At 42.9% G+C, this 57,671-nt stretch carries 61 protein-coding genes and 1 riboswitch (1 of these 62 running past the window's edge); of the genes, 15 read left to right on the top strand and 46 right to left on the bottom strand.

Annotation, left to right across the window (positions count from 1 at the left end):
• The 3 genes in view from galT to OIT90_RS01370 are tightly spaced (at most 35 nt apart) and all read right to left on the bottom strand, a layout consistent with a single transcriptional unit that may run on beyond the window.
• Positions 1–1,253, bottom strand: partial view of a UDP-glucose--hexose-1-phosphate uridylyltransferase gene (gene galT / locus OIT90_RS01380; protein WP_474892175.1) — the 5' portion only. Its footprint begins 259 nt before the window's first position; only the first 1,253 of its 1,512 coding nucleotides appear in the window; the start codon lies at positions 1,251–1,253; its stop codon lies beyond the left edge, outside the window.
• Positions 1,254–1,288: 35 nt separating this feature from the next.
• Positions 1,289–2,281, bottom strand: a complete 993-nt coding sequence (gene galE, locus OIT90_RS01375; protein ID WP_064498813.1) for a UDP-glucose 4-epimerase GalE — start codon at positions 2,279–2,281, stop codon at positions 1,289–1,291.
• Positions 2,281–3,462 carry a galactokinase gene (locus OIT90_RS01370; protein WP_474892174.1) on the bottom strand — a complete coding sequence of 394 codons (1,182 nt, stop codon included), beginning with the start codon at positions 3,460–3,462 and terminating at the stop codon, positions 2,281–2,283. The genes galE and OIT90_RS01370 overlap by 1 nt, the downstream gene beginning before the upstream one ends.
• 181 nt (positions 3,463–3,643) lie before the next feature.
• Between OIT90_RS01370 and OIT90_RS01365 the strand changes: the two genes are divergently transcribed.
• Positions 3,644–4,489 carry an AraC family transcriptional regulator gene (locus OIT90_RS01365; RefSeq protein WP_059377217.1) on the top strand — a complete coding sequence of 282 codons (846 nt, stop codon included), beginning with the start codon at positions 3,644–3,646 and terminating at the stop codon, positions 4,487–4,489.
• A 34-nt stretch (positions 4,490–4,523) separates the two neighbouring features.
• On the opposite strand, the gene OIT90_RS01360 is transcribed toward OIT90_RS01365, so the two are convergent.
• Both OIT90_RS01360 and OIT90_RS01355 read right to left on the bottom strand, forming a co-directional pair.
• The gene (locus tag OIT90_RS01360; protein ID WP_039182389.1) at positions 4,524–4,781 is read right to left on the bottom strand and encodes a hypothetical protein; all 258 of its coding nucleotides are present in this window, start codon (positions 4,779–4,781) and stop codon (positions 4,524–4,526) included.
• A 27-nt stretch (positions 4,782–4,808) separates the two neighbouring features.
• Positions 4,809–5,240 carry a GtrA family protein gene (locus OIT90_RS01355; RefSeq protein WP_039182392.1) on the bottom strand — a complete coding sequence of 144 codons (432 nt, stop codon included), beginning with the start codon at positions 5,238–5,240 and terminating at the stop codon, positions 4,809–4,811.
• Between the two features lie 407 nt (positions 5,241–5,647).
• Here OIT90_RS01355 and OIT90_RS01350 point away from each other — a divergent pair, with 407 nt between their 5' ends.
• The 6 genes from OIT90_RS01350 to OIT90_RS01325 all read left to right on the top strand — a co-directional run bounded on the left by OIT90_RS01350 (position 5,648) and on the right by OIT90_RS01325 (position 10,058).
• Positions 5,648–5,788, top strand: coding sequence for an anti-repressor SinI family protein (locus OIT90_RS01350; RefSeq protein WP_008345506.1), 141 nt, complete (start codon positions 5,648–5,650; stop codon positions 5,786–5,788).
• Between the two features lie 300 nt (positions 5,789–6,088).
• On the top strand, positions 6,089–6,778 hold the full coding sequence (locus OIT90_RS01345; protein WP_058838476.1) for a class I SAM-dependent methyltransferase: 690 nt from the start codon (positions 6,089–6,091) through the stop codon (positions 6,776–6,778).
• Entirely contained in the window at positions 6,771–7,439 is a 669-nt protein-coding gene (locus OIT90_RS01340; RefSeq protein WP_058838475.1) for a glycosyltransferase family protein, read from the top strand. The genes OIT90_RS01345 and OIT90_RS01340 overlap by 8 nt, the downstream gene beginning before the upstream one ends.
• A gap of 107 nt (positions 7,440–7,546) precedes the next feature.
• On the top strand, positions 7,547–7,861 hold the full coding sequence (locus OIT90_RS01335) for a DUF485 domain-containing protein (RefSeq protein WP_024423845.1): 315 nt from the start codon (positions 7,547–7,549) through the stop codon (positions 7,859–7,861).
• Complete coding sequence (locus OIT90_RS01330) at positions 7,858–9,399, top strand: solute symporter family protein (protein WP_024423846.1); 1,542 nt, start codon at positions 7,858–7,860, stop codon at positions 9,397–9,399. The genes OIT90_RS01335 and OIT90_RS01330 overlap by 4 nt, the downstream gene beginning before the upstream one ends.
• Positions 9,400–9,719: 320 nt before the next feature.
• Positions 9,720–10,058, top strand: a complete 339-nt coding sequence (locus OIT90_RS01325; RefSeq protein WP_144489852.1) for a DUF4288 domain-containing protein — start codon at positions 9,720–9,722, stop codon at positions 10,056–10,058.
• Between the two features lie 25 nt (positions 10,059–10,083).
• On the opposite strand, the gene OIT90_RS01320 is transcribed toward OIT90_RS01325, so the two are convergent.
• The 4 genes from OIT90_RS01320 to cidR all read right to left on the bottom strand — a co-directional run bounded on the left by OIT90_RS01320 (position 10,084) and on the right by cidR (position 12,976).
• On the bottom strand, positions 10,084–10,458 hold the full coding sequence (locus OIT90_RS01320; protein WP_047203665.1) for a nuclear transport factor 2 family protein: 375 nt from the start codon (positions 10,456–10,458) through the stop codon (positions 10,084–10,086).
• 133 nt (positions 10,459–10,591) lie between these two features.
• Positions 10,592–11,260 (bottom strand): thiamine phosphate synthase, encoded by a 669-nt coding sequence (gene thiE, locus OIT90_RS01315; protein WP_064498818.1) that lies wholly within the window; start codon positions 11,258–11,260, stop codon positions 10,592–10,594.
• Positions 11,247–12,071: a hydroxyethylthiazole kinase gene (thiM, locus tag OIT90_RS01310; protein ID WP_269102845.1), complete on the bottom strand. Its 825-nt coding sequence runs from the start codon at positions 12,069–12,071 to the stop codon at positions 11,247–11,249. The genes thiE and thiM overlap by 14 nt, the downstream gene beginning before the upstream one ends.
• 17 nt (positions 12,072–12,088) lie before the next feature.
• Positions 12,089–12,976, bottom strand: a complete 888-nt coding sequence (gene cidR / locus OIT90_RS01305) for a cidABC operon transcriptional activator CidR (protein WP_039182411.1) — start codon at positions 12,974–12,976, stop codon at positions 12,089–12,091.
• A 165-nt stretch (positions 12,977–13,141) separates the two neighbouring features.
• Here cidR and OIT90_RS01300 point away from each other — a divergent pair, with 165 nt between their 5' ends.
• Entirely contained in the window at positions 13,142–13,525 is a 384-nt protein-coding gene (locus tag OIT90_RS01300) for a CidA/LrgA family holin-like protein (protein ID WP_080967207.1), read from the top strand.
• The gene (locus OIT90_RS01295; protein WP_039182414.1) at positions 13,519–14,199 is read left to right on the top strand and encodes a CidB/LrgB family autolysis modulator; all 681 of its coding nucleotides are present in this window, start codon (positions 13,519–13,521) and stop codon (positions 14,197–14,199) included. Before OIT90_RS01300 ends, OIT90_RS01295 begins: the two co-directional genes overlap by 7 nt.
• Positions 14,200–14,437: 238 nt before the next feature.
• On the opposite strand, the gene OIT90_RS01290 is transcribed toward OIT90_RS01295, so the two are convergent.
• Positions 14,438–15,619, bottom strand: coding sequence for a class I SAM-dependent rRNA methyltransferase (locus OIT90_RS01290; RefSeq protein WP_366206465.1), 1,182 nt, complete (start codon positions 15,617–15,619; stop codon positions 14,438–14,440).
• Positions 15,620–15,737: 118 nt separating this feature from the next.
• On the opposite strand from OIT90_RS01290, the gene OIT90_RS01285 reads away from it, so the two are divergent.
• On the top strand, positions 15,738–16,121 hold the full coding sequence (locus OIT90_RS01285; protein WP_039182421.1) for a VOC family protein: 384 nt from the start codon (positions 15,738–15,740) through the stop codon (positions 16,119–16,121).
• Between the two features lie 87 nt (positions 16,122–16,208).
• Here the strand turns inward: OIT90_RS01285 and OIT90_RS01280 are convergent, their stop codons facing one another.
• The 3 genes from OIT90_RS01280 to OIT90_RS01270 form a co-directional block, all read right to left on the bottom strand.
• Positions 16,209–16,937, bottom strand: coding sequence for an amino acid ABC transporter ATP-binding protein (locus OIT90_RS01280; protein ID WP_039182423.1), 729 nt, complete (start codon positions 16,935–16,937; stop codon positions 16,209–16,211).
• Positions 16,934–17,578 (bottom strand): amino acid ABC transporter permease, encoded by a 645-nt coding sequence (locus OIT90_RS01275; RefSeq protein ID WP_024423856.1) that lies wholly within the window; start codon positions 17,576–17,578, stop codon positions 16,934–16,936. Before OIT90_RS01275 ends, OIT90_RS01280 begins: the two co-directional genes overlap by 4 nt.
• A 70-nt stretch (positions 17,579–17,648) precedes the next feature.
• Positions 17,649–18,413: a transporter substrate-binding domain-containing protein gene (locus OIT90_RS01270; protein WP_064498820.1), complete on the bottom strand. Its 765-nt coding sequence runs from the start codon at positions 18,411–18,413 to the stop codon at positions 17,649–17,651.
• Between the two features lie 518 nt (positions 18,414–18,931).
• Between OIT90_RS01270 and OIT90_RS01265 the strand changes: the two genes are divergently transcribed.
• Positions 18,932–20,017, top strand: a complete 1,086-nt coding sequence (locus tag OIT90_RS01265; RefSeq protein WP_058838469.1) for a Rap family tetratricopeptide repeat protein — start codon at positions 18,932–18,934, stop codon at positions 20,015–20,017.
• A gap of 19 nt (positions 20,018–20,036) precedes the next feature.
• Positions 20,037–20,177, top strand: coding sequence for a hypothetical protein (locus tag OIT90_RS01260; protein ID WP_180272453.1), 141 nt, complete (start codon positions 20,037–20,039; stop codon positions 20,175–20,177).
• Between the two features lie 44 nt (positions 20,178–20,221).
• Here the strand turns inward: OIT90_RS01260 and ywaC are convergent, their stop codons facing one another.
• The 5 genes from ywaC to OIT90_RS01235 form a co-directional block, all read right to left on the bottom strand.
• A complete protein-coding gene (ywaC, locus tag OIT90_RS01255) occupies positions 20,222–20,854 on the bottom strand; it encodes a GTP pyrophosphokinase YwaC (protein ID WP_039182427.1) in 633 nt (210 codons plus the stop codon).
• Between the two features lie 93 nt (positions 20,855–20,947).
• Positions 20,948–21,961 (bottom strand): ABC transporter permease, encoded by a 1,014-nt coding sequence (locus OIT90_RS01250; protein ID WP_144489848.1) that lies wholly within the window; start codon positions 21,959–21,961, stop codon positions 20,948–20,950.
• Positions 21,958–23,454 (bottom strand): sugar ABC transporter ATP-binding protein, encoded by a 1,497-nt coding sequence (locus tag OIT90_RS01245; RefSeq protein WP_247543922.1) that lies wholly within the window; start codon positions 23,452–23,454, stop codon positions 21,958–21,960. The genes OIT90_RS01250 and OIT90_RS01245 overlap by 4 nt, the downstream gene beginning before the upstream one ends.
• Before the next feature lie 69 nt (positions 23,455–23,523).
• On the bottom strand, positions 23,524–24,642 hold the full coding sequence (locus OIT90_RS01240) for a sugar ABC transporter substrate-binding protein (protein ID WP_474892173.1): 1,119 nt from the start codon (positions 24,640–24,642) through the stop codon (positions 23,524–23,526).
• A gap of 171 nt (positions 24,643–24,813) precedes the next feature.
• A riboswitch (SAM riboswitch) is annotated at positions 24,814–24,923 on the bottom strand.
• 97 nt (positions 24,924–25,020) lie between these two features.
• Positions 25,021–26,448, bottom strand: a complete 1,428-nt coding sequence (locus OIT90_RS01235; protein ID WP_341040878.1) for a right-handed parallel beta-helix repeat-containing protein — start codon at positions 26,446–26,448, stop codon at positions 25,021–25,023.
• Positions 26,449–26,816: 368 nt separating this feature from the next.
• On the opposite strand from OIT90_RS01235, the gene OIT90_RS01230 reads away from it, so the two are divergent.
• Together OIT90_RS01230 and OIT90_RS01225 are read left to right on the top strand one after the other, a co-directional pair.
• Complete coding sequence (locus OIT90_RS01230; RefSeq protein ID WP_039182437.1) at positions 26,817–27,908, top strand: branched-chain amino acid aminotransferase; 1,092 nt, start codon at positions 26,817–26,819, stop codon at positions 27,906–27,908.
• A gap of 95 nt (positions 27,909–28,003) precedes the next feature.
• Positions 28,004–28,198 carry a hypothetical protein gene (locus OIT90_RS01225; RefSeq protein WP_099663799.1) on the top strand — a complete coding sequence of 65 codons (195 nt, stop codon included), beginning with the start codon at positions 28,004–28,006 and terminating at the stop codon, positions 28,196–28,198.
• Positions 28,199–28,217: 19 nt separating this feature from the next.
• On the opposite strand, the gene OIT90_RS01220 is transcribed toward OIT90_RS01225, so the two are convergent.
• The 13 genes from OIT90_RS01220 to sigY form a co-directional block, all read right to left on the bottom strand.
• A complete protein-coding gene (locus OIT90_RS01220; RefSeq protein WP_099663800.1) occupies positions 28,218–28,616 on the bottom strand; it encodes a hypothetical protein in 399 nt (132 codons plus the stop codon).
• 122 nt (positions 28,617–28,738) lie between these two features.
• Positions 28,739–30,067 carry a 6-phospho-beta-glucosidase gene (locus OIT90_RS01215; protein ID WP_251180939.1) on the bottom strand — a complete coding sequence of 443 codons (1,329 nt, stop codon included), beginning with the start codon at positions 30,065–30,067 and terminating at the stop codon, positions 28,739–28,741.
• Positions 30,064–30,390: a PTS lactose/cellobiose transporter subunit IIA gene (locus OIT90_RS01210; protein WP_039182451.1), complete on the bottom strand. Its 327-nt coding sequence runs from the start codon at positions 30,388–30,390 to the stop codon at positions 30,064–30,066. The genes OIT90_RS01215 and OIT90_RS01210 overlap by 4 nt, the downstream gene beginning before the upstream one ends.
• A gap of 26 nt (positions 30,391–30,416) precedes the next feature.
• Complete coding sequence (gene celB, locus OIT90_RS01205) at positions 30,417–31,766, bottom strand: PTS cellobiose transporter subunit IIC (protein WP_024423868.1); 1,350 nt, start codon at positions 31,764–31,766, stop codon at positions 30,417–30,419.
• Positions 31,767–31,780: 14 nt separating this feature from the next.
• Positions 31,781–32,086, bottom strand: a complete 306-nt coding sequence (locus OIT90_RS01200) for a PTS sugar transporter subunit IIB (protein ID WP_003214824.1) — start codon at positions 32,084–32,086, stop codon at positions 31,781–31,783.
• Between the two features lie 122 nt (positions 32,087–32,208).
• Entirely contained in the window at positions 32,209–34,152 is a 1,944-nt protein-coding gene (locus tag OIT90_RS01195; protein WP_058838462.1) for a BglG family transcription antiterminator, read from the bottom strand.
• Positions 34,153–34,392: 240 nt separating this feature from the next.
• Positions 34,393–35,004, bottom strand: a complete 612-nt coding sequence (locus tag OIT90_RS01190; protein ID WP_338593464.1) for a class F sortase — start codon at positions 35,002–35,004, stop codon at positions 34,393–34,395.
• A gap of 59 nt (positions 35,005–35,063) precedes the next feature.
• Positions 35,064–36,455, bottom strand: coding sequence for a copper amine oxidase (locus OIT90_RS01185; RefSeq protein ID WP_366204215.1), 1,392 nt, complete (start codon positions 36,453–36,455; stop codon positions 35,064–35,066).
• A gap of 121 nt (positions 36,456–36,576) precedes the next feature.
• The gene (locus OIT90_RS01180) at positions 36,577–36,690 is read right to left on the bottom strand and encodes a hypothetical protein (protein ID WP_223250414.1); all 114 of its coding nucleotides are present in this window, start codon (positions 36,688–36,690) and stop codon (positions 36,577–36,579) included.
• 82 nt (positions 36,691–36,772) lie between these two features.
• Positions 36,773–38,143, bottom strand: coding sequence for an NADP-specific glutamate dehydrogenase (gene gdhA, locus OIT90_RS01175; protein WP_474892172.1), 1,371 nt, complete (start codon positions 38,141–38,143; stop codon positions 36,773–36,775).
• Between the two features lie 311 nt (positions 38,144–38,454).
• Positions 38,455–38,667 carry a hypothetical protein gene (locus OIT90_RS01170; protein ID WP_039182469.1) on the bottom strand — a complete coding sequence of 71 codons (213 nt, stop codon included), beginning with the start codon at positions 38,665–38,667 and terminating at the stop codon, positions 38,455–38,457.
• Positions 38,664–38,975, bottom strand: a complete 312-nt coding sequence (locus OIT90_RS01165; RefSeq protein ID WP_144491624.1) for a YxlC family protein — start codon at positions 38,973–38,975, stop codon at positions 38,664–38,666. The genes OIT90_RS01170 and OIT90_RS01165 overlap by 4 nt, the downstream gene beginning before the upstream one ends.
• On the bottom strand, positions 38,972–39,505 hold the full coding sequence (gene sigY / locus OIT90_RS01160) for an RNA polymerase sigma factor SigY (protein ID WP_144489833.1): 534 nt from the start codon (positions 39,503–39,505) through the stop codon (positions 38,972–38,974). The genes OIT90_RS01165 and sigY overlap by 4 nt, the downstream gene beginning before the upstream one ends.
• Before the next feature lie 479 nt (positions 39,506–39,984).
• On the opposite strand from sigY, the gene OIT90_RS01155 reads away from it, so the two are divergent.
• Positions 39,985–40,995, top strand: a complete 1,011-nt coding sequence (locus OIT90_RS01155; RefSeq protein WP_428839994.1) for a pectate lyase family protein — start codon at positions 39,985–39,987, stop codon at positions 40,993–40,995.
• Positions 40,996–41,048: 53 nt separating this feature from the next.
• On the opposite strand, the gene cydC is transcribed toward OIT90_RS01155, so the two are convergent.
• The 15 genes from cydC to OIT90_RS01080 all read right to left on the bottom strand — a co-directional run bounded on the left by cydC (position 41,049) and on the right by OIT90_RS01080 (position 57,547).
• Complete coding sequence (gene cydC / locus OIT90_RS01150) at positions 41,049–42,782, bottom strand: thiol reductant ABC exporter subunit CydC (protein ID WP_144468089.1); 1,734 nt, start codon at positions 42,780–42,782, stop codon at positions 41,049–41,051.
• Positions 42,772–44,508, bottom strand: a complete 1,737-nt coding sequence (cydD, locus tag OIT90_RS01145) for a thiol reductant ABC exporter subunit CydD (protein ID WP_144468091.1) — start codon at positions 44,506–44,508, stop codon at positions 42,772–42,774. Before cydD ends, cydC begins: the two co-directional genes overlap by 11 nt.
• Positions 44,508–45,524 carry a cytochrome d ubiquinol oxidase subunit II gene (gene cydB, locus OIT90_RS01140; protein WP_039182483.1) on the bottom strand — a complete coding sequence of 339 codons (1,017 nt, stop codon included), beginning with the start codon at positions 45,522–45,524 and terminating at the stop codon, positions 44,508–44,510. The genes cydD and cydB overlap by 1 nt, the downstream gene beginning before the upstream one ends.
• A complete protein-coding gene (locus OIT90_RS01135) occupies positions 45,511–46,926 on the bottom strand; it encodes a cytochrome ubiquinol oxidase subunit I (protein ID WP_039182485.1) in 1,416 nt (471 codons plus the stop codon). The genes cydB and OIT90_RS01135 overlap by 14 nt, the downstream gene beginning before the upstream one ends.
• Before the next feature lie 322 nt (positions 46,927–47,248).
• A complete protein-coding gene (gene isdG / locus OIT90_RS01130) occupies positions 47,249–48,364 on the bottom strand; it encodes a heme oxygenase (RefSeq protein WP_269199597.1) in 1,116 nt (371 codons plus the stop codon).
• Between the two features lie 7 nt (positions 48,365–48,371).
• Positions 48,372–49,385, bottom strand: a complete 1,014-nt coding sequence (locus OIT90_RS01125) for a FecCD family ABC transporter permease (protein WP_047202949.1) — start codon at positions 49,383–49,385, stop codon at positions 48,372–48,374.
• Complete coding sequence (locus OIT90_RS01120) at positions 49,382–50,320, bottom strand: ABC transporter substrate-binding protein (RefSeq protein WP_474892171.1); 939 nt, start codon at positions 50,318–50,320, stop codon at positions 49,382–49,384. The genes OIT90_RS01125 and OIT90_RS01120 overlap by 4 nt, the downstream gene beginning before the upstream one ends.
• A gap of 18 nt (positions 50,321–50,338) precedes the next feature.
• Positions 50,339–51,088: a class B sortase gene (gene srtB / locus OIT90_RS01115; protein WP_474892170.1), complete on the bottom strand. Its 750-nt coding sequence runs from the start codon at positions 51,086–51,088 to the stop codon at positions 50,339–50,341.
• A 26-nt stretch (positions 51,089–51,114) separates the two neighbouring features.
• On the bottom strand, positions 51,115–51,885 hold the full coding sequence (locus tag OIT90_RS01110) for an ABC transporter ATP-binding protein (RefSeq protein WP_064498835.1): 771 nt from the start codon (positions 51,883–51,885) through the stop codon (positions 51,115–51,117).
• A complete protein-coding gene (locus OIT90_RS01105) occupies positions 51,872–52,858 on the bottom strand; it encodes a FecCD family ABC transporter permease (protein WP_058838449.1) in 987 nt (328 codons plus the stop codon). Before OIT90_RS01105 ends, OIT90_RS01110 begins: the two co-directional genes overlap by 14 nt.
• A gap of 34 nt (positions 52,859–52,892) precedes the next feature.
• On the bottom strand, positions 52,893–53,780 hold the full coding sequence (isdE, locus tag OIT90_RS01100) for a heme ABC transporter substrate-binding protein IsdE (protein ID WP_059377273.1): 888 nt from the start codon (positions 53,778–53,780) through the stop codon (positions 52,893–52,895).
• A gap of 76 nt (positions 53,781–53,856) precedes the next feature.
• Complete coding sequence (locus OIT90_RS01095; RefSeq protein WP_144493887.1) at positions 53,857–55,692, bottom strand: NEAT domain-containing protein; 1,836 nt, start codon at positions 55,690–55,692, stop codon at positions 53,857–53,859.
• A 19-nt stretch (positions 55,693–55,711) separates the two neighbouring features.
• Entirely contained in the window at positions 55,712–56,365 is a 654-nt protein-coding gene (isdC, locus tag OIT90_RS01090; RefSeq protein ID WP_144493886.1) for a heme uptake protein IsdC, read from the bottom strand.
• A gap of 20 nt (positions 56,366–56,385) precedes the next feature.
• On the bottom strand, positions 56,386–56,844 hold the full coding sequence (locus OIT90_RS01085) for an NEAT domain-containing protein (protein ID WP_048237822.1): 459 nt from the start codon (positions 56,842–56,844) through the stop codon (positions 56,386–56,388).
• A 370-nt stretch (positions 56,845–57,214) separates the two neighbouring features.
• Positions 57,215–57,547, bottom strand: coding sequence for a winged helix-turn-helix transcriptional regulator (locus OIT90_RS01080; RefSeq protein ID WP_144491631.1), 333 nt, complete (start codon positions 57,545–57,547; stop codon positions 57,215–57,217).
• Positions 57,548–57,671 lie beyond the last annotated feature (124 nt).

Below are 57,671 nucleotides of genomic sequence, written 5' to 3'. Positions count from 1 at the left end.
TCTGCTAATCTACCAGGAAGAACTGCAAGACCCATCACTTCAATTAATCCGATATTCTCTTTTTTAATATGATGGACTTCTTCGTGCGGATGGAAAATTCCGTCCGGGTGCTGCTTGTTTGTACGATTATTACGCAGCACTAGATCTAATTCATAGTCATCTCCATGTCGGCGTGCAATTGGTGTAATGGTATTATGCGGCGTCTCTCCTGTATGAGCTAGCAGCTCCACTTCTTCATCTGAATACATTTTCCACTCGTTTAAGATAAAGTCAGCGGCGTCTGCAAGCGTCTGCCTATCGCTGCTTCGAAGGCGGATCACAGACATCGGCCATTTCACAATCCCGGCCCTCACATTCGGAAAGGCACTCAGAGTAAAAACATCTTCAAGCTTCGCTTTCGCCATCGGAAATTCATGCGCACCGCCCTGAAAATGGTCATGACTTAATATACTGCCCCCGACAATCGGAAGGTCAGCGTTCGATCCGATGAAATAATGCGGGTATATATATATGAAAGAAAGCAATCGTTCAAAGGTCTTTTTGGTGATACTCATCGGCTCATGTTCGCCTTTGAACACAATGCAGTGCTCGTTGTAGTACACATAAGGTGAAAATTGTAGAAACCAAGATTCATCTGTGAGTGTCACAGGAATAATCCGGTGATTCTGTCTCGCTGGATGGTTGATCCGTCCCCCAAACCCAACGTTTTCTTTACAAAGCAGACAAAGAGGATATTGCTTTTGACTAAGTTTTTTGGCTTCAGCGATTGCTTTTGGGTCCTTTTCCGGCTTCGATAGATTAATTGTGATCTCCAGCTCGCCATCATCTGTTGGTGTAAACCACTGCACATTTTTGGCGATTCTGCCAGTATGAATATAGTGTGCGTGCTGCTGCATTTCATAGAACCAGCTTGTAGCCGCCTCTGGTCCTTCATGCTGGCGTTTCTCTTCAAACTTCGCGTAGATGACACTTGGAGGCGCCACCAAGCATCCCATGATTTTCGCATCTAGTAAATCGCGATACGTATCCGTCCCCTCAGGGATAAGGCCAGTCTCTACTGCCCAATCCAGCATTGGCATTAAGATGTCTTCAAGTTCCGCATCCCCTGAGACTGTTCTTGCCTCAGCTTCATCCAGCCCAAGCACCTCAATCAGCCGATTTCTCGTATAATTGATATCTAGTGGTGTAATCAGCTCTTGATTAACTCCGTATTGAATCAGCTGTTCCAGTTTTTCAAAAATATCTACCGCCATTCTCTCTGTCCCCTCTCTTGCCTGCCTGTTACGCGTTATTTACTCTGGTAACCGTCTGGATGCTTCTGAAACCAATCCCACGCACTTTGAATAATGGTGTGAAGGTCAGCATATTGAGGTGTCCATCCTAATTCCTGCAGCGCTTTTTCAGAAGAAGCAATCAGCTTTGCTGGATCTCCCGCGCGTCTGTTAGCCACCTGTGCTGGAATCGCATGCCCCGTGACGTTTCTTACAGCATCTACTACCTGCTTCACGGAGAAACCTGTGCCATTCCCTAAGTTATATGTTGCACTTCCTTTTCCAGCACGCAGACGATCAACTGCTAAGATGTGCGCCTCTACTAAATCCATGACATGAATGTAATCTCTAATACACGTGCCGTCCTCTGTCTCATAATCATCACCGTAAATCATGATCTGATCTCGTTTTCCTAAAGCCACTTGCAGAATGATCGGAATGAGGTGTGTCTCAGGCTGATGATCCTCTCCGACAAGTCCATCTGTATGAGCGCCAGCTACATTAAAGTAGCGAAGCACGACGTATTTCATTCCATATGCCTGCTCAGACCACTTCAGCATTTTTTCAATCGCAAGTTTTGTTTCTCCATAAGGATTGGTTGGGTTCGTCTCATCCGTTTCAACGATCGGCACACGCTTTGGTTCACCATACGCAGCTGCGGTTGAAGAGAAAACGATGTGTTTCACATCAAATTCATTCATCACCTGAAGTAAAGCTGTTGCTCCCCCAACGTTGTTGTCATAGTACTTTAGCGGGTTTGTTACACTCTCACCTACAAGTGAATCTGCGGCAAAGTGCATAACCGCTTCTATTTGATGCGTTTTGAAAACCTGTCTTAAAAAATCTTGATCTCGTAAATCTCCCTCTTCTAAAACAGCTCCCTCCAAAACAGCTTCTTTGTGGCCTGTCTGCAAATTATCTACTACTACTACTTGTTCACCTTTCGCTAAAAGAGCCGCTACAGCATGACTGCCAATGTACCCTGCTCCCCCGCACACTAAAATCGTCATTACACTTCCTCCTTCGTGAGTTCTCTTGCGCCGCCTCCAATTCCAGCTGTGTAAAAAGAGGCTTCAATACCTGTCTTCTCTTGATAAATCGCACCCGTTTCTTCTATAAATGATGCCAGCTGCTTTTCTTTCACAATACTGATCGTGCAGCCGCCAAAACCCGCGCCCGTCATACGGGAGCCAATCGTTCCAGGATGGAGCCAAGCGGCTTCTGCCAGAGTATCCAGTTCAAATCCAGTCACTTCATAATCATTCTTTAAAGAGAGATGAGATGCCTTCATAAGCGCACCTATTTCTTCCATTTTATCATCTTTCAGAAATTTGACTGCTTTTATGGTTCGGTCGTTTTCTGTCACCACGTGCCTTGCACGTTTGCGGCATGTTTCATCCTGAATCAAGTGGGCATGCTCGGCAAATTCATCAGCCGTGAGCTCACATAAGTGGACAAGATCGATTTCTTTTCGCAAATCGTTTAAGGCTGATTGACACTCTGACCGGCGTTCATTGTATTTGGAGTCTGCCAGTGTCCGCTTTTTGTTTGTATTGGCAATGACAAGCGCCAGCCCCTCTTGCCGAAACGGACTGTATTCAAAATCAAGGGTATCGCAATTGAGCAAGATGGCGTGATCTTCTTTTCCAAGAGCGATTGAAAACTGATCCATAATACCGCAATTGACACCAATAAATTCATTTTCTGCACGCTGCGAAAGGAGGGCAAGACGGGCATTTGAAACGCCGAATGAATGCCATTCATTGATAAAGACAGCGGTGACAAGCTCGATGGAAGCAGAGGAAGACAAGCCTGCACCATTGGGAATATTGCCGCCGTATACTATGTCAAAGCCTTCTTCTATCTTCATTCCTGCTTCAATAAACTGATGGAACACGCCCTTCGGATAATTTGCCCAGCCGTCCGACTCCAAGTAAGCGATTTCAAAAAGGTCGAATTCTTTCACACCATCGCCATCAAAGTTCAAGGAATACATTCTCACGCGGCCATCTGACCGCTTTGCACATGCTGCATATGTACCGAGAGTGAGCGCACAAGGGAATACATGACCTCCATTGTAATCTGTATGTTCACCAATCAAGTTCACTCTTCCCGGGGCAAAAAAATAGCGAAGTTCTTCTTCTCTATCCCCAAATTGCTGGTGAAATGCCGTGCGTAACATATCGATCATATCCATTCCCCTTTTCTCTTCTGATACTCTTATTTTAGTTGCCTGAACTGCGTAAGTTCAATGGTAAAAAAATCGTTAAAAAATACCCTTTTTTTGCTGTGAATGGTACGATGTGATATGAGGTGTACCATGATTCAAAATAGAAAAAGGTTGTTTTTTGCTGTGAAGGAGGTTTTCCAATTTGAAGAAGGAAGCATTTGCATTTCGTTTTCACCATTCTGATGTTACATTGCCGGCACAAATATGGTCTGTTGGCTGGGAGGTTCAATCATCTTCGTTATACAGCTGGAATGGCGTGGAGCGGAAGGATCAGGGCAAGTGCATCTTTCAGCTCACACTGTCTGGACACGGCATGATTGAAATCGGACAGAAGCGGTTCAAAGTCTTGCCAGGGCAGGCCTTTCTTGTGAAAAGCCCAAGTGCCTATCAATATTATTTTCCAGAAGACAGTGAGCATTGGGAATTTCTCTATTTGACGCTTTATGGGGACGCCTGCGATCTTTGCTTTGACCAATTTATAGATCAAGGAAAGCAGGTCATGCGTTTTCATCCTAATTCCAAACCGATCCGCCTGCTGAAGAAAATTTATGATGAAGCCAGTGAAAGACGGATTACCAATCCATTTGAGGGGTCTAGCCTTGCTTATCAATTTGTCATGGAACTGTATTCATATTTGCCAAAGCTTGAGGGACAAATGGAGAAATGGCCTGAGCCCATCGTTCAAGCGGCCTTGTTTGCCAGCCATCATTTTCACGAGGAAATTGGCCCAGACGATATGGCAGCTGCGGCACGTTTATCCAAAAGTCATTTTACGAGGGAATTCAAAAAGGCCACTGGCTTCACACCTATTCACTACTTAACCAATATCCGGTTAGAGAAGGCGGAAACATTACTAAAAACAACGAAATACTCGATTGAAGAAATTGCCATACAGTGCGGCTACCGAAATGCGAATTACTTGAATAAAGTCTTTCGAAAGAAAATCGGCATGTCTCCAAAGCAACTGCGGGAAACAAGCGATGCATAATAAAAAGCAGCCGCTTTATCATTGGCTGCTTCTTTTACGCTTTTGACAGGTCAACATGAATTCTCCCTTGTCTTAAAACAATGGTCATTTGCGTATCAGGGGTCATTAAGTTTTCTAAAATGTCCGTTGCCGTTTGAAGCGCAATGTCCATTCGGTTGATCTTTTCCTTTTCTTGTTCCGAAAACGCTTCTGGATGTGCGGTCATTTCTTTGACTAGCCTCAGCACTTGTTCATGCTGCTTTTCTGTTTGTTGATATATGGCATCATATAAGTCGTCTGACCTGCTGCTCATTTCACATCACCTATCTTTTTTTATGTGTTAAATCGCATCTTCTTTTGTTTTCTTGAAGACGAACCATTTACTGGCGACATAATTGACCACCACAATCACAAAGTTGACGAGAATTTTTGCGACGGTTTCATTGAGCGCCATTTGGCTCACAAATAAAATCATCAGCCCCAGATCTACACCTAGAGACATGAGACGAACACTAAAAAATGAAGAAAGTTCACGCATGAGGCTTTTTGTGTCACGAGCCTTTTGCTTGAAGACATACTTCTTATTGGTGATATAAGCAAAGAGAACAGCAAATACCCATGAAACAACCGTAGCTGTTTTGTAATCCATGGAAAACATCTCAACGAATAAATAGAAGCTGACGATATTGACAATGGTTGTACACACACCCATCACAAGATACATGACAACTTCTCGATACTTTTGAAAAAGGCTATACATGTCTTTCTTCATTCCTTCTTGGTGGTTTCTGTTTCTTTTAGAATACCATCTTAAGAAGAACTTCCCAAACGAACAATATGTACGTCCTGCAAAGATGAAATTTGTTCTACTCGATGGCAAATGTCAATACAATTGGTTTATATGAGTCAAATGTTTTAGGTCTTTTTCATTATTTTAATTTATAATCTTTCAACTGACATAACAATTGTTTATTATTAGAAGTAAGATTTCAATATTTATGGGTTTTTTAGTCATTTTTTTAGGGACGTGGTAGGTGATAGGTTTTACAAAATAGGTTAAATGTCATCATTTTTCGACAAAATTTATTTTGTGCTGTTTTCAACCACACGTACAGTTACTAGACGGTTTGTTCAAGTCATTGGTTGCAGTGAATATGTCTTATTGAACTGGAGGATATTATGGATACGCAAGTGAAAAGAAGAGTTGACGAAGAGTGGGTTTATTTGATTCAGGAAGCGAAAAAAATTGGACTAGGCATCGAAGAAATACAAGCTTTTTTAACATCCAACGGTGATCAGAAGATGATAAACAAACCGTAAATCAACGCCGTTATCCTTTGTCTTTCAGACTGCTTTGGCTAAAAGTTCTGACCTGTCAATTGACCTTTTGAAAATCCTTTCATGACGATACGCTACAATAATTGAACACCTCTCCATACCAATCCCTTCACTCAATGGGGTTCTGTCTTTCTATATTAGGAGGACAGTCCACTTCCTGTTCTTTATATGATCCCTTTTTAGTTGCATTCATGAAAATTGTCCTTCTCTCGTTATAAAACCAAGCTGCCCACCCATATATTAACCATGAAAACAACGAGAAAGCAGAAGGGTGGGTAGAGCATGAGTTCAGATTCCCTTTCGTATTATCACCAAAAAAAGGATCAGTATTATCATGGGGTAAACCCGGTCATCGTCAGTCGTATTCGCGCGGAATGGACGTCTTTATTGGATATCGGATGCGGCACAGGCAAGCTTGGAAAAGTCCTGAAACAAAAGGGCCGAACCATCTATGGCATTGAGTCATTTGAGGACGCAGCAAAAGAGGCTGAGCAAGAGCTGGATCATGTTCTCTGCGGAAATATTGAACAGATGGCTCTCCCTTATGAACATGAACAATTTGACTGCATTATTTTCGGAGATGTCCTCGAGCACTTATTGGACCCTTGGGCCGTTTTAAAAAAGGTGAAACCCTTCCTTAAAAAAGAGGGTGCCATCTTGTCATCTATTCCAAATATCGGCCACATTTCAACGGTTTTAGAATTACTAGCAGGCAGATTTACTTATACAGATGCAGGGTTAATGGATCAAACCCATTTACGCTTCTTCACGCTTCACGAAATACATGCACTCTTTCATTCAGCGGGTTTTCGCATTCGCGAATTCGAGGCTATTCGCGTACAGCATCCTTCCTATGCAGGCGTGTTGAATGACCTACATGAATTACTCATGAAACACGGCATTCGTTCTGATTTTCACGAGGCCGCTACAGCCTATCAATATGTGGTCGAGGCGGTTCCATTTCATGAGTAATCCGACCATCCTGTTTGTTTTATGTGTAAATGATGAATCGATGTTTCAGGCTTGCTTCCGGCAGCTCGCTTCGCTTCCGGCTCCTCATGGATACCATGTGGAGGTCTTACCAATCAGACAAGCATCAAGTATGACCTCTGCCTACAATGAAGCCATCACTCATCCAGCTCAGTTTAAAATTTACCTTCATCAGGATACCTTGATTGTCAAACAGCATATGCTGCTTGAGCTCATCCCCCTTTTTTTACAAAATCCATCACTTGGCATGATTGGCGTGATTGGAGCAGAAAGCGTGCCTGACAATGGAATTTGGTGGGAGAGTGCTGATTGCAGGGGAAAAGTCATTGAATATCGCCACGACACCTATCAGCTGCTTTCGTTTGAAAAAGGCCGTCAGCAGCCCGAAGTGCAAGATTATATCAAAGCTTCGGCTATTGATGGTCTATTCATGGCAACACAATACGATGTAAGATGGCGTGAGGACCTCTTTGACGGCTTTCATTTTTATGATGTCTCGCAGTCCTTCGAATTCACTCAGCAGGGCTATGAAGTTGGAATTGCAAAACAAGAAGAGCCTTGGTGTATTCATAAATGCGGAGATCATTTTGACGCAGAAGCATATGAAAAAGCGAGAGAACAATTTCTTGCAAATTATCGATAGAAAGCACCCTTTTCGGGTGCCTTTTTTATGATATACTGTCATAAACAGCCAGATCGTCTCATATGCATTGGAGTACCTTGTCCCTAATTCGTACAAAGGAGGAAACAATGGCAGACAAAAAAGTTCATTATAAGAAGGTTGCCGCTTCAGAGGATTTTCGAAAACTTCTTGAGGAAAAACGCAGATTTATCGTACCGATGACGATTTTCTTTTTTCTCTTTTACTTTTCACTTCCGGTCGCTACATCCTACTTCACCTTTTTGAACACGCCAGCAATTGGCGCGATCTCATGGGCTTGGTTATTCGCCCTCACACAATTTGTCATGACCTGGGTTTTATGTGGACTTTATGCAAAAAAAGCAGCTAAGTTCGACAATTATGTAAGCGCTTTAAAAACTGAATCAAGAGGTGATGACGAATGAGCATGACCGCGTTTATTTTGTTCGTAGCGATCGTAGGTCTCACATTGGTCATCACATATTTTGCTGCGAAAAAAACAAGCAATGCGAGTGATTTTTACACTGCAGGAGGGGGCCTGACTGGGTTTCAAAACGGCCTTGCCATTGCTGGCGACTATATGTCTGCTGCATCCTTTTTAGGGATTGCTGGAATGATCGCGTTAAACGGATTTGACGGCTTTTTCTATAGCATTGGTTTTCTAGTAGCGTATCTTGTCGTTCTTTACGTTGTGGCTGAACCGCTACGAAATCTAGGGAAATATACGATGGCCGATATGATCGCTGCACGATTTAAGCGCCCTGCCATTCGAGGGGTTGCCGCCTTTAATACCATTACAGTCTCCACTTTTTATATGATTGCACAGCTTGTTGGAGCAGGTGCGTTAATCAAGCTGCTTCTTGGCATTGATTACTGGATCGCAGTGCTGATCGTGGGTGTCCTGATGACCATTTATGTCGTGTTTGGCGGCATGATTGCGACCAGCTGGGTACAGATCACAAAGGCTGTGCTTCTCATGCTTGGGACGCTCATTATTTCACTGCTTGTGTTTGCAAAATTTGATTTTAGTCTGCTGAAGATGTTTGAACAGATGAAAACTGCAACCCCGCTTGGTGAATCGTTTCTTCACCCGGGAAATAAATATGATGTGCCTTTAGAAACCTTGTCTCTTAACCTCGCCTTAGTGCTTGGGACAGCAGGTCTGCCGCACATTTTGATTCGTTTTTATACAGTAAAGGATGCGATTTCTGCGCGAAAATCAGTTCTTTCTGCTACTTGGATCATCGGGATTTTTTATTTAATGACGGTTTTCCTTGGCTTTGGTGCTGCTGCCTTTGTTGGAACAGAAGCGATCACAGCAGCAGATGCAGCCGGAAATATGGCCGCACCTCTTCTGGCACAAGCCCTTGGAGGAGATTTATTATTTGCCTTTGTTTCCGCTATCGCCTTTGCGACCATATTGGCAGTGGTGACTGGTCTTGTTTTATCCGCCGCGTCAGCTTTTGCCCATGACTTTTATAGTCAGATTATCCGCAAAGGAAAAGCGAGTGAGCGGGAGCAGGTGAAGGCAGCACGCTTTGCTTCAATCGGCGTGGCGATCCTCTCCATCATTCTTGCATTATTTGCCCAGTCCTTAAACGTCGCTTTTCTTGTGTCTCTTGCCTTCGCAGTCGCAGCGAGTGCGAATTTACCTTTGATTATCTTCACTGTTTTTTGGAAACGATTTAACTCTACGGGTGCCATCGCCGGAAGCTTAACAGGCCTTCTGAGCGCACTGATTATCGTCTCGCTCAGCCCAAGCGTCTGGGACCCATCAGGAGCAGCCATCTTCACAGGAGAGCCGCTCATCCCGCTGTCGAACCCTGGGATTATCTCGATTCCACTCGGATTTCTTGCCGCATACTTAGGCACGATATTCTCGTCTGAAAAAGCAGATGAAGACACCTTTACGGAAATTCAAGTAAAGGCACATACAGGCATGCATATGGATACTGATTCATAAGGAAAAGCCGGCTGCTCAGCCGGCTTTTTTTGTGTTCTTCTGTTCAAATCTCAGTAAGGTATAAATTGGCTTTTCAACTTATTTTTATACTTCTCTAATCTGGCAACCCTTCTAAACATGATGAGAGAGCAGCATGTAATGATGATTAACAGAATTTCATGAACTTCCCCTCTGTTATCAACCACACTCTTCATTCCTATCCCTCCCCGTAATGAATCTATTTATCGTTATGTATTCCCTGCAAGATGTCATTCCTATGTTATCATGTTATACACATACTGGAAATTATTTAAATCGACACGAAAGAAGTGGGATGACGTATGCAAAGGATTTATTCTGCAAAATTATTATTCGAATCCATCTCATCACCAAGCAATATTCCCGATAAAATCTTTGAAGAACGAATCATCTTGGTAAAAGCTAAGAACCAACGTCAAGTGAAGGAAATAGTCAAACAAGGCTTCCCAGAGGAAATCTATGATAATGCAGAAGGTGGCCAAACTAACATAAAATTAGCAGCCATTCTAGATATTTTTGAGCTTGTAGATCACTTAGAGCAAAAGTCACTACACTTGAGTGAAGTGTACAGCCGCCACCTTATTTTTGATGAAGAAACTTCTGTTCAAGAAGCCATCAAGGCCTATTCTTTAGACAAATAACAAAGCCGGCTGCTAAGCCGCCTTTTTAATAGCGCTGGAATAACTCTGGGTTTTTCGGAACGTTTTCTAAATAAACGATCTTCCCTTGGTCGTCCAGCTCTGCGATATCAATTCCTTCTGCTGTATAGACACGGCCATCTGAAAGCTTTCCGCACACGGCCCAGTTTGTTTCATACTTTCCATCTTCTCTTTTAATCCATCCATCCCACATATGCTTAATGTCATCATGTACGTGGAAAAATGTGTTCAAAAATTGTGTGAATGCTTGGATTCCAGGCCTCCGGGCGCCATTTAAGACAATCATGACATCGTCAGAAAACAATGCCAGCAATTCATCCAATTGCTCCTGCCCTTTTCCTGCTTCATCGTATCGGCGAAAATACGTATCGAGCACTTCCATGTTCATTCTCCTTTATTTACCTGTCATTTCGAAAACAATCGAACTATATAATTGTACACAATTGTTTCTCGCCTGTCTATTTTCCCCTACATAAGAAAAGACATGAATTGATTCAATCCATGTCTCCCTCAGATCAAAGAGATGCTTTTTCTGCTTCAACAAGTGATTTCAGCTTTTCTGCTGCTTTTTTTGGATCGGCGCTCTGGCTAATAGCACTAATGATGCTTACACCATCTGCTCCAGCTTGTATGACTGGTGCAGCGTTGTCGTATGTGATCCCTCCGATACCCACAATCGGAATTTGAAGGCCATGACGGCGGACTTCAGTAATCAAAGACACCCCCTGGACACTGCGTGTATCCTTTTTCGTTTCCGTTGGATAGACTGGGCCCATCCCGACATAATCTGCTCCGTCTTTCATGGCTTGTTTCACTTCATCTAGGTTATGCGTCGACACGCCTAATATTTTATTCCCGATCCTTTGTCTGACGTCTTGTGCGTTTGCGTCTTCCTGTCCAACATGAACGCCATCTGCATCAAGATCAATCGCTAGCTGTACATCATCATTCACAATAAAAAGAACATTTGCTTCTTGGCAAAGCGCTTGAATTTGACGAGCCAATTGTTTCTTCTCTTCAGCCTGCAAGGCGTTTTCACCCTTTTCACGAAATTGAAACATGGTGATTCCGCCTTGAATGGCCTCGTTCACAACATCAAGCGGCTGTCTCGTTGAATTTGCTGTTCCCATAATAAAATAAACCGATAATTGCTGTTTGATTTGCTCTTGATCAGCCTTTGTCATGTGAAACTCCCCCTAATTTCCCTAATGTCAGCACATCATCGCCGGTTGTGTGTGATAGTGCGTTTAACAATTCCATTTGAAAGGTCCCCGGTCCTTTATCCTTTGTTTGCAGAGCTGCCTTTTCAGCTGCCACACCATAAAACAGCAATGCAGCGGCCGACGCATGAAGCGGCCTTTCACCTGCTGCACAAAATGCTCCGATGATAGATGTCAGCAAACAGCCGGTTCCTGTCACCTTGGTGAGCCATTCATGTCCATTATGAATGGACAGCACCTCATTTCCATCTGACACCACATCGACTTTTCCTGTGATCACCACTATTGTCTGAAGTACAATGGACGCTTGTTTGGCTAATGCCGATACATCTCCATTCGCCGCTTTCGCATCAACGCCTTTTGACTCCCAGCCATCCACTCCAAGTAAATGAGCCACCTCAGCAGCATTCCCCCGGACAACGGTCATTTTTACTTTCTCTAACAGCTGTTTAGCCGCATTCGCTCGAAACGTTGTCGCACCGACGCCGACAGGATCTAACAAAACAGGTACACCTTTTTCATTGGCGGCTTGTCCAGCGAGAATCATGGCTTCCACCGTCTCCTTGGTCAGTGTGCCAATATTAAGCACAAGTGCATCCGCTAATTGTGCCATTTCAGCCACTTCTTCTTTGGCGTTTGCCATGACTGGCGAAGCACCTAAAGCAAGCAGTCCATTCGCTGTGAAATTCGTCACGACTTGATTCGTGATATTATGAACGAGTGGATTTTCCTCTCGAACCTTCTCCAATAAATGAGACGCGCGGCTTGTTTTCATCTGTATCATCCTCCCTTTTACTCTGCATCCCACACGTAAGATTTCGTATGCTTTAACCATTCTCTTGCCGCAAACGACAAATAACGGTCTTTTCGCCAAATGACACCTAAATGCCACGGGATCGATGGGTTTAGGGAAATGACCTTTACCTTTTCAGGATCAAGATCACGGCAGATTCGTTCTGGCAGAAGTCCAATCCCTAAGTTTTCAGCTACCATTTCACTAATGAAATCCCACTGAGACGTTTCATAAATGACATTTGGCCGGAATCCCGCATTCATACATTCATTTAAAATCCGGCTGTGCAGAACAAAATCTTCTCTAAAGAAAATAAACGACTCTTCCCTTAAATCAGCTAAATGTACCTCCTCACGACCGGCCATCGGATGGGATGGATGCGTCACGAGCTTCATGTTCTCTTTAATAATGGTGTACGTATGAAAAATTTTATCATTTGCAGGCAGAACAATGACACCAATATCTAATGACCCATCCTCGACCCCTTCCTCTACTTTAATGGAGCCGTGCTCGACCAATTGAAATGTGACATCTGGATATTGCTGGCGGAATTCTCCCATGACATTCGGGAAGAAACTTGACCCAATCATCGGGGGCAGTCCGATTCGGATATGCCCTTTTTTCACATTCATTAAATCATTTAATTCGCTCGTTAAATTCTGAAATGACTGCGTGATTTCACTCGCCTGTGTATACATGGTTTGGCCGGCATCTGTCATTTCAACCTGCCGTCCATTTCGGTAAAACAACTGCACCCCCAGCTCATCCTCCAGGTTTTTGACCATCTTGGAAATGGTCGGCTGTGATACGTAAAGGGACTGCGATGCTTTCGTGAAGCTCTTTAACCTTGCCACTTCTAAGAAATATGTTAAATGTCTAATGTCCACATGCTTCATCCTTCCTATAGACAAAAGGAATAATTACTATTCGATATATGTATTTTACCTATAACTAAACGTGCTGTACACTTTAAAGTAAGCTCATCAATTGGAACGTTGTCATGTTTTTGTGAAATAGTGAACAATTTATATAGAAAAAGGAGTGAACAGAAAGTGAAATTGCTCAAAAAGCCGCTGATTGCTGCCCTTCAGATTATGGTCTTGTTTATTTTTGCGAAATTCATGAATGTGCTGGCGGCCTTTTTGCATTTAAGAATCCCGGGCACGATCTTAGGCATTCTTGTCATTTTCTTATTACTTCATTTTAAGATCATTCAATTAAAATGGATAGAACTTGGCGCCGTATGGCTGCTCGGAGAACTGCTGCTTTTCTTTATTCCATCAGCAGTTGGTGTCATTGATTATGGAAAACTGCTTTCTCAATCTGGCACAAGTATTGTCCTTGTCGTCTTAATTAGTACGTTTGTGGTCATGCTCTCAACTGGTATCATGACGCAAATGATTGCGAAACGAAAGGAGCGAAAAAAGCTATGTTAGTTGGCGGACTATTTCTGATCTTAACAGTTCTTTTATATCTCGGATCAAAAGCGGTGTACAAACGGCATCCAAAGGTTTATGTCTCACCATTACTTGTCACTCCGCTTGTTCTTGTCGTCTTGCTGTTAATCGTCAACATTCCTTACGATGCTTACAATCAAGGCGGGAAATGGCTCACGAATATGCTGCAGCCTGCGACTGTTGCTTTTGCCATTCCTTTATATAAGTATTTTCATATCCTGAAGAAGCATGCAGTGGAAATTCTTTTGAATGTGGCTTGCGGCTCTATCATTGCGATTTTATCAACGGCATTTATCGCCAAGTTATTTCATCTGGACACAGGCCTTATTGAGAGCCTTGTCCCAAGATCGGTCACAACACCTGTAGCAATGAGTGTGTCAGAAATGATCGGCGGCATGCCGTCCGTTACGGCTGTCTTTGTCATTTTAACCGCACTGTTTGGATCGATTATCGGTCCAATGGTGATCCGTTACTTCCGCATCGATAATGACATTGCCATGGGCGTCCTGCTTGGAACAGGTGCACACGGTGCAGGAACATCGAAAGCCTTTGAAATGAGCTCCGTCTCAGGGACGATCTCAAGTGTATCGATGATTATTTCAGCCATTATTACATTATGCGCAGCGCCGATCCTCATGTCGTTTGCCTTATAAAAAAAGCTATTTCCCTTATAGGAAATAGCTTATAGATTGTTGACAAAGTGCTAAAATGTTCTTTATTTTAGCACTTTGTCTTCTTTTCAGCGTGATAGAAAACCTTTGCAGCCCTAGGAAGGACGAGTACGGAGCGGAGCGAATTTGACATTCGTGAGCACCGAAGCGCAGACCTGCGGGCGAATGCGAGGGTTTGTCTACACGCTGAAAGCCATTCCTTATCGGAAATGGCTTTTTCTTATGCTTGTATGAAGACAACCTTTAAATAGTTCCCTTCAGGATAATTCTTCGTTGTACGGAAATCCTCAGGAAGAGAATATTCTTCAAGTATCCGATAGGTTTTCCCTGATTCTTTAAAGGCCTGCGCAATAAATCCTTTGAACTTCTTCATGCCAAATGCACTGCTATTCGTTGATGCCACAATGACGCCATTCTCAGCTGTGATTTGGATGGCTTCTTTTAATAGCTTCTTATAATCCTTCGCCGCACTGAATGTGTGCTTTTTCGTTCGTGCAAAGGATGGCGGATCTAAGATGACGAGATCATAGGTCCAGCCTTTTTTCGCTGCAAACGGAAAATATTTAAAGACATCCATGACTTTGATATCCTGCCCGTCCACATCAATATCATTGACTTCAAACTGCTCAGATGTTTTTTTCAAGCTGCGGTTTGCAACATCCACACTTGTCGTACGGCTCGCTCCACCAAGCGCAGCTGCTACTGAGAAAGCACCTGTGTAAGAAAACGTATTGAGCACAGTCTTTCCCTTTGCATAACGATCTCGAATCGCTTTTCTCACATGACGCTGATCAAGGAAAATGCCCGTCATCGCACCATCATTTAAGTAAACTGCTACGTTCATGCCGTTTTCTTTCACAATGAGAGGAAATTCACCTTTCTCTCCCTTCACAAAATCATCATCTTCTATATACTGTCCAGACGTATCAAATCGTTTCTTCTCATAAATACCTTTATAGTCTGGATATACTTGCTCAAGTGCAGCCAATACTTCTGCCTTTAATGTATAGACTCCTTCGCTATACCATTGGATGAGGTAGAATCCGTCATAATGATCAATCGTGACGCCGCCAATTCCATCCCCTTCTCCGTTGAACACACGAAAAGCAGTCGTCTGTGCATCACGAAATAAATGCGTTCTGCTTTTTGCTGCCTGCTCAAGCCTAGAGACAAAAAAAGCTTGATCTATTTTTTCGTTTGCATCAAAGGTTAGTACCCAGCCAATTCCTTTGTTTTGCACACCATAATACCCTTTTCCTAAAAAAGCGCCCCGCTCATCCACCCATTCAATGAGCTCGCCTTCCCGTACACCGTTCACATTCGATACTGCATCTTTGGAAATGAGCGGATATCCCTTTTTCACTTGTTCCGCAAATGTTTGTTTTAATGAGATTTTTTTCATTTGTGTCATCCTTATCCTAAATTGACTCTCTCTATCCTACCATATGAATGTATACGTTACTTCTATTATGATAAGATGAGGAGAAAAATATCAACATGACATAGAGGAGGCACTTCTTTTGACGACATTACGCTTAGATCATACAGGTATTATGGTTTCGAATATTGATCAATCGATTGATTTTTATGAAAAAGTGGTGGGGATGAAATTAAAGGACCGCATCACTCATACAAATGGAGTGATTGAGCTTGCATTTCTCGGTTTTAAAGATGAAGCAGAAACGGAAATTGAGCTCATCCAAGGCTACAGCAGTGACCTGCCATCTGAAGGGAAGGTCCATCATCTCGCCTTCACAACAGACAATATTCATGCTGAATTCAATCGTATTCAAAAGCTACAAATTGAATTAATCGATGAAGAAATCACGACATTACCAAATGGATATTGCTACTTCTTTTTCAGAGGACCAGATCAAGAATGGATCGAATTCTTCCAGCGCTAATATTTCCTAGGAAATCGTGCCGCTAAATCTATCTTCCATTTATTCATAAAGAAAAGAGTAAGAGCATATACATGCCCTTACTCTTTTTTATAACACCTTACTAAGAAATGATTTTGTACGCTCATGCTGTGGGTTTCCAAAGAGAGCTTCCGGTTTGTCTTCCTCGACAATATATCCGCCATCCATAAAGATGACACGGTCTCCTACCTCTCTTGCAAAGCCCATTTCATGTGTCACCACAATCATGGTCATGCCTTCGACAGCTAATTGTTTCATTACAGCTAATACATCACCCACAACTTCAGGATCAAGAGCTGATGTCGGCTCATCGAATAATAGTACTTTCGGGTCCATTGCCAAGGCTCTTGCAATGGCAACACGCTGTTTTTGTCCACCGGATAATTGGTTAGGGTAGCTTTGGGCTTTGTCTTTTAAGCCGACTTTTTCAAGCAAGTCTAGCGCTTTTTCGGCCGCTGCCTTCTTTTCAATGCCTTTTACCTTTATCGGTGCGATCGTAATGTTTTCTAAAACAGTTTTATGAGGAAATAAATTAAAGTGCTGAAACACCATGCCTACTTCTTGTCGTACTTTATTGATATTCACCTTTGGGTCTGTAATCGTGTGTCCGTGGACAACGACTTCTCCAGCAGTGATATCTTCTAATTTATTGAGGCATCTTAGAAACGTGCTTTTCCCTGATCCAGAAGGACCAATGACACACACTACTTCCTTTTCCTCGATGACTGCATTAATATCCTTTAAGACTTCGTGATCGCCAAAGGATTTCTTTAAGTTTTTCACCGTAATCATACTCATTTGATATCAAATCTCCTTTCTGCGTAGCTAGCCAGTAGAGAAAGTAAATAAATGATCACGAAATAAATGACACCGACAATGAGCCAGACATTCAATGGATCAAATGTAGCCGATGCTTGAACTTGTCCTCGCTGCATAATATCGGCAATCCCGATAATAGATAAGAGAGATGTATCCTTCAAGCTGATGATGGCCTGGTTTGTAATCGCTGGAAGCATGCGGCGGAAGGCTTGCGGAAGGACGATAAAGCGCATGTTTTGTCCCCCTGTAAAGCCTAATGAGCGCGCAGCTTCTGTTTGCCCTTTATCAATGGACTGAATCCCTGCACGAATAATTTCTGAGAAATAAGCCCCTGCATTAATTGCTACTGTTATAATCCCTGCGGGCACTCGATCAAGCGAAATGAATTCCAGTGTATTCAAACCAAAATAAATGAAGAATAGCTGTACGATAAATGGTGTGCCTCGAATGGCATTCACAAAGACGAGTGCGATGAAATTTAAGATTTTAAATGGTGACAGACGGAATAATGCCACAATTAACCCGATGATAAATCCTAAAATGATGGCAACAACAAAGATATATAAAGTGGTTTGCAAACCATCCATTAAATACGGAAATGCATTAATAATTGTATCCATGTTTCTCCCTCCCTAATTCACATACGGCTGACACATAAAGAAAGCGCGCTCGGAGCGCGCCTCGCTTGTGTTATGACTTCAAATATTTATCAATAATTTTGTCATATTCACCGTTTTTCTTTAGGTTCTCCAGACCTTTATTGATTTTCTTCAATAGGTCTTGATTTTTCCCCTTCATGACAGAGATACCATACTGGTCTCCATTCAAGCGGTCTCCAACTGTTTTCAATTTTAAATCTTGTTGTGCGATCGCATACGTAATGACAGGATAATCCTCAATTAAGGCATCTGCATTTCCGTTTGATACTTCCTGGAACATAGATGGGCTGTCATTAAATTGAACGACTTCATACCCATATTTATCTGCGTTATCAGATGCGAACTTTGCACCAGTCGTCCCGTTTTTAACAGCTAGCTTTTTCCCCTTTAAATCATTAATTGATTTGATGCTGCTGTCCTTTTTCACAACAACTGTCAGCCCAGCGTCAAAGTAAGGATCTGAGAAATCTACTTTCTTCTTACGCTCATCTGTAATACTCATCCCGCCCATTCCAACATCAAGCTGTCCTGCCTGCATTGCTGGAATGATACCTGAGAAGTCCATAGCTTCCAGCTTCACTTTGAAACCTTGATCTTTCGCGATTGCATTAATTAAATCAACGTCTATGCCTTCATATTTACCGCCCTTTTCAAATTCAAATGGCGGATACGTTGTATCTATCCCAATTTTATATGTGCCTTTGTCTTCTCCCGAACCACTGTCTGATTTTGATCCACAGGCTGCCATGACAAGCACAACAATTAGTCCCATGATCAATAACATCGATTTCTTCATAAAACACGACCCCCATTGTCAGTTTTGTCTAAATATTCGCAATAACAATAATACTATAACACGCTAAAGCTATAGTGTGTGATGTTTTTTATCAATACCAAAGATCCATACAATTCTAGATCAATAGTCTCTTTAAATTTTACTTTTTTGCGAATAACTCATTTTATTCTAAAAGAAGAGTCATTCACAATTATAATGTAAGATAATCTCACAAAAAAATGAGACAGCACCTTGATAAATGATGTTTCTTTATAGTATACGAAAGCAAACTCAACAACCGGCTTCCACTCTTTATTGATATTGTAGTATATTTTTTTCAAAACCCTCTTTTTACCTAAAAATATGTAAGCGTATACAAAATGTCTCTTCTCCCTATTTCTTTCACTACTGGTTGAATTTACATCAAAAAACATGTTTTACAAACTGCATGAGAGAGCTTAAAATATAAGAAGATACTGGAATATGGAAAGTTGATTCAAAAGAACGGATTTTGATAGATGAAGAAAGGAGGATAAGAATTGGCAGAAGCAGGTGTTTTGTCGTCCGTTGATGTAGCAAATATGCTCAATGATTGGTATGTCATGATGAAAAAAAGAGAGATACAAGGTGCCATCCAGTTAAAAGAAGACATTCTTCAGGCGTTTGATCGAATGGAAGAAAATCAAGACGTCTTACTTTACTATCAACTGCTAGAGTACCGTTTTAAAGATCTAATAGAAGATACAGCTTCGTTAGATCATAGTCTTTTTGTTGATGAAAATGCCATCCGTACGGATGATATGCTCAGCTATTATTTCTATTTCTTTAAAGGGATGTATGAAATGCGCAGAGGCAATCAGGATACGGCATTTCACCATTTAAAATTGGCCGAGGATAAATTAGATCTCGTACATGATGACATTGAAAAAGCCGAATTTCATTATAAAACAGGGTGTCTTTACTATAATATCAGGTCCACGCTTCTCTCCATCCACCACTTAAAGAAGGCTTCATCTATTTACGACGCAGATCCATGTTATGTGAAAAAATCAATCAGCTGTCAAATGATGCTTGCTTTGAATTATGCGGATCAGTCGAAATATGATGAGGCAGAATCGTTGTTCAAAGAAGTGATTCATTCACTAGAACAGATGGAAGATCCAGATTTGCTTGGACACGCCTATTGTAATGCAGCCTTTATTAAAAGTCTAAGAAATGAATACAGTGAAGCTGTGCCACTCCTAGAAAAGGCTTTAATGATAGAAACATTCGAAACTTCTTCTCCAGGCGGCTATTTACTTGCCATGTACGCCTACACAAAAGCACTATTTAAGCTGAAAAAGCCAGGTTTGTTCCACTATTATGTACAGCTTTCACTTCAAAAAGCAGAAAATTTAAAACAACGAAACATTTCACTTAAATTATCCATTTTAGAAACACTTATGATTCAGCCAGACAACATGATTGAGCAAATCAAGTCTTATTGTGATCAATTAGAATCGATGAATTTCCTTGTTGATCTTGAAGCTATTTGTCAGGATGCAGCTGCTTACTTAATGGATCTTGGACTTCATGAAGAATCCTCTTATTTTAGAAACAAGGCATTATCCTTAAAAACTTGTTAAGAATATGGAGTGATGTATGATGAAGAAATGGCTTATCACAAGTGCGATTTTTACCCTCTTGATAACAGGTGTTTCTATTGGTGCTTCCGTTCAAAAAGACAGCAAATCTGCACAATCTCAAGATATCATTCAAAAGAGGGATCGTGGAACCAACCCTTAATATGAAAAAAGCAGCTGTGATCAAAACAGCTGCTTTTTTATGTGTTAATCAATTTCTCGTTTGATATTTTGCATTTTTTCATCTAAGTAATGGGCAATATCTGCGGCTTCCTTCAGTTCATCAGTCAGTTGATGAGGAACATCGTTTTGCAGTTTATAATAGATTTTATGCTCTAGACTCGCCCAAAAATCCATCGCTATGGTCCGTACCTGAATCTCAACCTTCACATACTCCACACGATTCGTTAAGTAGACAGGAATCTCAACAATTAAGTGAAGGCTTCTGTAGCCATTTGGTTTCGGATGTTGAATGTAGTCCTTCACTTCAAGGATCTTTAAATCCTCTCTTTGCCTCAATACATCCATAATATTATAGATATCTTGAATAAAAGAACAGATGATGCGGACACCTGCGATATCATGGATATGCTCCTTGGCACATTGTGTCGTGATGTCGCATCCTTTTCTTGCTAGTTTATTCACGATGCTTTCAAAGGATTTGATCCGTGATTTTGTATGCTCTATAGGGTTATGTCCATGGATTAAATTATACTCCTGACTGATAATCGAAAACTTTGTATCCATTTCATCTAATGCAAATTTATATACTAATAGTTCATTTTTCCAGTCTTCCATGACATTTTTCAAATCTTCAACATGAGTTGCTGACATATTCATTTTCTTTGTCATCTCCTTTTGGGAAACGGCAGCTGTACCGCTTTCCGTTTACTAGACGGAGAGAGGACTCGAATGGTTTTAAAAAATACGCAGTTAGCCTCTTTGTTTGTAATAGGTCAGCGCCAGTGCAAGAGCCAGCACAGAACCTTTCACAATATCCATTGCATAATAAGGAACAGACATCATCACAAGCCCATTTTGTAAGATTCCGATGAGTACAGCCCCGATAAAAGTACCAAATGCGTTTGGCTTACCTGCTCCCATGACGGAAAAGCCGATAAAAGCAGCCGCTACTCCATCCATTAAATATGGTGCACCAGCATTAATTTCTGCTGTCATCACCCTTGATGCCAGCACGATACCTCCGATCGCTGCAAATAACGCAGAAAGCAGATAGGCCGCAATTTTGTATTTGTTCACATGAATGCCAGACAATCGAGCCGCTTCCTTATTCCCACCGATGATGTACATGAATCTGCCATGCTTTGTGTAGGTCATGAAAACATGCGCAAATAGAACAATGGCAGCCATAATGAGAATGATATATGGCACCTGTCCGATTTTGCTAAAAAAGGCAGGGATCGTTCCCGTTGAAAACGTGCCATCGGGCAGCACCATATTTTCAGAAATGGTCGCCCCTTTCGTATACGTTTGAGCCAGCCCTTGAATGATAAACATCATGGCTAATGTCATGAGCATATCTGGAATTTTCATTTTGACGATCATCCATGCATTTAACAATCCAACAATGATAGAAGCCGCTAGTGCAGAAAGGATGGCAATCAGTGGGTTTTGCGAGAACCATACGAACATAGAAATGACAATGGCATTTGACAGCGTAGCGACTGATCCAACTGATAAATCAAAACCGTTTACTGCCAATGAGATGGTTAAGCCCACCGCAATGATGGTCACAATTGAGATAGACCGTAAAATATTGATGATATTTCCCGATTGCAAAAACGCTGGATTCGCTGCCGCAAATACCACAATCAACACGACAATGGTTAAAATCGTCCCATATCGATAAAAGAAATCAAACAGATGAAAGGGTGGCCGCTGTTTTTTGATTTGCTGCACAGGGGCTGGAATTTGTTGTTCGCTCATGATTGTCCTCCTGTTGAATGATATAAAAGCTCCTCTTCAGTCGTCGGTGCAGTCATTTCCCGGGCAATGCTGCCATCATATAACACGTATACGCGGTCAGCGATACCTGCAATCTCTGATAGCTCACTCGACGCATAAATGACAGATTTTCCGCGGGCGGCAAGCTCTGCGATCAAAGTGAAAATATCTTTTTTCGCTCCAACGTCTACACCTTTAGTTGGTTCATCAAAGAGATACACATCTGCCTCAGCCAGCAGCCATTTTCCGATGGCAACCTTTTGCTGATTTCCACCAGATAGGTGCTTCACCTTTGCTTCAAGAGACGGCGTTTTGACACCAAGTCGTTTGACGATGTCGCCTGCACCCTGCTTTTCCTTCGAACGATGTAAGAAGCTGAATATCCGTGAAAATGAATGAAGACTTGCAGCCGTTAAGTTCCACCCCACGCTCTCTTCGGTCAGAACCCCTTCTTTTCTCCGCTCTTCAGGCACAAGAGCTATTCCAGCTCTCACAGCTTGATGAGGCGATGTGATGTGAATGGTTTGACCATGCAGCTGCACAGTCCCCGTCTTTTTTTCTGAGGCACCGAAAAGGGCTTTGCACAATTCTGTTTTTCCAGCACCGACAAGTCCTGCGATCCCGAGAATTTCTCCTTTTTTGACATAAAAGTGAATGTTGTTTAATTTGTTTTGATCGTTTAGCTCTTTCACTTCAAGCACAATAGGTGCATCTTTCAAAGGTTTGCGAGACGGGAATTGTTCCTCTAATGGCGCACCTAGCATTTCTTCAATGACTTGCTGCGGATTTGTGTCTTTGACAAGGTGGGCTGCCACATCCGTTCCATTTCGCATCACTGTCAGTTCATCACAGATGGTGAAAATTTCAGGCATGCGATGGGAGATAAACACGATCCCTGTCCCATACTGTTTCAGCCGATCAATCATGGAGAATAATTTGCTTGTTTCTGCATGACTAAGCGGAGCTGTTGGTTCATCTAAGATTAAAATGCTGCATTGAATGGAAACGGCCTTAGCAATGAGCACCATCTGTTTTTCAGCAAGGGTCAGATCGCTGACAAGTCGTTTTGTGGAGATGTCGATGTCCATTTCTTTTAATAACTGAGCCGCCTTGCGATGCAGCTCTTTCCAGCTGACAAATGTTTTTTTCTCAATCTCATGCATCATCATATTCTCGCCAACACTTAAGTAGGGAACAAGAGCCATATCCACTTCTTGATGGACCGTCTGCACACCATATGAGGATGCATCCTTTGGGGTTTGAATGGTTGCCGCCTGGCCATTGATGTGGATGGTTCCGTCGAAGTGGGAATGAGCGCCAGAAAGAACTTTCATTAACGTGGACTTCCCAGCACCATTTGCTCCAATTAGTGCATGGACCGTCCCTTTTTTTAATGTGAAATTCACTTGATCTAAAGCTTTGACCCCTGGGAATTCAATTGAAATATTTTTCATACGAACAAGCGGCGCTGTCATGGGTGTCCTCCTTCTCTTGATATCATCTGAAAAACGAAACACCCTCTATGGAAAGAGAGTGCACGTCGCTTATTTTGTATAATGCTTCTTCAAGGTCTTCATCCAATCTTCCTCAAAAGCAGTCGATGAACCGAATCCCTTCACTTCGTCTGCAAGATTGACCATGTTAATGGCTTTTCCTGCTTGTTGAAGCTGCTTTTGCGAGATGAGAGAGGCCTCAAGGTCATAGGAAGATGGTGTTTTCTCACCAGCTATTTTCTTCGCAAGAATCCTCACGTCGACTGCGCCGATGAGCTTCGGATCAACCGCTGCTGTGTACTTCCATGGACTGTCCTTCGCTGTCATTTCTTGAAGATCAGCATTTGACACATCAATCCCATAAATCTTCACTTCTGTTCTTCCTGCTTCCTTTAACGCTCTTGCTGCCCCAATGGCAAAGGCATCCCATGTGGCAAAAATAGCGTCCAGTTTGCCCTTTGGATACTTATTCAGCATGGCTGCTACTGCATTTTGCGTTTGAACAGACGTATCAGAAGAGGCTACACCAAAGCGGTCAAGCTCCTTGATCCCTGAATGTTGTTTAAGCGTTTCTTGATAGACCTTGTTTCGTCTCACCATTGGCGGGAATCCATCTACCCACAGGTACGCAATATTTGCTTTTCCTTTAAAATCAGACACGAGCGCGTCTAATGATTTTTTCGCTAATTGTTCGTCATCTTGAGACGTCACTGTGACTCCTTTGATGTCCTTTAGCTTAGGATTTGAATCAAATGCTACAACTGGAATGCCTTTCGCTGTGATCTTTTTCACATCAGCGACTGTCGCCTCGTCGTCCCCGTGAGAGATGATAAAGCCATCATAATTTTCCTCCAGCGCCTGAGAGATGGCATCATGGAATTTTGCTGTATCACCATTTGCGGTGTAGACATCTACCGTAAAGCCGAGTGCTTCACCTTCTGCCTTCGTTCCAGCTAAAAATTGAGCTGTATGATCGTCTCCTCCAATTTTGCGGATCACTTTAATTTTAGCCCCCTGTCCCTTTGCAAATCGCTTCGGTACTTTGTCAAAAGAGACTTTTTCGTTTGCATTTGCCTTTGAGCCTGCACTTGATCCAGTGCCGCAGCCAGATAATAGGACGGTTAATGCCGTTAATAAGACAAGAAATGATGTAAAATGCTTACGCTTCATTGCTGTTCCTCCTCAAGTTGTTTTAAATTTTTCACATCGGAAAACTAGGTAAAAAAGTGGAAATACGCCTGTCAAACAGGCATTTGATTCGAAAAAGAGACGAAAAAAAGCCTCTCTTGGAAAGAGAGGCTTGATCACCGTTGCATGAAACATGTATCGGGAAGTCTTCCTCTCTTATCTGTCAAAGCTGTAACAGCTTTGCAGGAATTAGCACCAATTTCTACAATAGAAACGGTTGCTGGGCGTCATAGGGCCAGTCCCTCTGCCTCTCTTGATAAGAGATCCGTTATGAAATTTGTTTTCGTTGAAATGTCTTCTTTACTTTAATGTGATGTCACATCAATGTCAATGACTTTTTTGAAAATTTCTAAAATATCATTAACTTCCGATGATTTTCTTAGCAGGTGATGATTTCTTCAGACGGAAATCATATTTTTTCTCATTCACAAATTGTGGGTTGAGATGTGCTGATCCTTTATCTTGACCGCTATTAGAGAGATAGGTTTTGTAGCCTTCCATCCATTTCCCGCGCCAAATCCACTGTGATGCTTTCGCACCTTTGCGATCATCATAAACGTTCTTCTGGAAGGTATTCTTTTGGTTCACTTGATAAAGATTCACGACTAAGTAATGCGAGGCGCTAGCCGTCATGATATTATTCGTGATTCGATTGTTCACTGCTTGATACTGCATTAGCAATTGGCCGCCTTCTAAGCCGGCTGTGTCATTTTTGTACAAAATATTATGTGAAATCGTCGTATTGGTTGTACCGCCACGCTTCTTATCATAGCCGCCAATAGAAATGCCTGTATAACGGTTTAAATATACTTGATTGTGTTCGATGCGGATGCGATCTGCCATTTTTCCTTTATGTTCGCTTGTAACTTCAATCCCCAGGTCATTGTGATGTGAGATGTTATGATCGATCACAATGTCTTTTCCGCCATCAACATAAATTCCGCCAGCGGAGATGTCGCTTCCATAGGCTGGGTTCCCTGCACTCGTAATCTCATATACTTTGTTTCTAGAGACGACTCCATTTCTAACTTGATCATACTTTTTAGAGGGTGCTACGTTCTCGAAACCAATTAAATCAATGCCAATATTATCAGTGTTACGGACCGTGTTATGTGTCACACGGAAATTTTTGACGTTTCCATTTAGCACGAGCGCTTCACTAAAGCCCAGTTTTAATTTTTCAACGGTATTTCCTTTGATTTCAATGTCTTCTATTGCTGCAGGAGCTTTTGTCCCATAGACAGCAATTCCATGTGCATTTCCATTTTCATGTTTCGTCTGAATGTCATACACTCGGTTATTGAGCAGTTTTACGCCTTTACCGCTTCCTTTGATGAAAATACCAACTGGTGTTAAATCTTCTTTATTCGTCTTAAGATGTCCTACAGTGAGGCCTTTGAGGGTGATGTAGCTCTTTTGATCGACCGTGACAAGGCCGCCATCGGCTTGATTTCCTTTAAGGGATGCCCCACTAATCACAGGTTTTTCTTTTCCGTAAGCTTGAAAGACAACGGGTGCTTTCTTTGTTCCGGAATAACGGACAATCAATTTCTCTTTGTATGTACCGCCTCTCATGTAAATGGTTGTCCCAGCCTTCGCCATACTTGCTGCTTTTTTCAGCGTGCGGAAAGGTTTTTGCTTTGTTCCCGGGTTTTTGTCGTTTCCGTTTACCGCTACGTAATAAGCTGTGCTTTGCTTAGCACCAGCTTCCTCTGTCATCGCTTGACAGCCAAAGCTGATCATGGACATGAATACAATGAGTAAAATGCTTGGTATCACTCGTTTCATCTTGTTGTTTGCTCCTTTCCCTTCTCTTCTTCCTTTATCGGTTAAAAAAAAGAGGATTAAAATATGACAATGTCCCTTGCAATGTACTAGTCAAAAGGTGTATGGTTGAAAGAATATCTTACAGGAAAACCATTCGTTTTTAAATTGTCAGATTAATCAGTTAATAACGTATTTGGATTTTATTTCTTTTTTAAAAAGGGGGGACATGAGCCAAACTGACAGCAGAGAGAAGGAAAGCGCTTTAACAGATTTTTCTTGTCTGAATTCCAGAAAACCTATTGCTAATATTTTGTGAAGGTATAGAATAGAATCATAATTATTTCATATTATTAGAATTTTCAAATAATCAAACAGCAAGGAGATTTACAATGCCAAAACAACCCATCCGCGTTGAACTTAGTTCAACAAAAAAACCAAAACCTCAATCTGATCAACTTGAATTCGGAAAAATCTTCACAGATCACATGTTTGTGATGGATTATTCAATTGATAAAGGCTGGTATGATCCAAGAATTATTCCTTATCAGGCTATTCCAATGGACCCAGCTTCGATGGTCTACCATTATGGTCAATCTGTTTTTGAAGGATTAAAGGCTTATGTTTCTGAGGATCAAAAAATTCTCTTATTCCGTCCGGAAAAAAACATGGAGCGCTTAAACAGATCCAATGACCGCCTGTGTATTCCGCAAATTGATTCAGAAACAGTATTAGAGGGCTTAAATGAACTCATTCGCATTGATAAGGATTGGGTACCTGATGCAGAGGGCACTTCCTTGTATATTCGTCCATTCATTATTTCCACTGAGCCGTATTTAGGCGTTGCACCGTCTAGCACGTATAAGCTGATCATTATCTTATCTCCAGTGGGATCATACTATAAAGAAGGCATTCATCCGGTCAAAATTGCCGTTGAAAATGAGTTTGTCCGTGCCGTTAAGGGTGGAACAGGAAATGCCAAAACAGCTGGAAACTATGCCTCAAGCCTTAAAGCACAGCAAGTGGCTGAAACGAAAGGGTTTTCACAAGTTCTTTGGCTTGATGGGGTCGAGAAAAAATACATTGAAGAAGTCGGCAGCATGAATATCTTCTTTAAAATCAACGGAGAAATCGTGACGCCTGAATTGAACGGCAGCATTTTAGAAGGCATCACACGTAACTCTGTACTTGAGCTGTTAAAGCATTGGGGAATTCCAGTCACAGAGCGCAAAATTTCAATTGATGAGTTAATTGAAGCACATCAATCTGGCGAGCTTGAAGAAATTTTTGGGACTGGAACGGCGGCCGTGATCTCTCCTGTCGGGGAATTAATTTATCATGATCAGCCATATGTGATCCAAAATGGTCAAACAGGCGAAGTATCCAAGAAATTGTATGAAGCCATTACTGGCATCCAAAAAGGAACACAGCCAGACATCTTCGGCTGGACAGTTGAAGTTGACTCGGTCGTCAAGCAAGCATAATCATGTAAAAGAACCTTTCATTCACGAAGGGTTCTTTTTTGTTTATTTACCTCTCCTTTATCCCTTATAATGGTAATAAATTGAGGAGGGATGGTATGTTTTTTACTTATCTATTAGCGTTCATTGGGATCTGTATCGGATCGATGATCGTCGCTACTGGTTTCGACGATTCACCGTTCCTCACCCGGTTTCTATTTAAGGCGCTTGGGATTTCTATCCTTGCTCTTTCCATCTCTTTTGTAAAGGTTAGACGAAAGAAGTTACAGAAACAAAAGGCGAAAAAGGCTTAGTTGACTCGTCTGCTTCCCATCAAATCGTGCACCAAAACAAGACCGATACCCCAACAATCGCCCCAGCGTATATCCACTGTTTTCCCTTGATGCTTCGCTTTCTTTCGATCAGTAAAAAAATCTCAGGCAAAAAGATGATCATGATTTCTAGGATAAAGACAAGATAGTAAACAAGCGGCATCGGCTGGAAATCAAACTTTCTTGCATCTCCTCCAATCGTTGCGAAATACATCAACAGGTTAGTCACTGGAATGGTGAAACAAACAAGCAGGCGGAGAACATAAATCCACACATAGTCCTTATGCCGAATGAGACCAACAAATGAAGCAATAAGGCCATACAAAAACAAGATCACTGTGCCATAACTCATGACAGGCTGTACGACAAATCCGTAAAGCATTAAACCAATTGCAACCATATTCCAACAGTCCTTTCTTTGAAGCCATACATGCTGTTTTTTCTATCATACACTTCTTTCTCCAGTTTCCATATGAAGAAATCATAAAAAATGACCCCATAAAAGGGGTCACTCATTATGTGTTAAGCATTGACTGATTTGAAGAATTGCGGTAAATATTCACGATGCGCTTCAAGCATTTCATCTAAAATTTGCTTTGCAATCTCGTCAGATGGGACGAGCGGGTTGATCGTCATCGCAACAAGAGCCGTCTCGTAATCTCCAGTTACAGCCGCTTCAGCTGCCACACGCTCGAATGATTTGATTTGTTGAACGAGCCCTCTGACAGCTACAGGCAGATCACCTGTCGCGATTGGCTTTGGTCCGTCCTTCGTAATGATACAGTTTACTTCAACAGCTGATTCAGCCGGAATGCTGGCAATCGCCCCTTTGTTCACTGTATTGACTGGTTGAATGTCGTGCTTATCATTATAGATGGAGCTGATTAAGTTACAAGCCGCATCGCTGTAATAGGCTCCGCCTCTTTTTTCGAGCTGCGGTGGTTTAATCGACAAATCAGGATCTTTATAGAGCTCAAATAGTTCCCGCTCGACCTGCTGTACAACCTCCGCTCGTGTTCCTTTTTCTTGAGCCGCCTTTTGTTCTTCTTCCAGCATATCTTTCGTTTTATAGTAATAGCGGTGATACGGACATGGGATGACCCCTAATCCTTTCACAAAAGAAGGCTCCCAGTTTTTCGCTTCAATGTTTTTCATGGACCACTGGCTGTTCGGATTTCCTAGTTCATCAAGCACTTGATCCATAATGCTGACCCCGTCTAAATATACGTCTAATCCATAGACCATGTGATTGAGACCGGCAAACTGTACCTCGATGCGTTCTACATCCACTTCAAGCGCCTTAGCGATTCCCATTTTGATCCCAATCGGCACATTGCATAGACCGACGACTTTTTTTAGATTCGTATAGCGTAAAACAGCTTCTGTGACCATGCCGGCTGGATTCGTAAAGTTCACAAGCCATGCGTCTGGGCAAAGCTCTTCCATATCCTTCACAATGTCTAAAATGACCGGGATGGTCCGAAGGCCTTTAAATAAACCGCCTGGTCCATTCGTTTCCTGACCGATGACGCCATATTTAAGCGGTATTCTTTCATCCTTTGCCCGTGCTTCCAGCAGTCCTACACGAAATTGTGTCGTCACAAAATCTGCGTCCTTTAAGGCTTCCCGGCGGTCAAGAGTCAGGTGTACCTCAATCGGTAGACCTGCTTTTTCGACCATACGTTTCGCCAGAGCGCCCACGATGTTTAACTTTTCCTGACCCGCTTCAATATCCACAAGCCATAATTCCTTTACAGGCAATTCATGATATCGTTTAATAAACCCTTCGACGAGCTCAGGCGTATAGCTCGATCCACCGCCTATTGTGACAATTTTGATTCCTTCTTTCATGAATTGACACCTCCGAGTTGCTTCATTTTTTCATGGAGCTCAATGATTTCTGCTGCGAGCTCCTTAACGGTCATTGCGTTCATGAGATGATCCTGCGCATGAATCATGAGGAGGCTAATATCCGTCTTTTCGCCCCTGATTTCTCCTTGGATCAGCTCTGTCTGTGCGTGATGCGCCTCATTTAACGCGTCTTGTGCTTCCTGCATTTTTTGCTTCGCCTCATCAAAATTACCTTGCTTTGCACACGTAATGGCTTCCATCGCTGAGCTTCTGCCATTTCCGCCGTGCAGGATGAGTTGAAACACAATTTGTTCCATTTCCATCGGCCGCATCCCCCTTGTTCCCTCTATTACATGCTGACGACATTTTCATCAGTTGATGCTTTTGTTTCTAGCTCACTTTCTTCTTTCAATTTCTGCTTATCCCACATTCTAAAGAATGGGTAGTATAGAGCAAATGACAACGCAAGGTTAATCAGCTGCATGACAGCACCAGAGATTTTACCTCCTGTGGCGAGATAGCCTGAAATGATTGGCGGCATGGTCCATGGGACAGCAATCCCTGCCGGTTTTGCCACAAGGCCTGTGCTCATTCCGATATATGTGGTGATGATCATCATGATTGGCGTAAGGATAAATGGAATGAGAAGCATTGGGTTCATCACAATCGGCATTCCAAAAATGATCGGTTCGTTGATGTTAAAGATGGCTGGCCCAATGGCAAGGCGGCCAAGCTGTTTCATTTGTTTACTTCTGGCACGTAAGATCATGGTCAGCACCAAAGCAAGCGTTGCACCGCTTCCGCCGACGTTGATGAAGATTTCAAAGAACTGCGCTGTGAAAATATTCGGCAGCACTTCTCCTGCTTGGAATGCAAGACGGTTCTCATCCATTGCACCGAGCCAAATTGGCCCCATGACGCCCCCGACAATGGTTGCTCCGTGAATACCACATGCCCATAGGAGCATTTGCACACCCATCGCAACGATACTGCCGCCTAAGCTGCCACCAAGAATGGAAAGCGGTGTACCAATTAAGACCGTGATGATATTATGAATACTCTCAAAAGGTGTCATCTCAATCACAAGTCTAGCGACCCAGATCAGCGTGATGACCACAAAACCTGGAATAAGTGCAATAAACGATTTACTGACTGCTGGCGGTACACCATCAGGCATTTTGATGACGATGTTCCGCTGTACAATAAAGCGGTAAATTTCGGTTGAAAGCATGGCAATAATCATGGCAACGAATAAGCCTTTACTGCCCATCAGTGTGACAGGAATGCCTCCGCCCACTAGGATAGCTTCTGTTGAGCCTTCAGGTGTGAAAGGTACTTGATATGGAGTAGCCAACAGGAAAGCCGCAACAGCGATCGCACCAGATGATAGTGCATCAACGGCATACTTTTCAGCTAGCCTGTAAGCAATCCCGAAGGTCGCAACAAGTGCCATAATGTCAAAGGTTGCATTAACAGGATAGGATAGTTTCGTGGCCCATTCTGCTCCGAAGATACTTGCCATAAAATCGCTGTATCCTGGGATCGGAAGGTTGGCTAAAATGAGAAACAGTGAACCGACAATAATGAGAGGCATGGTTAAAACAATTCCGTCACGCAATGCTTGTAAATGTCTTTGAGCGGCAATCTTCCCTGCAAACGGCATGACCTTCTCTTCTAGAAATCGGTTGAATCCATTCATCCCCTCCGCCCCCTTTATCCGTTCACTAGCTGTTCAGCAGATTTTAAAACCTCGGCGCCATTACATACGCCATAATGCACGGTATTAATTACGTCTACTGGTATTCCTTTTTCTTCTCCAAGCTTTTTCATTTGCGGTAATAAATATCGAACCTGAGGTCCTAATAAAAGCACATCGGCTTGATCAATATGATTTTTCGCAGAATCTCCAGATACTGCCCAAATACGATAATCTTTTCCTTGTTCTTGTGCGCTTTTCTCCATTTTTGTGACAAGTAAGCTTGTGGACATACCTGCTGCGCAAACCAATAAGATATTCATGTGTAAACGCCCCCTTTTCAAAGTGTGAAGCTATTCTTTACACATTCATCATATTATGAAACCGCTTTCATAAACACCCATACTTTTTCCTTTAGGAAGCGGAAAAAGTTAATATCACACAGTTAGTTCTTGTACGAAGGAGCCTTTTTATACATGATATCAAGCATGTCTTCAAATGTATCACAGGCGATCAGGTGCTGAATGAATTTCACATTATGCACAAGCTCCCCCAGCAGGCGGTACATGCCTTTTAAATCTTTGGCATTCTCTTTTTCGACACAAAGCAGGCAGACAAATTGAACCTTTTTCTCTCCCCAAATGATTGGTTTTTCTAATGTACATATCGCCCAAAACGTCTCATCTGTCAGCGGCGTCATCGGGTGCGGAATCGCCGTATAATGTCCAAAAGAGGTAGGGGCAGCCTCTTCTCTTTCCATGACAGATGGTGTGAGCTCAGCTGGCGCTAACCCCATATCGATGACTTTTTGCGTTAAAAAGGTGATGACCTCTTCTTTTGTGTGAAAGGCGCGTTTTGTAAAAACCAATTCCTTTTTCATATATTGCGAGGCCAATGTCACCCTTGTTTCACTCGTCAGGGCTTCTTCAATTTTTAAAAAATCGCCGCCTCCCAAAATGGTGTTCACTTGAATGACTGGAACCGGTAATTCCATATGAATTGGAATGGTTGTAATAATCAAATCCAGTGCATGTAAAGAGACATGCGGAAGCGAATATAGCTCTGCTGTTCCTAAAATGGTCAGCTTTGACCCAAATTGAGACCGCAAACGATCCTGCAGCAGCCTTGCACTCCCTGCACCAGACGCACAGACAATGAGACACCGCTTCGGCGGGATCTCCATTTTCCTCCGCTCTAAAGCCGCACCAAAATGAAGCGCCATATATCCGATTTCATTCTCATGAATACTCAGTCCCTCCTCTTCTTCAAGGACCCTGCTGGCGATAATCCCCGCTTCAAAGGCAAGTGGATACCCCGCTTTTATTTCATCAAGCATCGGATTTCTTAAGTTCATTCCATATTTACATCGGTTGATGGCAGGCTTTAAGTGCAGACTCAAACCAATCATTAGTTCCGTATCGCCGGCTAAATCAAGCTGCAATTTTTGATCAATGGCCTTCAGCATGAGCTGTACAAGCCGACTCGTGTCATCATCGACAATTTGTTTTTGACCGCTCGAGGAAAAGGACTGTACCATTTTGGCTGTTCCTAGTAAATGAATGGTGATATAGACGATTTCCTCTTGTGGAAATGAGACATCCAGCAGCCCTTCAAGACGCTCCACCATTTTTTTAGCGACCTTGTATTCTTTTGCCCGCGGAATTTCGCTGATTTCCTCTGGAAGAACAGATACATAGTTTCCGTGTCTAATTCGTTTGCAGGCAATAGCAACATGAACGATTAAATTATTCATGCAAATGTCTGATAGATTCATGCCTTCCTCATTGATATAATCTATCATTGTTTTCTGAAGCAATTCGAGTTCATGCTTTGGCAAAATGGTGACCGCTGTATTCAGCATCGTTTGATAAGAACGACGTTCATTGAATAAATATTCTGACATGCAATAACGAATTTTCATCTCTGATCCCTTGATCCGGCAGCCTTTGCTCGGCTTCGCTTCCAGCTTCAGATCAAAGGGCTCCAGCTTACGTTTGACCGATTTCACATCGTTGCTCATCGTCGATTTACTAATAAACAGCTGCTCCTGTAAATCCTCCAGCTTCACATAGGATTCTGCCAAAAGAAGCCTTTTTAAAATAAACCGAACTCGCTCCTCTGGCAGCACAGCAAGCGGCTCTTCCTGCTCAACCTCCTCCTTCATAAAACGGCGAAAGGCATTCTCATCGTTGATCAACAGCTCATAGCCAGCTCCTCTTACAGCTGTTACAGCTGCTTGATAAGGGGCAAGACGGTCGTTCAGTTCCTTTATGTCTGTACGAATGGTGCGGCTTGTCACTTGTAAACTGGCAGATAGTGCAGCGCTTGTGAGCGGGGTCTCAGCTGCCATGAGCTGACTTAAGATGTGCGCCAGTCTTTTACTCAGCATCAGATCGGCCTCCTTATGTAGGGGTGGAGAATCTGCCTTGTCTGGACAGGTTGTATACGCTTGCAGTTCTCTTCATTACTCATATTCTACTGAAAAGAAATAAAAATTGCCAACTCATTTATATGACAAATGCCCCTATTTATACAACTAACCATATCTAATGTCCTATGAATCTTTTTGAAAGATACTTGCGAAAACCACGAAAAAAAGGCGTACACCATCGTGTATCCGCCTTGTTTATCAAGAGATCATCTGGGTAAAGACAACCAATCTTTTTTCATGCGTGCCTGCTGCATGATCAAATGTCCCTGTACAAGTGATTAAATTGAGATTCCGTGTAAAAGCGTATCCAAAAAACGCATTGGGCTTCTCCTCACGCGGATAGCTTCTTACTTTTATGACTTCAAAGGTTCGCTTTTTTCCCGATGAGGACGTGACGATCACCTTGTCACCCTTTTTTAGCTCCTTTAATCGATAAAATACCGATGGCCCCCATTTATTATCTACATGGCCATTCATGACGGCATTCCCTTTATCCCCCGGTTTTGGACCATCTTCAAACCAAGCCGTGTTGTCTGTATCCTGAGGGACACCCATACTGCCATCCTTTAATAAAGCTGTTTTCTCCACTTTTGCTTTGACATCAATAGCGGGAATGGCGATTTCAGCTGGTACTATACCAGATGGCTCGTCTTTTAATGTATCGTGTGAGTGGTTCTGTTTCTCAGCTTGATGTGTGGTCATTTCCTTAGAAGCTGATATGTTTTTTGAGGATGACGATTCATCCATTGACTGTGATGAACAGCCTGTGATGATGAGAAATGAAAGAATGCTGAGCAGCCAATTCTTCATCTAAGCCGGCCTCCTTTTGAAGAAAGGAACGGCACGATTGTGCACGTTCCCGTCTGTCTTTATGAGTTAGAATTTGATGCCTTACGGCGATTAAGGAAGAATGCACCTGCCACGCCGCCTGCGAGGATCAAACTTGCGATCATTCCCGCAAATGCTTCATAGGACATGCCTAAAGGACCTGCTGTGCCCCCCATACCTGTTTTCGGCATTTCATTAGGCATGTTCGATTTGAACAGCTCAGGATGCTGATCAACAATCGCTGCTGCGACATCCTGACCAACCATGAACATATGACCATAAGCCTCTCTCACTGTCGGATAAAGCTGATCATATTCGCCATTATGGTAAGACGTATACGTTTTGATCAGCTCATCAATATGTGTTTTCAAACCAGCTTCTAAATCAGCTGCCTTCAAACGTCCATCTGTCGCTTGATCTAGGAATTTCGCTTGCTTCATTCGATACGCATCTAAATCTTTTACAGCCTTTTCTTTTGCTTGATGATCCCCTGATGCATCCGCTTTGACATAATCAACTAAGTAACCGATATGGCTTGACCAAATGTCTTTGAATTGTTTGCCTGCATCCTTACCATAAACAGATGCAATTGCAGCAGATAAATCATTTGTGTTTTCATTTAAAGCCGCTGCTGCTTGCTTAAAGTCTTTACTGCCATCATTTCCTTTTTGCATGGCAACTACTGCGAGTGCCAAATGCTCTGAAAACAAGTAGTTTAAATCTTCACGTAGATCCGCTGCTGGTGTATCCACTGACTTTTGATCAAATTTCCCAGGAAATTGATCTGTGATGGCCCATGACACGCCTTTTCCTACCTCAAACATATGATGAATGGATTTTCTCACTGTTTCATAGGTCGTATCAAAATCCTTTTCATTATAGCTATCAAACGCTTTTAACAGTTCGTTCACATGCATCTTCAAGCCTTCTTCAAGCTCACTTGCTTTCAGTCTGCCGTCTGTTGCTTGATCGAGCATATCGGCTTGTTTCATTCGATATTGGTCAAGCTGCTTGATCGCTTTCTTTTTACCTGCATCATCTTTTTTCGCTGTGGCTTGTACATAGTCAACAAAGTAGCCGATATGACTTGACCAAATGTCTTTGAATTGTTTGCCTGCTTTTTTACCATACACAGAGGCTATTGCATCTGATAAGTCATTCGTGTTGTCATTTAAAGCCGCCGCTGCTTGATCGAAGTCTTTACTGCCGTCAATTCCTTTTTGCATCGTGATCACCGCTAAATAGGCATGCTCTGAAAACAGCTGATCTAGTGCTGCTCGAAGATCTGTTGCTTTATTTGATACCTCTTGTGACGAAGACGTCTTCTTCGCCTCCCCATGCATATGTCCTTCGTGTGCACTTGCGCTATGAGCCGCTGGGAATAGTAACGCTGCGCTCAGTGGAATGGTTAACATTGCTTTCTTCATGTTCATCTTTTATTTCCTCCTCTTTCCGTTTGTTATGTACTTAACGGAGAGAGGGATGAAATGGATCATTCGATTCTATTATTTTTTTACAACACAGGATCTGTATGTTTGCATAAAAAAAGCCGGATTATCCGGCTGATACGTTACGACGTTTAGATGCTTTTCGCTCTTTATATATTTTCCTCACCACTGGATAAATCACAGGTGCCCATTTGACAATTTGTTTCAGCCATTTTTTCATTTCTCCCGCGCCTCCTTATTGTCATTCTTAAAGGACGATTCCCCATCTTGTCATGAAATAAACAGGTGCGGGAGAGCAGGAGTTAAATCACGCCTTGTGCGATCATGGCATCCGCCACCTTACGAAATCCTGCAATATTTGCTCCAACCATGATGTTCCCTGAGTGTCCATATTCGTCCGCTGTCTCTGTACACTGACGATAAATAGACTGCATCATTTGTTTCAGCTGATCATCTACTTCTTCAAATGTCCAAGACATTCTTGCACTGTTTTGCGCCATTTCCAGTGCTGAGACACCTACTCCACCAGCATTCGCCGCTTTTGCCGGCGCAAACAAAATACGATTCTCTTCAAATACTTTGACCGCCTTAAGAGTGGACGGCATATTGGCTCCTTCTCCAACAGCGATGACACCATTTGCCACAAGCTGCTGTGCCTGCGCCTCCGATATTTCATTTTGTGTTGCACATGGCAGCGCAATATCACAAGGAACGGACCAAATTTGTTCGCAATCTTCAATTAATTCAGCATGCGGGTGAATGTCTATGTATGCCCCAATCCGCTGATTCTCGACTTCCTTCAACTGTTTGATGGTCTCAAGTGAAATCCCTTGAGGATCATAAATCGCTCCGCTTGAATCACTGCAAGCCACAACCTTACCGCCTAATTCCATTACCTTTTCCATTGCATAAATAGACACATTTCCTGAGCCCGACACAACAACTGAACGCCCTTCAAATTGGAGCCCATGTGCTTTCAGCATTTCCTCCATGAAGTACACCAGTCCGTAGCCTGTCGCCTCTTTTCTCGCTAAGCTGCCTCCGAATCCAGGGCTTTTCCCCGTGAGTACACCCGCTTCATAAGCACCGCGCATTTTCTTATACTGTCCGAACATATAGCCAATTTCGCGTGCTCCTACACCAATATCACCTGCTGGCACATCTTGATCAGGTCCAATATATCGGCCGAGTTCACTCATAAAGCTTTGAACGAAACGCATGATTTCTCCATCAGATTTTCCTTTAGGGTCAAAATCCGATCCGCCTTTCCCTCCACCGATCGGCATACCAGTCAGTGCGTTTTTAAAGATTTGTTCAAACCCTAAAAACTTGATAATGCTTGCATTGACGGTTGGATGGAAACGAATTCCTCCTTTATAAGGACCGATGGCACTATTGAATTGAACCCTAAACCCTCGATTGACTTGTACTTTGCCCTCATCGTCTACCCATGGCACTCGAAATATCACAAGCCGCTCAGGTTCAATGAGCCGTTCTAAAATGCCCTGTTTTTCATACTCTGGATGCTTCGCAAAAACTGGGACGAGTGATTCCAGAATTTCTTTTACCGCTTGCTGGAATTCCTCCTCGCCGGGATTTCGTTTTTCCACCTCTTCTAACACACGGTGGATGTAGCTTTGTGCTGTTTGTGCTGCTCGATCTAAGGTCAACATGTCGCATCTGCCTCCTTGTAGATATCTCCACACTTTTAATTGTTAGATTTTCTAACGCATATTGAGATTAATTTAACACCAATTGTAAAATCTGATCAATATTGATAACAGATGAAAATGATGCCGAATTGAGATAGATCAAGCAGCCGCAGCAATTGACTTTAAAAATAAGCGCTCAAGGAATGACTAATGTGCTAGAAACGAACAAGCGGATGTTTCTCATCCCGTTTTCTTTGACAAATACATGAATCATGATGAATTTCTAGCTTGTTTTCCAACGAAAAAAGGGTCAAAAGTTTGATCGGATGCACTCAATCTTTTCGGAGCTTCCCGCCTCTTTTTCGATCAGGTAGCACGACACAAAGCCAATATAAAATAGAAGACGATGGAAAGTTAATGAGACCGACAATACCCCAGAACCACTTGTAACGCCCTCTTTTCTTTGCATCCATAAATAAAAGAAAGCCCTGTGCAAACAATAACGGCAAGACGCACAATAAGATGATCATTTCTGTCTGACTCATAAGGAAGACCCTCCTTTGATATGTTGATATTCCTTGTAGCCAACAATAAAGCAGATGGGTATGCTCACTATTTGGAGAAGAATGAAGATGATAGGCAAATGGGTAATGGCAGCTGCAAAGAGTGCCAGAATGGTCAAACTGATCAAAACGTATGCCAGCACTTCTTGTTTAAAACGCCTTTTCTCTTGTTCCTTCGCCTGTTTCAACATCATCATGACAGCCTGCTCACTTGGCTGTTTCACTTCAATTTGTTCATCTAGCTGCTGCAGCTCTTCTTTTAAACGTTCGGTCAAACGATCTTCCTTCATACATCCCACTCCTTTCGAATTTTCTTTAATCCATGATGAACCCTCGATTTCACAGTGCCTTCTCTCATTCCGAGCATTGAAGCCATTTCTGGGTAGGTAAAGCCATAATAATAGTGCAGAATAATGGGTGCTCGCTCCTGAGCCTTTAATTCATTTAAAGCATCCCACATGTCATGCCATGTGTTCCCCTTTTGCTGAACGTTCCATTTGAAACGGCGTATGGCCTCCTGATTCGCTTTTCCTTCTCTCAATTGTTCACGTTTTCTTTTCTTCTGGTGATCTAAAAATTGCCTAGATGCAATCGAAATGAGCCAGGTTGAAAATAAGGCATCTCCTCTAAATGAAGAAAGTTTCATATACGCTTTCAGCATCGTTTCTTGCATGATTTCCTCTGCCAGCTCTTGTTGAAGGGTCAGCTTCAACATATATCGGTAAAGAAAGGAATAATGATGCCGATAAAGGGCTGTAAACGCAGTATCATCGCCCTGTTTTGCCCGCTGAATCAATAATGTCTCTTCTGTCTGCTCCAAACACGTCCCTCCTTCCTTTTCTTCTCTTACTCATGAGACGACACGAATGACAATACCGTTTAAAATAGACCTTATTTTTTAGCATAACTTCTATGAAACCCATTTTATATGCCATTTTTTCTTATGTAATGATTATGGCATTCCTTCTTCTCTAACAAAATGATGCGTTTTGATTTTCTAGCAAATGAAGAGCCTCCTCTCCATAATCATGATGTCATCCACATACCTATCGACAATGGTCCTTATCTCATGAAGATGAAATAAAATAATCATTGGCTTAGCTTCCTAGAAAATCATGGAATACGCTGCGCCTATCCTTAGCCGATGATACCTTTTTGCATGCTATGCTCTTCCTACATTCCAAATGAGGCGATGCTTGTGAAGGAAGGAGGTTTGGGTGAATCACAGCTTATTTTGGAAACGTTTTCATTAAAACAAAATAAAGAATGGAGATGTTGACTTTGAAGAGAAAAGTTCCAATGTTAGCCGGTGTATTAGCTGTTGGTCTCGTCACTTCATTATTTGCACCAAACGGGGAGGCAAAGGCAGCAGCCAAATACCCAGAAAGCCCTTCTATTATGGCCAACTTTAATCAACAAGGCTTCTCCACATTAAATGGCGGCACAACAGGCGGTGAGGGCGGTAAAACCGTCACAGTCAAGACTGGAAATGAATTATTGGCTGCCCTCAAAAATAAAGGAACAAACGAAAAATTAAAAATTGTAGTAGACGGGACGATTACCCCTTCTAATACATCAGCCAATAAAATCGATGTGAAAGATACAAATAATGTTTCGATCGTCGGTAAAGGGACGAACGGCGAATTTAATGGGATTGGTATTAAAGTATGGCGTGCCAATAACATCATCATCCGCAACTTGAAAATCCACCACAGCAAAATCGGTGACAAAGATGCGATCGGGATCGAAGGCGGTTCTAAAAACATATGGGTCGACCATAATGAACTGTACAACACATTGAATTCTGGGAAGGATGACTACGATGGTTTATTTGATGTGAAAAATGACTCTGACTATATTACCTTCTCGTGGAACTATGTACATGACAGCTGGAAAACAATGCTCATGGGCAGCTCCGATAACGATAACTACAATCGAAAAATTACGTTCCACAACAACCGTTTTGAAAACCTGAACTCTCGTGTACCGTCTATGCGCTTCGGGGAAGGACATGTCTATAACAACTATTACAAAGGCATCTTGGCAACAGCGATTAACTCACGTATGGGCGCAAAGATGAGAATTGAACACAACGTATTTGAAAACACCAATAATGCCATTGGAAGCTGGGACAGCCGTCAAGTAGGAACATGGCATGTCATCAACAACTCTTATATTAACAGCACAGGCAGTCTGCCAACATCTTCAACAGGTACGTATAACCCTCCTTATAACTACTCTTTGCTTAACGTGAACAATGTGAAATCAGAAGTGATCTCAAATACAGGTGTTGGTAAAGTAAACCCTTAAACCACAAAACGTTCGGGCAGAGATTTCCTGTCCGAACGTTTTTGTCATTTCATTTAGATTGTAGAAAAAGGACGATCCATTTCATACAGCTTTTGATAACGCTTGTTTTCTTTTAGTAAAACCTGATGCTGACCCTGCATCTCAATGCGTCCGCCTTCAATAAACATGATGCGGTCACACGCCTCACAGCCGGTCAGATGATGGGTTATCCAAATAACTGTTTTCCCTTTTAACACACGGAAGATGGTTTCAAGCAATTCACGCTCTGTCCGTGGATCAAGCCCGACGGTCGGTTCATCTAATACAACAACCGGCGTATCCTGCAGCAAAATCCGAGCTAATGCCATACGCTGTCTTTCTCCACCTGAAAATCGAACCCCTGTCTCCTGAACACCTGTGTGATAACCTTCTGGCAAAGACTCGATGTAATCATGCAGCTGCACTTGTCTAGCTGCTTCTTTTACCTGCTCTTCTGTCGCCTCTGGAGATCCTAAACGAATATTGTTTAAAACAGTCGTATCAAATAAATAAGGCTGTTGATTGAGCACAGACACATAGGCAGACACATTCTCTTGAATGCTTTGAACCGGTTTTCCTTGAATACTGACAGCTCCTTGATTTGGAACGACTGCCCCTTCTAACAATTTTAAAATGGTCGATTTGCCTGCACCGCTTTTTCCTAATAGTGCGAGTGATTCCCCTTGCTTCAGAGAAAAGGACAGGTCTTGAAGTACATATTGATGCGTGTCATACCGAAAGGACACTTGATCGAAACAGACAGCTTCATCGTGAGAAAGGATTGACTGATCCATTGCCTCGCTCTCAGTTTCTCCTTCATATGACTGCTTTTCATAATGATGTAATCTGCTGACAGCATGCTGATAGACAGGGATATCACCTGCCGCATCTGACAGCGGAAGAAAGGCTTCTGTTAATGGAAACAGCACAAGCACAAAGGCTGCAATCAGGGTGTGTGACATGGATCCTGACTGAACGACCGAGCCGCTCCAATACACGACAAGTACGACAGCTCCTCCAATCAAGAGCTGTGCAAAAAATTGGCGCAGGCGGATAAACCGGTGCTTGGCTGATTCAAGCGCTAACAGCTGCGCTTCTTTTTGTTCATAACCATCAACAAAATCTTTCTGCCTGCCGCTGAACAGCCAGTCACTAACGCCCATGACTGCATCTGTTAAATGGCTGTACAGTTCATTTCTGCCTTTTTTCATTTGAATTTGTCTTGCCCGGTTCACAAGCACTGTGACGTATGGGAAAACGAATACGAGGAGTGCCATATAAAGCAGCATCAGTCCAGCAAAAGGCCATGAGAAAAGGCCAAGTGCTCCAATGGATGCGGCATATAAAAGCAGTGCACCGATGGATGGAAAGATGGTTTTTAAATAGGCATCCTGCAGTCTCTCTACATCATCTGACAAGAGACCAAGCATTTCACCTGTCCCCAGCTTTGTCTGTTTGGCACTTCGTTCAGCCATGTCATACAGACGCACACGCATTTTTTCAATCATTGTCAAAATGAGCTGATGGCTCGCCAGCCTTTCTGCATAGCGGGCAGCAGAGCGCGAAATACCAAAGGTACGTACAGCCACGATTGGGACGTAGACCATGAGTATATTCTCAGGTCTTGTCGCGGCTTTTGAAATGAGAAAGCCCGACGTGTACATCAGCATAGAAGCAGAGAATACCGCAATGGCTCCTAAAAATAAAACCAAGGCAAACAGCTTTCGATTCTCCTTGATATAAGGTATAAACCAGCCTTTACTGATCATGTGTGACCGCCCCCATTTGCTCCTGTGCCAATTGATAATACACGCCTTTTCTTTGCATTAATGATTCATGTGTCCCCATTTCTGCGACGGTTCCTTGATCCATGACAATGATTTCATCCATGTCCGGCATCCAATGGAGTCTGTGTGTCGCTAAGAACACAAGTTTATGTTCAAACAGTGGAAGCATTGTTTTTTTCAATTCATACTCTGTTTCAATATCGAGATGCGCCGTTGGTTCATCTAACAGCATAATCGACCGCTGGCCCAGCACAGTTCGAGCAAGGGCAATTCTTTGCGCCTGTCCGCCGCTTAGCCCTCTTCCCTGTTCTCCAATGACCTCATCCAGGCCATTTGGCAGCTGCGTGACAAGCTGAGTTAAACCAGCCTCATGCACAGCTCTTTCCACTTCTTCATCTGTTGCATTCGGTTCATAAAAACGAATGTTTTCTCTTAATGTCATGTGAAATAAATAGGGATGCTGCGGCATATAGACAACTTCCTTTTGCCATTCCTTCATCTGTAAATGAACAAGTGGCTGGCCGTTTAGCGTGATTTGACCCGAAGACGGTTCAACAAAGCCGCCGAGGACATCGGTTAACGTCGATTTCCCTGAACCACTGGCACCAATAATGCCGATTTTTTTCTTCCCTTTGACAATGAGATCTACATCCTGAATGGAATAAGGGGCATGTTCATCATGCTGGACACAAACATCTTGCAGCGTGAGCACGGATTGTGCATCCCACTTGTCCAGCTGCACAGATTGTGTCTCCTGCGTGCGAAAGCCCTTTTCTTCTAAAATGACCTGCATAGCTTCATTCGCTTCTTTTCCATTTAACGTCGCATGATAATCATTTCCTACTTCACGTACCGGCAGGAAATACTCTGGCGCCAGCATAAGCGCCGTCAAAGCCGGCAATAAGAGAAGCTCTCCTTCAATTAATCGCAAGCCAAGAAAAACAGCGACGGTCGCAATTGATAGCATGGAAAAGAAATCGAGCGCAAACGATGACAGAAAGGCGACCTTCAGTGTGCTCATGGTCGCTTTTCGATATCGCTTTGACACCTCCGCAATATTACGGGAGTGTTTTTTGCTGATACCTAAGTAACGAAGCGTCTCAAGGCCGCGGAGAGAGTCAGTAAAATGATTGGATAATTTCTCATACGATCTCCATTGTTTAGCCGCTTTACGCTGAGCAACAAGGCCTAGCAAAATCATAAAAATAATTAAAATAGGCAGCGTCACAATTAAAATGACGGCCGATGTTTCATCTAATGTCCACACATAGATAAGGACCATTGCCGGAATCACTGCCATGTTCACCATTTTCGGCAAAAACAGCTGTAAATACTGACGGTATTGAGCAATTCCTTCCATTGCTAATGTGACAAGCTTTCCTGTCCCTTTTTTCTTTGCGAAGGCAGGCCCTAATCGAAAAAGTTGGTCTAGCAGCTGCTTTCTGACGTCTGCTCCAATTCGGGAAGAGTACGTAAACATGACCTTCTCCCGAATCAAGGTGAGACCGTGCCGCACAAGAAAGGCAGCAAGAAATAGCAGGACATATGGCGTTGCCTGCGAGAGGCTTTTCCCGTCAAACAGCGTTGTAATGGCATGTGCCAGCCACTGTGCTTGGAAAATAATACTTGCTCCTTGGATGAGTGACACAATACCTAAGAGGGCAAGAAGCCCTCTCATTCCTTTTAGTTGAAGCAAACGTTTATCCATTAGTAGGTCATTGGCTCCTTACCGCTTACACGTTTACGGAAGACGTAATAGCTCCAAATTTGATACCCAAGCACAAAGGGCAGCAAAGAAATGGCCACAATCGTCATGACCGTCAGTGAATAAGATCCAGATGCAGCGTTTTGAATCGTGAGATCAAATGAATGGCTGATTGAACTAATCATGACGCGCGGGAACAATGCAGTGAACAGCATGGACACCGTCACCATGATGCCTGCGCCTGTGAATAAGAATGTCCAGCCATCACGTTCTTTTCTCATCAAAACAAGAGCAGCTATATAACAAGCCACAATCAGCACAGTTAACGGAATGGTGATGATCGGGCGTACGGTATAAATGTCTGTTTCTATGATGGACACACCGACAAAAATAACAAGAACAGGGAGTGCAATAAGCAGGACACGCTGGCCCAGTTTTCTTGCACGATCTCTTAATTCACCCTCTGTACGAAGTGTGACGAAAATCAAGCCATGCAACAGGCAAAGAACTGTCACAGCTACCCCGCCGATCACTGAATAAAGATTCACAAAGTCCGTAAAACCAGCGTACATGTTCATGTCTTGATCAATTGGCATCCCGCGTAAAATACTCGTGAATAATACACCTAGTAAAAATGGCGGAAGCAGACTGCCAAAGAAGATGACCCAGTCCCACACCTTGATCCAAGAGGCTTTCTCAACCTTCCCTCGGAATTCAAAGGCGACCCCGCGCCCAATGAGCGCTAAGAGGAGAACCGCAAACGGAATATAGTATCCGCTGAACATCGTGGCATACCAGTGAGGAAATGCAGCGAAAATAGCGCCGCCAGCTGTAATCAGCCAGACCTCATTCGCATCCCAGAAAGGACCAATCGTATTGATTAAAATGCGGCGCTCGTGCGCGTCCTTTCCAAGCAGCTGCATGGACATCCCGACACCAAAATCAAATCCTTCTAAGAAGAAAAATCCAACAAACAATACTGCGACAAGAATAAACCAAATCTCGTTAAGATATGCCATGATATGCGCCTCCATCAAATGGATCTGTAGACAGGTCCGTTTCATCCTTTTGATCTGTATCTTCTTCAGAATGTGCACCTTTTTTAATTTCTCGAATGAATAAGTAAGCGAGCACAATAGCAAGAATCAGATACATCGCCGTAAAGCTAATGACTGAGAATAACAGCATGCCATACGATACGTTCGGTGAAATCGATTGAGCCGTCGTCATCATGCCAAAGACGGTCCAAGGCTGACGCCCGATCTCAGTCATGATCCAGCCGGCTGAGTTCGCAATAAACGGGAACGCAATCATCCATACCATGAAGCGTAAATACCATTTGTTTGTTTCAAGTTTCTTTCTAAAGCTTAAGTACAAGCCAATCATACTAGCAAAAATCATCAGCATGCCTGCACCGACCATGATTCTAAAGCTCCAGAATGTTGTTTTCACTGGCGGAATATAGTCCCCGGGACCAAACTTGGCTTCATATTCTTTTTGAAGTGTCAGCATACCTGGAACATCCCCGCTGAACTTCGAATAAGCCAAATAACTTAAGGCAAACGGAATATTGATCTCCGCAGAGTTTTCTTTTTTATCTGTGTCAATGTTGGCAAATAGTGTCCAAGCCGCTGGATCTCCACTATCCTTCCAAAGGGCTTCACTTGCTGCCATTTTCATTGGCTGTGATTTCATTAAATGCTTCGCTTGATCGTGTCCAGAGAACGCCACACCTAAGCCAGAAATTAAAGCGAGGACCATCGCAATCTGGAATGACTTTTTGAAAAAGGCGATTTCTTGCTTTTTAATCATTTTATAGGCACTAACTCCTGCAATAAAGAAAGCTCCTGTTGCCAGTGCACCAAACAGAACGTGCGGGAATTCAACCCAAAGCTGCGGGTTCGTTACAAGAGCGCCAAAATCATTCATTTCTGCACGACCATTTTTAATGGCAAATCCAACTGGCTCCTGCATAAATGAGTTGGCGAGTAAAATCCAAAACGCCGAAAAGATCGTACCAAGGGAAACAAGCCAAATGCACAATAAATGAATTTTCTTCGGCAGACGATCCCAGCCGAATATCCAAAGTCCAATAAATGTAGATTCAAGGAAAAAGGCCAAAAGCGCTTCAATGGCAAGCGGTGCACCAAAGACATCACCGACAAACCTTGAATAATCTGACCAGTTCATCCCAAACTGGAATTCCTGCAGAATCCCTGTTACCACACCTACTGCAAAGTTAAGTAAGAACAGGTGACCCCAAAACTTCGCCATCTTTTTATAGATGTCTTTTTTCTTGACGACATAAAGGGTCTGCATCAATGCGACGATAAACACCAAACCTATTGACATAGGAACAAAAATAAAATGAAATAATGTCGTTGAAGCAAATTGAAATCTTGCTAAAAACAGCTCACTCACAGCCTTACATCCTCCCTTACTTTCACATGCCGAACGATTCATGCTCACCATTTCACAAAATGTTCACTATTTGTTCAATGTTTCACAAATAAAAGTCCATTTGAAATGGTTCACTCGGTGAAATTTTACTCTTGATTTTCATTCGGTTAGTTATTTATACCTGTACTTTACACCCATACGCTTCAAAAATAAAGTAAATTTTACCTAAAAATTGGATGGTATTGTGTCAGTTATTTGAATACTTTGTCAACAATATGTGACGGAAAATAAAAAAACGCAAAAAAAGAGCGCTGCATGTGGACCGCAGCGCTGTGTTTCTTTTTTAGGCTTTTTTCTGTAATGCAGGTCTCGTGACTTGCACTTCATAATACGTAATTTTGTTTTTTAATAGTCCTTCAGGTTTCGCTTTTCCATGAGCGTGTGCATCTCCAAATGCCTGAGATTTTGTCCAGTTCACAAAATCTTCTTTTCGATTCCAGCGGGTATGAATGGTCACTTCATCGTAATCGGTTGTCTGCTGTGTGACCCAAACTTCCATGCCTAAAAATCCTTCCATGAATTCTACTTGTCCCTGCTTGTTAAAACGCTTGACAAGGTGGTCTGCACTGCCTTTTTCTACTCTAACCTGGTTGTTTACAATGATCATGTTTGATTCATCTCCCTTTTGTTGTTGGATCGAAGCGATTGGGATAATGAGCGGATGCTCTCCATCTAAGTGAACCTCTGCCTGAATCCCAAAGACTTCTTTGAAAAAGTTTTCTGTTAATACTTCGTTTGGTGTCCCTATTTGGTAAACCTGACCACGCTTCATCGCAATCAGGCGGTCACAATATTTTGCTGCCTGCTGCAGGTCATGAAGAACCATTAAAATGGTGATCCCATGCGTTTCATTCAGCTGTTTGAGCAGCTCTAGTAAATCAAGCTGGTGCGCAATATCTAAGTAAGTGGTAGGCTCATCCAGAATAATCGTCTCTGTTTTCTGAGCCAGTGCCATTGCAATATACGCCTTCTGCCTTTCTCCGCCTGACAATGTATGCAGCATCCTGTTTTCATTCACGCGGCTATTTGTCACATCAAGCGCCCACTCTATCGCTTCCTGATCTGTCTGCGAGCTCTTTTTCCAGATCGAACGATGCGGACTGCGTCCAAGTGCAACCAGCTCACGTACTGTCATCGATGGGATGGCAGTTCTCGTCTGCATTAGAACGGCGATTTCCTGTGCAATCTCCTGGGCTGTCATTTCTTTTTGCGGGATATCGTGAATATAAATCATGCCGCTTTCGATCGACGTAAGGCGTGCGGCCGCTTTAATAAACGTCGACTTCCCTGACCCATTCGGTCCAATAATTCCTGTTACACTCCCTTTAGGCACAGCTGCTGAAATAGACGACAGCCGAAAGCCTCCTTGACTGAGGCTCACGTCATCCATCGCAATCACATCCAACTTAACCCCTCCCTTTCTTTTTTAATAAATAGAGGAAGAAAGGTGCACCGATACAGGCAAGCAGAATACCCACAGGCAGTTCAACCGGTGTAAACCATACCCGTGCTGCTGTATCAGCAAAGACCACAAGTACGCCGCCGCCAAGCATTGAGATCGGAAGCAGGTACCGGTAGTCATCTCCAATTAAAAGGCGGATAAAATGAGGGACGACAAGACCGACAAATCCAATTAAACCGCTCACGCTTACAGCCGCACCCGCCAAAAGCGCCGCCAGTGCAATTAAGAAAAATCGGGTTCTCTCGACTCTAAGGCCAAGCAGCTGCGCTGACTCATCACCAAGCAAAAGGAGATTTGCGGGCTTGATCGCAAAAAAACAAAGACACAAACCGGCAAGCGCATAGGGTGACACAAAGCTCAGATGATGCCAGCTCCGTCCATTTAATCCTCCTGATAAAAAAGGCAGAACAGCCTGCACACGCTCACTATAAAGCACCATCAACCCATTCATGACCGCACCAAGCAGGGCATTGACTGCCACTCCCGCCAGAATCAATTTCAGTGGCGAAACCCCTTGGTCAAACGACAGGATATACACAACGAGTGCCGCTAATAAAGCGCCAAGAAAGGCAGCCGCTGGAAGCAGATATGTGAATTGTGGGAACACAATCATGCTGAGTACAGCAGCTAACCCACCGCCGGCGGTCACACCGATGATGCCGGGATCAGCGAGTGGATTTCGGACGACTCCTTGTAAAATCGCTCCTGATGCTGCGAGACAGGCCCCGACGATGAAGCCTATGAGAACGCGCGGCAGGCGTAAATCCATGACGATCTTTTCATGGACAGGCTGGCCTGATCCCGTCAAAGCAGCGATCAAATCTGGCAGCGATAATTGAACAGAACCTAATGCAAGCCCTAGACATATGCCCACACCTAGCGAAAGAAGCAGTCCTGGTATCAGCCACCTTCGTCTCGACTGTCTTTTTTGAAAATCTAACTCTGCATTCACCTTCATGATGACAATCGCTTCAATCTCTTTTCTAGTTCATCAATCGCCTTGATGACGTCTGCGCCTGGATTCGTCCCGAATAAATCACTAGGCAAAATCTCCACGCGACCATTTTTGACAGCTGATACGTCGTGCCATGCTGCATTTTGTTTCATTTCACTCATAAAGCCCGCTTTCACATCTTCAGGATTGCTGTGTGTCATGAGCAGAATGAGATCAGGATCGGCTTCGATCACCATTTCTGCATTGATTTGGGCGTATTGAGGGAATTTTTCGAGTGCCGGTTCATTCTCAGCAATGTTTGCACCCCCGGCGATATGCAATAAATCTCCGCTTAAGGATTGAGGAAGCGCCGCCATATATGTGCCGGGTGCACCGTACACAACGAGTGTTTTTACTTTTTTCTTAGGCTGCTTGACCTGCTTTTTCCGCTCATCAATTTGATCATTGAGTGCTTTAGCCTTTTGCTGCTTCCCAAGCAACTCCCCAAATAACGAAATTTGGCGCTGGATGTCCTTCACTGAATTGGCGCTTGTCAAAAGAAACTGTGAACCAATTCCTTCTATTGTCGAGATGTCCTTGCTGTTTAATTGTTCATTTCCAAGCACAACATCAGGTTGTAGGCTTGTGATCAGCTCTACATCAAATTGATGCGTTGTGCCAATCGTTTGTACGGACTTTGCCTTTTGTAAGCTGTCTGGTAACTCGGCAGTTGGCCTGCCGACCACCTCACCGCCTAAAGCATATAGAATGCTCAAGTCCCCGGTCGATAAGGCGACAATACGCTGAGGGGATTCATCAAATGACAGCGTTCTTCCGGTAAAATCCTTTATCTTCAGCGCTCCTGCCGCGCTTTCTTTCTCTACAGGTGCTGCCTGACTGCATCCGCCGAGGAGAAGCATTAAGACGAGTCCCGCCAAGATCACATGTGAAAATTTCAACCGTATGTCTCTCCTTTTCTAGTAAACTTTCTTTAGCTTTGCCTGTACCACGAGACGCCCGTTTTTAGGTGCAAGCACATGATCACAGGTCGATAAGGTGAGGATGAGGTCATCTGTGGACACGTCTGTCTTCGTTTGATAGATTGATTTCTTGCGCACAGCTTGCAAGTAATGGGCATATTCGCCAAGATCCTGAAAATCGGTTTGAATATAATCGAAATCAACCGTTGTTTCATACACGGCAAAAATCTCCGCTTCATAGCTTTGATACAGCGTATCGTACTGAAATGTCCGGTGCTCATTAAAGAAATCTTTTTTTAGATAGTTTGTGAGTCCAGCAAACATGGATCCATCCCTCATCCGATGGCCGTACACCACTGTATTTGGGCTTTCATGCAGGACATCATTACGATAATCCATAAAGATACTGCCTGCCCGGGTGTCGTTTTTTAAATAATTACGAGTTAAGTAGAACGCATTATCGCGAGATTGAACGATCGGATACTGAATCATCGTATCCTCCATATTGATCCAGCCGACAATGTCCTCATTCACCTTCCGCAGCTCATCAAATGACGAACGGATCTTTCCCGACTCCCGTTTTTCATTCATTTCTTCACGTCCATACATCGTCTGGGCCTTTGCAAGCACCTGGCAATTTTGATAATAACCGAAAAGTTCGAAGCCGATGGCTGTACCGCTATAAATAAATACACCTAAACAGACGATCGTCAGCATCCGCTGCCAGAGCCGTTTTCCTCTTTTCACACTGTTTCACCTGCTTTTTGCCCAGCTTATATACCAACAGGCACGATGTACATCCCTGTTTCTGCATCCTGTCGAATCGTGACGGACACATCATAAATGTGCCGTACGTTCTCTTCTGTTAACACATCGTTTGGCTGTCCTTCACTGATAATCTGTCCATCCTTCATCGCTATGATGATATCGCTGTAGCGGACAGCCTGATTCATATCGTGGAGCACCATGACAATGGTTAATCCATGCCTGGCATTCAGCTCACGAATCAGCTCAAGAATGTCAAATTGATAGTAGATATCCAAATAAGTTGTCGGTTCATCTAAGAAAAGGATCGGTGTTTTTTGCGCAAGTGCCATCGCAATCCATACACGCTGCCGCTCTCCACCTGACAGTGAGGCGAGCGGCACCTTTCGTTTGTCCGTTAGCTTTGTACTGGACAGCGCCCACTCTATCGCTCTCTCATCCTCTTCCTTGTCTCCTCCGCGCATTGTCTGGTACGGCGTTCTGCCGAATGCCACGACCCGTTCGATCGTTAAATCAAGAGGTGCTTCATTTTGCTGATGGACGACAGCCAGCTTTTTTGCCAGCTCCTTTGGCTTGAACGCATTCAGAGCTTGCCCGTCTAAGTGAATCTGCCCTTTATTTGGACAATGATTATTTGCCATTAAGGAAAGCAGTGTGGATTTTCCCGATCCATTTGGACCGATAATGGTTGTGATTTTCCCCTTTTCAATCTGTGTTGTGACCGATTGAACGATGTCCTTCTGCTGGTCATATGAGAATGACACCTCACGAATGTCCATGGAGACGGTCCCCCCTTCTTAATAAAAAGATCAGAAACGGCCCGCCAATCACGGCCATGATCGTAGAAGCAGGAATCTCATTTGGCGCCACAAGCGTCCTACCAAGCGTATCAGCCGTCAAAATAAGCAAAGCCCCGCTTAACGCAGAAAATGGAATCAGTACTCGGTGATCCGAGCCGACAAGCCTTCTTGAAATGTGCGGAATGAGCAAGCCGACAAAAGCTATTACGCCCGCTACTGCTGCTGTCACTGCCGCAAGTAAAACGGCTGTGATGGAAATCAAAAGGCGCATTCTGGTCACACGCAAGCCTAAGTTTTTCGCTGTCTTGTCTTGAAGAGCCAACAGGTTACACCATCTGCTGAAGAAAAGTGCCACGACAAGGCCAACGACACCATAAACACCGATTAAACGGACATCTCCCCACGTTTTCATCGTGAGATTCGACTGTCCTGACTGATTAATTGTGATATTGAAATAGCTGCAAATGGTCACAAAAGCTTCAGCCATCCCAGTAAACATGGCATTGATGGCAATCCCAACTAAGATCATGCGGATCGGGCTTAAACCACCCTTCCAAGACAGAACGTACACGAGGAAACACGCAATCGCCCCGCCTAATACCGAAAATAAAGGTGAGTAGAAATAAAATTGAGGAAGCGCTGTAATCGCCATTAATGAAAAGAAGCTGGCTCCTGATGAAATCCCAATGACGCCGGCATCAGCTAACGGATTCCTCATGACCGACTGCAGCAGTACACCGGAGACAGATAAGGCGGCCCCTGTAAACATCGCGATGAGCACGCGGGGGATTCTCAAATCTTTAATGATTTCTACCTGTGCATGTTGACCGGTGATGAGCCCTTCTATTAATTCAATGGGGGTGACATGAATGCTCCCAGTAATGGCTGAATAAATAAACACGCAGACCAGTAAGAGACTGACTATCAGAAATAAAAATCCTGTTTTTTTCATCTTGAACGTCCTTTTATCATTAAGATTCGCAAACTTATGACGGATACAACATACGAGTCAATTCATCTAATGCCTCTGCTGCCTTTAAATTACCTGTTGTCCCGAATAAGCTTTCTTCGAGGTCATACACCCGGTCTTGTTTGACCGCATTAAAATGTTTCCAGATGTCATTTGTTTTAAATTCTTGATCAAACATTTTGACGACTTCATCCGGCATCCCATGTGCGGCTCGGAGTATGATATCTGGATTCGCTTTTTGTAAATACTCCGTATTGGATTCCAAATACTCCATTTTCTCGCCTTCCACAATGTTCTTTCCTCCTGCGATACGTACAAGATCACCAATATATGAATTTTCTGTCGCCACCAAATAACTTCCTGGCACACCAAGCAAAATCAGAACGGACGGCTTGCGTTTTCCTTTTGTCTTCTCTTGTATGTCTTTCTTTTTTTGCTCAAACGCAGACACAATGCGCTCAGCCTGCTTCTTCCTGTCATACTTATCCCCAAGCTTCGTGATGGCCTTCTCCATGTTGGCCATACTCTCGAGATTTAAGTATGTGGCAGGGACACCTGCTTGCTGAAAGGGTTTCTCTAAATCATATTGAAGGGTTGTGACAGACAGGACATCTGTCGGTTGAAGTGATTGGATGATTTCCATGTCCGGGCTCATGGGATTGCCGACTTCCGGCAGTCCTTTGTAACGAGCTGGCAAGGATTTTTGACTTGTTGGCACCCCAACAAGATCAACCTCTAAAGCATCCATGATCTCCGCGGCTGCTACAGTCGTTGCTACAATACGCTCACTTGATTCAGCGCTTTTTTTGCCTTTTGCTGAGCTTTCAGCTGACTGTGAGCAGCCCGATAAGATCATGCACACACTGAAGGCAGCGATCAAGGTACATAACATTCGATGCTTCAAAAACAGAAGCCTCCTTTCGAAAAAAGAGAGTGGATGCGCCGAGGAAAAAGGCGCATCTCACTTAAAATAAAACGAACTATCTTATCCGTGTTTGATATTTTCTGACGAGTACGAATAACGAACCGCCGAATAAAAGAATATACACCCAAAGAAGAGAGGTATCTCCCGTTTTCGGATTCAGCTGTCCAGACTCAGATTTGGTTTGGTCATCTGATGGCGTAAATGTCATCTGCTCCGCACCCGTTTCCTCTGGTGCTACATTCTCAAGTTGAGTTGTTTGAGAATCGTGATCATTTGGATTTTTGATAAATCCGATACTCTCATCGTCTCCAATGACCGTTGAAATTCCGCTTCCCTCACCGAGAGCGATTCCTTTTGTGTCATAGACAAGTTTGACATCGTACTGCTCATGGTAGTTCGCAGCTGGAATATCAATTTTTACGCGTGCAGCCTGAGCACTGCTTAAACTTTTTGCTTCATATTGAATGACACGTGTATCTGCTTTTTGATCTGTTTTCGCGACAAGTGTCTCTTCAAACTTTCCGCCTGTTCCTACTTGGAATGACGTGATGGCTGAGCTGTTTTTCACTTTATATGAAACGAAATGGCGGCCATTTTTCACAACCAGTGTCGCAGGGCTCACGACGTAATCGTTCATGCGGGAAAGCTCATCCTTGTCTGCTTTCTTCATTGAGAAAGGAAGCTTGTATACACCATCTTTTAGCTGAGTAGTCTCTTGATCAGCTCCGCTGTTATTTGTTTCTGGTGATGGTGTATTTGGTTTTGGCGTTTCTGGTGTAGCTGGTGGTTCTTCCTCTACCACCTGTCCGTCCTTCACTGGAGCGATACTCTTTGAGTCAAATTGAAAACGAATATCGTAGGTTTGGTCATAGTTAGCGGCTGCTACTACAATGTGTACTTTTCCTTTCACCGCTTTTTTCAAATCAGCAGCATCGAATGAAACCACTCTTGTATTCTTCGCTTCATCTGTGCTCACTATCTTTGCTTCTTGATAAGAACCGTTTTTCTCTGTTTTCAAAGAAGCGACAGACTTATGATCCTTCACCGTAAAGGAAATGGTCTGCTTTCCATTTTTGACGGTTAAGGATGCGGGATGTGAGAAGTATTGATTCATTCGAGATGCTTCATCCGTATCCCCTTTTAGCACACTGTAATTGATACGATATACGCCATCTTTTAATTGATTTTGCGCAGAATCATCTGGTTTTGTGCCATTGTTATTGCCTGGTGTTGTCGATTGATCGTCTGGTTTTGTACCGTTTTGATCATCCGGCTTTGTTTCGTTATCATCTGGCTTTGTACCGTTTTGATCATCTGGCTTTGTACCGTTTTGGTCATCCGGTTTAGTTTCATTGTCGTCTGGTTTTGTACCGTTTTGATCATCTGGTTTTGTTTCGTTATCGTCTGGTTTTGCAGGCGTAACGAGTGTTAAGCTGCTTTGATCGAATGCAAGCTGTACGTCATATGCTTCGTCATAAATAAAGCCGCCTAAATCCCAGTAAATTTTCACCCAGCCGTTTAATTTCGCTGATAAGTCGGCGACATCAAATTTGATCACACGTGTATTGGCTGTTTCATCCTCACTGACTGTTTCAGTGGTGACGAGCGCACCATTTTGTTCAACCTTGAAGTCTGTAATTTCTTGGCTTTGTTTCAGTGTGACATAAGCTGTTGTCTTGCCATTTTCCACAATCAGCTTAGCTGGCTTTTCTGTATAGGTATCCATCATAGACGCTTCTGAGGTACCATCTTTTAAAATGGTGAATCCGACTGTGTATTCCCCATCAACGAATGATGCCGCTTGAGCTGTTCCTTGAGGAATCTGAAACGCAGTCAACAAACTGAATAAAACAAGCAGAATGGCTGCCTTTAGATGAAAAAGACGTTTCAAATGGTGACACTTCCTTCCGTTAATGCTTGATGATCCACTTTCTTGCTAAAAACCCGCCAGAACATAAGACAAGCACAAGGAGCCACCCTGTTTGGCTTGTATCACCCGTTTGAGGATTTTCTTCTTGTTTCGTTGTGGATGAATCAGCTTTTTTCGTTGATTCTTTTGTTGGCTGCTTACTTTCTGCTGCACCCGTTGATTGATTTGCACTGTTAGACGAAAGTGACTTGATGCTGCTTTCATCGAATTTCAGCTGAATGGTGTAATCATGATCATAATCAGCAGATTTCACAGTGACATGAATTTTGGACTTGATCGGTTTAGACAAGCTTTGAGCTTGGAACTGAACGAGCCTTGTATTGGCTTTTTTATTTGTTGAGAGAACGGTTGTATCGACATAGCCGCCATTTCCCGGCACTTTAAATTCCGTTACCCAGCTGCTATTTTTAATCGTCATTTGTACTGTCAGGTTTCCATTTTTCGCTATCACTTTTGCTGGCTTCAACCAGTAATCATTTGCCATTGAGACTGCATTTCCTTCAGCTTTTAGCACTGTATAATTGACGGAGTATGTACCATCCTTTAATGCGGCAGCCTGTGCGTTTGAAAAAGGCAGCATAAGTGCCAGTAAAAAAACCGCCATGAAGACTGACAGCCTCATTCTTTTTTTCATCAAGCGAATTTCCTCCCTTTCTATTGAACAGATGGCGCATCAAACTTGAGGCGAATGTCGTAATTGCCAGTATATCCGATGGCTGGTACAGTCACACTCACTTTTGCTGGTACAACCTCAGTCAGGCTGTTCACATTGAATTCTACTGTTCTCTTATTCGCAGCTGTATTTGTACTGATCACCTTCGCATCTTTGTAGACACCTTGATCGAGCGTTTTAAAGCTTGTGATCCAAGAGCTGTTCGTTAACGTGACTTGTGCTTTGATTTTTCCATCCTTTACGACAAGCTTGGCTGGTTTTTCAAAATACGTATTCGCTGTTGAAGTCGAATCGCTATCTGCCTTCCATACCACATATTGCGCTGAATATTGACCATCTGCTAAGCCAGCTGCTGAGGCCGAGCTAACAGGTGCTAGAGCAAATAATAGAACAAAACTAAGGAATAATAATACGGGTGATGTTGAACGAATGACTTTCATGTGAACCCTCCTAAATGATATTGATAATTATTCTCAATAGATAATAAAAAAAATAACCTTCACAAGTGCTGGAACACACTTATAGATGATTATGATAATCATTATCAATTGAGTTAAAAAAATAAATCTTTGCTTCCTAAAAGTCAAAGATGTCTGCTTCTAAATGATGGATTGATACGAGTTTTAGGCAATCTGTCCCATTTATAATACCATGGCATAACCTCCATTCCATTACAGGGAAAAGAACCCTCTTCTCCTTGATATTATATAATGCATGAAATGATTGTCAACATCATTTTTCATACTATTGTCTTAGTTTTCTGGAAAATCACACAAAAAAATTTCGATCAGACACACTGATCGAAATGGATTAAGATGAAACATGTTCCTCTATTTTGCTGTGTTTACGATCTAAAGACCAAGCATACATTTCACGAATAATCGGTTCAATTTTCTTCCCTTGAACTGTTAATTCGTATTCAATCCGTACTGGAATATCGGGGAATACTTTTTTCTCAACAAGTCCCTCAGCTTCTAAATCCTTCAGCCTTTCTGATAGTAATCTTCCGCTGATGTTCATTTCATTTTCAAGCTGACAAAAACGCTTAGGCCCTGTCAGAAGCTGATTGATGATGAGAATGACCCACTTCTTGCCTAGAATCTCCATGGCATCTGTAATTGGACAGCCATCTACTTGAGCCATATCTTACTCCCTCCTGCTTTTTTCTCTTTTTTTTATTATAACACAATTAATTACTTGAAATAAGTCACTAACTATTATATAGTTTAGTTACTAAAAGTAACAAGGTATTCATTTTTTATAGATT

The organism is Bacillus sp. ABR, from assembly GCF_056172715.1.
Note: the sequence above shows the minus strand (reverse complement) of the source record. Positions and strands in the feature narration are given on the sequence as shown.

What these genes read in the sequence shown, in the direction of transcription:
- OIT90_RS01350 (WP_008345506.1), top strand. Translation starts at nt 5,648, where the DNA reads ATGGATACGCAAGTGAAAAGAAGAGTTGACGAAGAGTGGGTTTATTTG.
- OIT90_RS01185 (WP_366204215.1), bottom strand. Translation starts at nt 36,455, where the DNA reads ATGAACATGAAGAAAGCAATGTTAACCATTCCACTGAGCGCAGCGTTA.
- gdhA (WP_474892172.1), bottom strand. Translation starts at nt 38,143, where the DNA reads ATGTTGACCTTAGATCGAGCAGCACAAACAGCACAAAGCTACATCCAC.
- OIT90_RS01325 (WP_144489852.1), top strand. Translation starts at nt 9,720, where the DNA reads ATGCAAAGGATTTATTCTGCAAAATTATTATTCGAATCCATCTCATCA.
- OIT90_RS01085 (WP_048237822.1), bottom strand. Translation starts at nt 56,844, where the DNA reads ATGAAAGTCATTCGTTCAACATCACCCGTATTATTATTCCTTAGTTTT.
- OIT90_RS01165 (WP_144491624.1), bottom strand. Translation starts at nt 38,975, where the DNA reads ATGAAGGAAGATCGTTTGACCGAACGTTTAAAAGAAGAGCTGCAGCAG.
- ywaC (WP_039182427.1), bottom strand. Translation starts at nt 20,854, where the DNA reads ATGAATATGTCAGCAACTCATGTTGAAGATTTGAAAAATGTCATGGAA.
- cydB (WP_039182483.1), bottom strand. Translation starts at nt 45,524, where the DNA reads ATGGCATATCTTAACGAGATTTGGTTTATTCTTGTCGCAGTATTGTTT.
- OIT90_RS01210 (WP_039182451.1), bottom strand. Translation starts at nt 30,390, where the DNA reads ATGGAAATGGAACAAATTGTGTTTCAACTCATCCTGCACGGCGGAAAT.
- OIT90_RS01360 (WP_039182389.1), bottom strand. Translation starts at nt 4,781, where the DNA reads ATGAGCAGCAGGTCAGACGACTTATATGATGCCATATATCAACAAACA.
- OIT90_RS01230 (WP_039182437.1), top strand. Translation starts at nt 26,817, where the DNA reads ATGCCAAAACAACCCATCCGCGTTGAACTTAGTTCAACAAAAAAACCA.
- OIT90_RS01225 (WP_099663799.1), top strand. Translation starts at nt 28,004, where the DNA reads ATGTTTTTTACTTATCTATTAGCGTTCATTGGGATCTGTATCGGATCG.
- OIT90_RS01280 (WP_039182423.1), bottom strand. Translation starts at nt 16,937, where the DNA reads ATGAGTATGATTACGGTGAAAAACTTAAAGAAATCCTTTGGCGATCAC.
- OIT90_RS01370 (WP_474892174.1), bottom strand. Translation starts at nt 3,462, where the DNA reads ATGATCGATATGTTACGCACGGCATTTCACCAGCAATTTGGGGATAGA.
- OIT90_RS01335 (WP_024423845.1), top strand. Translation starts at nt 7,547, where the DNA reads ATGGCAGACAAAAAAGTTCATTATAAGAAGGTTGCCGCTTCAGAGGAT.
- isdC (WP_144493886.1), bottom strand. Translation starts at nt 56,365, where the DNA reads ATGAAAAAAAGAATGAGGCTGTCAGTCTTCATGGCGGTTTTTTTACTG.
- OIT90_RS01190 (WP_338593464.1), bottom strand. Translation starts at nt 35,004, where the DNA reads ATGAAGAATTGGCTGCTCAGCATTCTTTCATTTCTCATCATCACAGGC.
- cydC (WP_144468089.1), bottom strand. Translation starts at nt 42,782, where the DNA reads ATGATCAGTAAAGGCTGGTTTATACCTTATATCAAGGAGAATCGAAAG.
- OIT90_RS01355 (WP_039182392.1), bottom strand. Translation starts at nt 5,240, where the DNA reads ATGAAGAAAGACATGTATAGCCTTTTTCAAAAGTATCGAGAAGTTGTC.
- celB (WP_024423868.1), bottom strand. Translation starts at nt 31,766, where the DNA reads ATGAATGGATTCAACCGATTTCTAGAAGAGAAGGTCATGCCGTTTGCA.
- OIT90_RS01240 (WP_474892173.1), bottom strand. Translation starts at nt 24,642, where the DNA reads ATGAAGCGTAAGCATTTTACATCATTTCTTGTCTTATTAACGGCATTA.
- OIT90_RS01220 (WP_099663800.1), bottom strand. Translation starts at nt 28,616, where the DNA reads ATGGTTGCAATTGGTTTAATGCTTTACGGATTTGTCGTACAGCCTGTC.
- OIT90_RS01125 (WP_047202949.1), bottom strand. Translation starts at nt 49,385, where the DNA reads ATGAAGGTGAATGCAGAGTTAGATTTTCAAAAAAGACAGTCGAGACGA.
- OIT90_RS01295 (WP_039182414.1), top strand. Translation starts at nt 13,519, where the DNA reads ATGTTAGTTGGCGGACTATTTCTGATCTTAACAGTTCTTTTATATCTC.
- OIT90_RS01105 (WP_058838449.1), bottom strand. Translation starts at nt 52,858, where the DNA reads ATGAAAAAAACAGGATTTTTATTTCTGATAGTCAGTCTCTTACTGGTC.
- OIT90_RS01320 (WP_047203665.1), bottom strand. Translation starts at nt 10,458, where the DNA reads ATGGAAGTGCTCGATACGTATTTTCGCCGATACGATGAAGCAGGAAAA.
- OIT90_RS01195 (WP_058838462.1), bottom strand. Translation starts at nt 34,152, where the DNA reads ATGCTGAGTAAAAGACTGGCGCACATCTTAAGTCAGCTCATGGCAGCT.
- OIT90_RS01245 (WP_247543922.1), bottom strand. Translation starts at nt 23,454, where the DNA reads ATGACAGCGCCGCTTGTTCGTATGAAAAATATTTCAATTGAATTCCCA.
- OIT90_RS01155 (WP_428839994.1), top strand. Translation starts at nt 39,985, where the DNA reads ATGTTAGCCGGTGTATTAGCTGTTGGTCTCGTCACTTCATTATTTGCA.
- cydD (WP_144468091.1), bottom strand. Translation starts at nt 44,508, where the DNA reads ATGGATAAACGTTTGCTTCAACTAAAAGGAATGAGAGGGCTTCTTGCC.
- OIT90_RS01340 (WP_058838475.1), top strand. Translation starts at nt 6,771, where the DNA reads ATGAGTAATCCGACCATCCTGTTTGTTTTATGTGTAAATGATGAATCG.
- OIT90_RS01270 (WP_064498820.1), bottom strand. Translation starts at nt 18,413, where the DNA reads ATGAAGAAATCGATGTTATTGATCATGGGACTAATTGTTGTGCTTGTC.
- OIT90_RS01250 (WP_144489848.1), bottom strand. Translation starts at nt 21,961, where the DNA reads ATGAGCGAACAACAAATTCCAGCCCCTGTGCAGCAAATCAAAAAACAG.
- OIT90_RS01345 (WP_058838476.1), top strand. Translation starts at nt 6,089, where the DNA reads ATGAGTTCAGATTCCCTTTCGTATTATCACCAAAAAAAGGATCAGTAT.
- OIT90_RS01235 (WP_341040878.1), bottom strand. Translation starts at nt 26,448, where the DNA reads ATGAAACGAGTGATACCAAGCATTTTACTCATTGTATTCATGTCCATG.
- OIT90_RS01260 (WP_180272453.1), top strand. Translation starts at nt 20,037, where the DNA reads ATGAAGAAATGGCTTATCACAAGTGCGATTTTTACCCTCTTGATAACA.
- OIT90_RS01275 (WP_024423856.1), bottom strand. Translation starts at nt 17,578, where the DNA reads ATGGATACAATTATTAATGCATTTCCGTATTTAATGGATGGTTTGCAA.
- OIT90_RS01170 (WP_039182469.1), bottom strand. Translation starts at nt 38,667, where the DNA reads ATGAGTCAGACAGAAATGATCATCTTATTGTGCGTCTTGCCGTTATTG.
- OIT90_RS01290 (WP_366206465.1), bottom strand. Translation starts at nt 15,619, where the DNA reads ATGAAAAAAATCTCATTAAAACAAACATTTGCGGAACAAGTGAAAAAG.
- galE (WP_064498813.1), bottom strand. Translation starts at nt 2,281, where the DNA reads ATGACGATTTTAGTGTGCGGGGGAGCAGGGTACATTGGCAGTCATGCT.
- OIT90_RS01080 (WP_144491631.1), bottom strand. Translation starts at nt 57,547, where the DNA reads ATGGCTCAAGTAGATGGCTGTCCAATTACAGATGCCATGGAGATTCTA.
- OIT90_RS01110 (WP_064498835.1), bottom strand. Translation starts at nt 51,885, where the DNA reads ATGGACATTCGTGAGGTGTCATTCTCATATGACCAGCAGAAGGACATC.
- OIT90_RS01200 (WP_003214824.1), bottom strand. Translation starts at nt 32,086, where the DNA reads ATGAATATCTTATTGGTTTGCGCAGCAGGTATGTCCACAAGCTTACTT.
- OIT90_RS01215 (WP_251180939.1), bottom strand. Translation starts at nt 30,067, where the DNA reads ATGAAAGAAGGAATCAAAATTGTCACAATAGGCGGTGGATCGAGCTAT.
- thiE (WP_064498818.1), bottom strand. Translation starts at nt 11,260, where the DNA reads ATGACAAAGGCTGATCAAGAGCAAATCAAACAGCAATTATCGGTTTAT.
- OIT90_RS01330 (WP_024423846.1), top strand. Translation starts at nt 7,858, where the DNA reads ATGAGCATGACCGCGTTTATTTTGTTCGTAGCGATCGTAGGTCTCACA.
- OIT90_RS01180 (WP_223250414.1), bottom strand. Translation starts at nt 36,690, where the DNA reads ATGAAAAAATGGCTGAAACAAATTGTCAAATGGGCACCTGTGATTTAT.
- thiM (WP_269102845.1), bottom strand. Translation starts at nt 12,071, where the DNA reads ATGAAAACAAGCCGCGCGTCTCATTTATTGGAGAAGGTTCGAGAGGAA.